Annotated in this window: 52 protein-coding genes (2 of these 52 only partly in view); 26 read left to right on the forward strand and 26 right to left on the reverse strand. The window is 65.7% G+C overall.

Going from position 1 to position 55,450, the window contains the following annotated elements; all coding sequences use genetic code 11:
* A protein-coding gene (locus tag AB7A72_RS16780; protein WP_369460634.1) for an amino acid ABC transporter permease crosses the window boundary here: on the forward strand, positions 1-481 show its 3' portion. 287 nt of this gene lie to the left of the window's left edge; only the last 481 of its 768 coding nucleotides appear in the window; the start codon falls outside the window, past its left edge; its stop codon occupies positions 479-481.
* Positions 478-1,167 carry an amino acid ABC transporter permease gene (locus AB7A72_RS16785; RefSeq protein ID WP_369460635.1) on the forward strand — a complete coding sequence of 230 codons (690 nt, stop codon included), beginning with the start codon at positions 478-480 and terminating at the stop codon, positions 1,165-1,167. Before AB7A72_RS16780 ends, AB7A72_RS16785 begins: the two co-directional genes overlap by 4 nt.
* Before the next feature lie 72 nt (positions 1,168-1,239).
* Here AB7A72_RS16785 and AB7A72_RS16790 read toward each other — a convergent pair whose 3' ends face one another.
* The 3 genes from AB7A72_RS16790 to AB7A72_RS16800 form a co-directional block, all read right to left on the reverse strand.
* Positions 1,240-2,601 carry a glycerophosphodiester phosphodiesterase family protein gene (locus AB7A72_RS16790; RefSeq protein WP_369460636.1) on the reverse strand — a complete coding sequence of 454 codons (1,362 nt, stop codon included), beginning with the start codon at positions 2,599-2,601 and terminating at the stop codon, positions 1,240-1,242.
* A gap of 274 nt (positions 2,602-2,875) precedes the next feature.
* Entirely contained in the window at positions 2,876-3,145 is a 270-nt protein-coding gene (locus tag AB7A72_RS16795; RefSeq protein WP_369460637.1) for a hypothetical protein, read from the reverse strand.
* A gap of 44 nt (positions 3,146-3,189) precedes the next feature.
* Entirely contained in the window at positions 3,190-3,969 is a 780-nt protein-coding gene (locus tag AB7A72_RS16800) for an SDR family oxidoreductase (protein WP_369460638.1), read from the reverse strand.
* Between the two features lie 120 nt (positions 3,970-4,089).
* Between AB7A72_RS16800 and AB7A72_RS16805 the strand changes: the two genes are divergently transcribed.
* Positions 4,090-5,025, forward strand: a complete 936-nt coding sequence (locus AB7A72_RS16805) for a LysR family transcriptional regulator (RefSeq protein WP_239810151.1) — start codon at positions 4,090-4,092, stop codon at positions 5,023-5,025.
* Positions 5,026-5,134: 109 nt separating this feature from the next.
* Here the strand turns inward: AB7A72_RS16805 and AB7A72_RS16810 are convergent, their stop codons facing one another.
* The 3 genes from AB7A72_RS16810 to AB7A72_RS16820 form a co-directional block, all read right to left on the reverse strand.
* Entirely contained in the window at positions 5,135-5,485 is a 351-nt protein-coding gene (locus AB7A72_RS16810; RefSeq protein WP_369460639.1) for an RNA recognition motif domain-containing protein, read from the reverse strand.
* 111 nt (positions 5,486-5,596) lie between these two features.
* Positions 5,597-5,806 (reverse strand): hypothetical protein, encoded by a 210-nt coding sequence (locus tag AB7A72_RS16815; RefSeq protein ID WP_230774304.1) that lies wholly within the window; start codon positions 5,804-5,806, stop codon positions 5,597-5,599.
* 304 nt (positions 5,807-6,110) lie between these two features.
* Positions 6,111-6,782, reverse strand: coding sequence for an ankyrin repeat domain-containing protein (locus tag AB7A72_RS16820; protein WP_394681037.1), 672 nt, complete (start codon positions 6,780-6,782; stop codon positions 6,111-6,113).
* Between the two features lie 162 nt (positions 6,783-6,944).
* Between AB7A72_RS16820 and AB7A72_RS16825 the strand changes: the two genes are divergently transcribed.
* Positions 6,945-8,111, forward strand: coding sequence for a hypothetical protein (locus AB7A72_RS16825; RefSeq protein ID WP_369460640.1), 1,167 nt, complete (start codon positions 6,945-6,947; stop codon positions 8,109-8,111).
* A 19-nt stretch (positions 8,112-8,130) separates the two neighbouring features.
* Here AB7A72_RS16825 and AB7A72_RS16830 read toward each other — a convergent pair whose 3' ends face one another.
* The 4 genes from AB7A72_RS16830 to AB7A72_RS16845 form a co-directional block, all read right to left on the reverse strand.
* The gene (locus AB7A72_RS16830) at positions 8,131-8,742 is read right to left on the reverse strand and encodes a pseudouridine synthase (protein WP_369460641.1); all 612 of its coding nucleotides are present in this window, start codon (positions 8,740-8,742) and stop codon (positions 8,131-8,133) included.
* Between the two features lie 14 nt (positions 8,743-8,756).
* The gene (locus AB7A72_RS16835; protein WP_239810155.1) at positions 8,757-9,443 is read right to left on the reverse strand and encodes a GntR family transcriptional regulator; all 687 of its coding nucleotides are present in this window, start codon (positions 9,441-9,443) and stop codon (positions 8,757-8,759) included.
* A gap of 5 nt (positions 9,444-9,448) precedes the next feature.
* Positions 9,449-10,756 (reverse strand): C4-dicarboxylate transporter DctA, encoded by a 1,308-nt coding sequence (locus tag AB7A72_RS16840; protein WP_312461879.1) that lies wholly within the window; start codon positions 10,754-10,756, stop codon positions 9,449-9,451.
* Positions 10,757-10,977: 221 nt separating this feature from the next.
* Positions 10,978-11,343, reverse strand: a complete 366-nt coding sequence (locus AB7A72_RS16845; protein WP_230773740.1) for a RidA family protein — start codon at positions 11,341-11,343, stop codon at positions 10,978-10,980.
* A 123-nt stretch (positions 11,344-11,466) separates the two neighbouring features.
* Between AB7A72_RS16845 and AB7A72_RS16850 the strand changes: the two genes are divergently transcribed.
* A complete protein-coding gene (locus AB7A72_RS16850; RefSeq protein ID WP_239810157.1) occupies positions 11,467-12,132 on the forward strand; it encodes a TenA family protein in 666 nt (221 codons plus the stop codon).
* Between the two features lie 91 nt (positions 12,133-12,223).
* A complete protein-coding gene (locus tag AB7A72_RS16855; protein ID WP_312414197.1) occupies positions 12,224-13,423 on the forward strand; it encodes a threonine ammonia-lyase in 1,200 nt (399 codons plus the stop codon).
* A gap of 23 nt (positions 13,424-13,446) precedes the next feature.
* Here AB7A72_RS16855 and AB7A72_RS16860 read toward each other — a convergent pair whose 3' ends face one another.
* Positions 13,447-14,979: an aminotransferase-like domain-containing protein gene (locus AB7A72_RS16860; RefSeq protein ID WP_369460642.1), complete on the reverse strand. Its 1,533-nt coding sequence runs from the start codon at positions 14,977-14,979 to the stop codon at positions 13,447-13,449.
* Positions 14,980-15,088: 109 nt separating this feature from the next.
* Between AB7A72_RS16860 and AB7A72_RS16865 the strand changes: the two genes are divergently transcribed.
* The 3 genes from AB7A72_RS16865 to AB7A72_RS16875 all read left to right on the forward strand — a co-directional run bounded on the left by AB7A72_RS16865 (position 15,089) and on the right by AB7A72_RS16875 (position 18,216).
* On the forward strand, positions 15,089-15,700 hold the full coding sequence (locus AB7A72_RS16865; protein ID WP_369460643.1) for a LysE family translocator: 612 nt from the start codon (positions 15,089-15,091) through the stop codon (positions 15,698-15,700).
* Between the two features lie 102 nt (positions 15,701-15,802).
* Positions 15,803-15,949 carry a hypothetical protein gene (locus tag AB7A72_RS16870; protein WP_230773683.1) on the forward strand — a complete coding sequence of 49 codons (147 nt, stop codon included), beginning with the start codon at positions 15,803-15,805 and terminating at the stop codon, positions 15,947-15,949.
* Positions 15,950-16,347: 398 nt separating this feature from the next.
* Positions 16,348-18,216 carry a phosphoenolpyruvate carboxykinase (GTP) gene (locus AB7A72_RS16875; RefSeq protein WP_369460644.1) on the forward strand — a complete coding sequence of 623 codons (1,869 nt, stop codon included), beginning with the start codon at positions 16,348-16,350 and terminating at the stop codon, positions 18,214-18,216.
* A 382-nt stretch (positions 18,217-18,598) separates the two neighbouring features.
* On the opposite strand, the gene AB7A72_RS16880 is transcribed toward AB7A72_RS16875, so the two are convergent.
* Positions 18,599-19,009, reverse strand: a complete 411-nt coding sequence (locus AB7A72_RS16880) for a hypothetical protein (RefSeq protein WP_369460645.1) — start codon at positions 19,007-19,009, stop codon at positions 18,599-18,601.
* A 173-nt stretch (positions 19,010-19,182) separates the two neighbouring features.
* Here AB7A72_RS16880 and AB7A72_RS16885 point away from each other — a divergent pair, with 173 nt between their 5' ends.
* The 3 genes from AB7A72_RS16885 (at position 19,183) to AB7A72_RS16895 (ending at position 21,928) form a co-directional block, all read left to right on the forward strand.
* On the forward strand, positions 19,183-20,160 hold the full coding sequence (locus AB7A72_RS16885) for a LysR family transcriptional regulator (protein ID WP_239810163.1): 978 nt from the start codon (positions 19,183-19,185) through the stop codon (positions 20,158-20,160).
* Positions 20,161-20,201: 41 nt separating this feature from the next.
* Positions 20,202-21,047, forward strand: a complete 846-nt coding sequence (locus tag AB7A72_RS16890; RefSeq protein ID WP_369460646.1) for a metallophosphoesterase — start codon at positions 20,202-20,204, stop codon at positions 21,045-21,047.
* Between the two features lie 458 nt (positions 21,048-21,505).
* Positions 21,506-21,928, forward strand: coding sequence for a universal stress protein (locus tag AB7A72_RS16895; protein ID WP_369460647.1), 423 nt, complete (start codon positions 21,506-21,508; stop codon positions 21,926-21,928).
* Between the two features lie 197 nt (positions 21,929-22,125).
* On the opposite strand, the gene AB7A72_RS16900 is transcribed toward AB7A72_RS16895, so the two are convergent.
* Positions 22,126-23,070, reverse strand: a complete 945-nt coding sequence (locus AB7A72_RS16900) for a LysR family transcriptional regulator ArgP (protein ID WP_230773667.1) — start codon at positions 23,068-23,070, stop codon at positions 22,126-22,128.
* Positions 23,071-23,124: 54 nt separating this feature from the next.
* Here AB7A72_RS16900 and AB7A72_RS16905 point away from each other — a divergent pair, with 54 nt between their 5' ends.
* Positions 23,125-24,492 (forward strand): D-amino acid dehydrogenase, encoded by a 1,368-nt coding sequence (locus tag AB7A72_RS16905; RefSeq protein ID WP_369460648.1) that lies wholly within the window; start codon positions 23,125-23,127, stop codon positions 24,490-24,492.
* 67 nt (positions 24,493-24,559) lie between these two features.
* Here AB7A72_RS16905 and AB7A72_RS16910 read toward each other — a convergent pair whose 3' ends face one another.
* The gene (locus AB7A72_RS16910; RefSeq protein ID WP_239810167.1) at positions 24,560-25,660 is read right to left on the reverse strand and encodes a branched-chain amino acid aminotransferase; all 1,101 of its coding nucleotides are present in this window, start codon (positions 25,658-25,660) and stop codon (positions 24,560-24,562) included.
* A gap of 241 nt (positions 25,661-25,901) precedes the next feature.
* Positions 25,902-26,711, reverse strand: coding sequence for an alpha/beta fold hydrolase (locus tag AB7A72_RS16915; protein ID WP_239810168.1), 810 nt, complete (start codon positions 26,709-26,711; stop codon positions 25,902-25,904).
* Positions 26,712-26,867: 156 nt separating this feature from the next.
* Between AB7A72_RS16915 and AB7A72_RS16920 the strand changes: the two genes are divergently transcribed.
* Positions 26,868-27,395 carry a flavin reductase family protein gene (locus tag AB7A72_RS16920; protein WP_312461871.1) on the forward strand — a complete coding sequence of 176 codons (528 nt, stop codon included), beginning with the start codon at positions 26,868-26,870 and terminating at the stop codon, positions 27,393-27,395.
* A 64-nt stretch (positions 27,396-27,459) separates the two neighbouring features.
* On the opposite strand, the gene AB7A72_RS16925 is transcribed toward AB7A72_RS16920, so the two are convergent.
* The 8 genes from AB7A72_RS16925 to AB7A72_RS16960 all read right to left on the reverse strand — a co-directional run bounded on the left by AB7A72_RS16925 (position 27,460) and on the right by AB7A72_RS16960 (position 37,006).
* Positions 27,460-28,233 (reverse strand): ferredoxin--NADP reductase, encoded by a 774-nt coding sequence (locus tag AB7A72_RS16925; RefSeq protein ID WP_239810170.1) that lies wholly within the window; start codon positions 28,231-28,233, stop codon positions 27,460-27,462.
* Positions 28,234-28,555: 322 nt separating this feature from the next.
* Positions 28,556-29,380, reverse strand: a complete 825-nt coding sequence (locus AB7A72_RS16930; protein WP_312414140.1) for an IclR family transcriptional regulator — start codon at positions 29,378-29,380, stop codon at positions 28,556-28,558.
* A 29-nt stretch (positions 29,381-29,409) separates the two neighbouring features.
* Complete coding sequence (locus tag AB7A72_RS16935) at positions 29,410-30,546, reverse strand: alpha-hydroxy acid oxidase (protein ID WP_369460649.1); 1,137 nt, start codon at positions 30,544-30,546, stop codon at positions 29,410-29,412.
* A 13-nt stretch (positions 30,547-30,559) separates the two neighbouring features.
* The gene (gene dapA / locus AB7A72_RS16940; protein WP_369460650.1) at positions 30,560-31,474 is read right to left on the reverse strand and encodes a 4-hydroxy-tetrahydrodipicolinate synthase; all 915 of its coding nucleotides are present in this window, start codon (positions 31,472-31,474) and stop codon (positions 30,560-30,562) included.
* 6 nt (positions 31,475-31,480) lie between these two features.
* Positions 31,481-33,244: an ABC transporter permease subunit gene (locus AB7A72_RS16945; RefSeq protein WP_239810174.1), complete on the reverse strand. Its 1,764-nt coding sequence runs from the start codon at positions 33,242-33,244 to the stop codon at positions 31,481-31,483.
* Positions 33,241-34,335: an ABC transporter ATP-binding protein gene (locus tag AB7A72_RS16950; protein ID WP_312414134.1), complete on the reverse strand. Its 1,095-nt coding sequence runs from the start codon at positions 34,333-34,335 to the stop codon at positions 33,241-33,243. The genes AB7A72_RS16945 and AB7A72_RS16950 overlap by 4 nt, the downstream gene beginning before the upstream one ends.
* A gap of 113 nt (positions 34,336-34,448) precedes the next feature.
* Positions 34,449-35,525 (reverse strand): ABC transporter substrate-binding protein, encoded by a 1,077-nt coding sequence (locus tag AB7A72_RS16955; protein ID WP_239810176.1) that lies wholly within the window; start codon positions 35,523-35,525, stop codon positions 34,449-34,451.
* A gap of 50 nt (positions 35,526-35,575) precedes the next feature.
* Entirely contained in the window at positions 35,576-37,006 is a 1,431-nt protein-coding gene (locus tag AB7A72_RS16960) for an FAD-binding oxidoreductase (RefSeq protein WP_369460651.1), read from the reverse strand.
* Between the two features lie 297 nt (positions 37,007-37,303).
* Between AB7A72_RS16960 and AB7A72_RS16965 the strand changes: the two genes are divergently transcribed.
* The gene (locus AB7A72_RS16965; RefSeq protein WP_369460652.1) at positions 37,304-38,518 is read left to right on the forward strand and encodes an ABC transporter substrate-binding protein; all 1,215 of its coding nucleotides are present in this window, start codon (positions 37,304-37,306) and stop codon (positions 38,516-38,518) included.
* A gap of 111 nt (positions 38,519-38,629) precedes the next feature.
* Positions 38,630-40,531, forward strand: a complete 1,902-nt coding sequence (locus AB7A72_RS16970; RefSeq protein ID WP_369460653.1) for an ABC transporter permease — start codon at positions 38,630-38,632, stop codon at positions 40,529-40,531.
* A gap of 49 nt (positions 40,532-40,580) precedes the next feature.
* Here the strand turns inward: AB7A72_RS16970 and AB7A72_RS16975 are convergent, their stop codons facing one another.
* From AB7A72_RS16975 to AB7A72_RS16985, 3 genes are all read right to left on the reverse strand, one after another.
* Positions 40,581-40,946, reverse strand: coding sequence for a signal protein (locus tag AB7A72_RS16975; RefSeq protein ID WP_369460654.1), 366 nt, complete (start codon positions 40,944-40,946; stop codon positions 40,581-40,583).
* 143 nt (positions 40,947-41,089) lie between these two features.
* A complete protein-coding gene (locus AB7A72_RS16980; protein WP_369460655.1) occupies positions 41,090-42,694 on the reverse strand; it encodes a DUF3482 domain-containing protein in 1,605 nt (534 codons plus the stop codon).
* Between the two features lie 13 nt (positions 42,695-42,707).
* On the reverse strand, positions 42,708-44,237 hold the full coding sequence (locus tag AB7A72_RS16985; RefSeq protein ID WP_369460656.1) for a DUF2868 domain-containing protein: 1,530 nt from the start codon (positions 44,235-44,237) through the stop codon (positions 42,708-42,710).
* Positions 44,238-44,327: 90 nt separating this feature from the next.
* Here AB7A72_RS16985 and trpB point away from each other — a divergent pair, with 90 nt between their 5' ends.
* The 10 genes from trpB to AB7A72_RS17035 all read left to right on the forward strand — a co-directional run.
* Positions 44,328-45,536 (forward strand): tryptophan synthase subunit beta, encoded by a 1,209-nt coding sequence (gene trpB / locus AB7A72_RS16990; RefSeq protein ID WP_369460657.1) that lies wholly within the window; start codon positions 44,328-44,330, stop codon positions 45,534-45,536.
* Between the two features lie 200 nt (positions 45,537-45,736).
* Positions 45,737-46,738: a LysR family transcriptional regulator gene (locus AB7A72_RS16995; RefSeq protein ID WP_239810183.1), complete on the forward strand. Its 1,002-nt coding sequence runs from the start codon at positions 45,737-45,739 to the stop codon at positions 46,736-46,738.
* Positions 46,739-46,749: 11 nt separating this feature from the next.
* Positions 46,750-48,237, forward strand: coding sequence for a SidA/IucD/PvdA family monooxygenase (locus AB7A72_RS17000; RefSeq protein ID WP_369460658.1), 1,488 nt, complete (start codon positions 46,750-46,752; stop codon positions 48,235-48,237).
* On the forward strand, positions 48,234-49,208 hold the full coding sequence (locus AB7A72_RS17005; RefSeq protein WP_239810185.1) for an ABC transporter permease: 975 nt from the start codon (positions 48,234-48,236) through the stop codon (positions 49,206-49,208). Before AB7A72_RS17000 ends, AB7A72_RS17005 begins: the two co-directional genes overlap by 4 nt.
* Entirely contained in the window at positions 49,205-50,143 is a 939-nt protein-coding gene (locus AB7A72_RS17010) for an ABC transporter permease (protein ID WP_133856797.1), read from the forward strand. Before AB7A72_RS17005 ends, AB7A72_RS17010 begins: the two co-directional genes overlap by 4 nt.
* On the forward strand, positions 50,140-51,168 hold the full coding sequence (locus tag AB7A72_RS17015; protein ID WP_369460659.1) for an ABC transporter ATP-binding protein: 1,029 nt from the start codon (positions 50,140-50,142) through the stop codon (positions 51,166-51,168). The genes AB7A72_RS17010 and AB7A72_RS17015 overlap by 4 nt, the downstream gene beginning before the upstream one ends.
* Before the next feature lie 5 nt (positions 51,169-51,173).
* Positions 51,174-52,202: an ABC transporter ATP-binding protein gene (locus AB7A72_RS17020; protein ID WP_369460725.1), complete on the forward strand. Its 1,029-nt coding sequence runs from the start codon at positions 51,174-51,176 to the stop codon at positions 52,200-52,202.
* Between the two features lie 71 nt (positions 52,203-52,273).
* Positions 52,274-53,842: an ABC transporter substrate-binding protein gene (locus AB7A72_RS17025; protein WP_369460660.1), complete on the forward strand. Its 1,569-nt coding sequence runs from the start codon at positions 52,274-52,276 to the stop codon at positions 53,840-53,842.
* On the forward strand, positions 53,842-55,149 hold the full coding sequence (locus AB7A72_RS17030) for an acyl-CoA thioester hydrolase/BAAT C-terminal domain-containing protein (RefSeq protein WP_369460661.1): 1,308 nt from the start codon (positions 53,842-53,844) through the stop codon (positions 55,147-55,149). Before AB7A72_RS17025 ends, AB7A72_RS17030 begins: the two co-directional genes overlap by 1 nt.
* A 14-nt stretch (positions 55,150-55,163) precedes the next feature.
* Positions 55,164-55,450: the 5' portion of a CMD domain protein gene (locus tag AB7A72_RS17035; RefSeq protein WP_312414092.1), read on the forward strand. 232 nt of this gene lie beyond the right edge of the window; 287 of the gene's 519 nt are visible here — the first part of the coding sequence; its start codon is at positions 55,164-55,166; its stop codon lies beyond the right edge, outside the window.

Consider the following 55,450-nt stretch of genomic DNA (forward strand, 5'->3'; position numbering starts at 1 on the left):
GGCCTGGCTCAACCAGGCGCACAGCCTGGCGCTGGGCCCGCTCAGCCTGGGCTGGCCGTCGCTGGAATTCCTCTCGGCCTGCATCGGCATGGTGTTCTATGCCACCGCCTACGTGGGCGAAGAGGTGCGCGCCGGCATCAACAGCGTGCCCGCCAGCCAGAGCCAGGCGGCGCGCTCGCTGGGCATGGATGGCTGGCAATTGCTGCGCCATATCGTGCTGCCCCAGGCGCTGGCGCGCGTGGTGTCGCCGCTGATGGGCCAGTACATGAACATCGTCAAGAACACCTCGCTGGGCATGGCCATTGGCCTGGCCGAGCTCTCGTACCGGGCACGCCAGGCGGAGGCCGAGACCTTCCAGTCCTTCCAGGTCTACGGCATTACCACCTTGCTCTACATCGTGCTGATCATCGGGCTGGAGCTGCTCAGCCAGCACCTGGCCCAGCGCCGCCGCTGGGGCCGGGTGGAGGTGCGGCGCGCATGAACTTTGCTGCACTGAGTGATGACTGGCGCTACCTGCTGCTGGGCACTTTCCCTGACGGACCGCCGGGCGGCGCGCTGCTGAGCCTGATCCTGAGTGCCGTCTCCGGCGTGCTGTCTGCGCTGCTGGGGCTGGCGCTGGGCATTGCACTGGTGATGGGGCGCGGCCGGGCCCTGCAGTGCCTGCGGGTGGTGCTGGGCTTTCTGCGCGCCATTCCGGTGCTGCTGCTGATCTTCTGGATTTATTTCTTGCTGCCGGTGCTGTTCCGGCTCGATGTGCCGGGCAGCTTCTCGGTGGTGTGCGCGCTGTCGCTGGTCAGCGGCGCCTACCTGGCCCATGGCGTGGCCGCTGGCCTGCAGGCGATTGCGCCGGGCCAGTGGGATGCCGGCGCCGCGCTGGGCCTGACGCGCTGGCAGGTGCTGCGCAGCCTGATCCTGCCCCAGGCGCTGGCGGTGATGCTGCCCTCGTTCGTGAACCAGTGGGTGACCCTGATCAAGGACAGCTCGCTGGCCTATATCGTCGGCGTGGGCGAGCTGTCCTTTCTGTCCACCCAGGTCAATGCGCGGCTGATGGTGCACCCGGCTGAGGTGTTCCTGCTGGTGGGCGCCATCTACTGGCTGATGTGCTCGGCGCTCAACCTGCTGGCCTGGGCGGTGGCGCGGCGTAGCCAGCCGCATTTGGTACGCTGAGTTGGCACGCTGATGCGGGCATGAAAAAAGGACGCCAGGCGTCCTTTTTGGGTCAGTGCTGCAGTGCCGCGATTACTGGTTTTTCAGCTCGGCGATGTAGGCATCGCGAGCCTTCACACCGGTGGGGGTGAAGTCGGTGAATACGCCATCGATGCCCAGGCGGTAGTAGGCCAGGAACTCTTGCACCGGATCACCCTTGTAGATGCCAGCCAGGCGGCCCGCTTCGTTGCGGAAAGTGAAGCTGTGCACGATCAGGCCGGCCTTGTGGGCGTTGGCGATCAGGCCCGTGTCCTTGAGGGTGTTGACATCCTTCAAGCCCGCGCCTTCCTTGTACGGCACGACAGAATGGGCGAGGACCTGTGGCTTCCAGGGGCCGATGCCATCGGCATAGGTCTTGATCTCGGCGAGGCCGGCAGGGGTCTGCATCACGGCAAAAGTGCGGGCATCGCCGGCGAGGGTCCAGCTGTAGGGGCGGCCACTGATGAAGGTCCATTCATCGGTGGTGATGTAGACCATCGAGCCGTCCTTGAGGTCGAAGTCATTGCCATCGATCAGCTGCACGCCCTTGGCCTTCATGCCGGCCTTGCGCAGGTACTTCAGGCTCTCGGGGTCAAAGCTCTGGATGTAGATGGCCGCGTCCTTGCTGTTGAGCTTGTTCTTCTCCAGCAGCGCCATCACCGCATCTTCAAACGGGTGGCTGCCGGTGCCGCAACCGTTGGCGATCGCCTGCTGGTTGTTCCAGTAGGGGTTCTTGGTTTCGGCATACACGGGGATGGTGCGGCCCAGCGCCTTGCCCTTGGCCGCTGCGATGTCGATCACATCCTGGGCGCTGATCAGCGGCAGCTTGCCGTTCCACTCGGTGGGGCGGTCGGCGCGGTTGTCCAAGGTGGTACCGGCAATCCAGTCGCGCAGCTCCTGCATCGTGAAGTCGCTGATCGACCAGTCATTGGTGTGGTCTTCGCCATCCACAATCAGGGCCTTGAGCACCGACTTCTGGTTGCCGGGCTCGACCAGGTCCGTCAGGTATTGGCTGGGGCCGTTGGCTGGAATGGCGGGGTATTTCACATCGACCAGCACGCCAGGCGTGGTGCGCTTGCGGGCTGCCACGGCGGAATTGGTCTTAGCCACGTCAGCGATATTGGTGCTGTCGCTCAGCCAGGCGTTGTGGCGTGCCACCAGCTGGCAGTCACGCGTCATGTGCATATCCAGCTCCAGCATGTCGGCGCCGGCATCGGCGGCCTTTTCGTAGGCCATGCGGGTCTGCTCGGGGTACATGCCGGAGTAGCCACGGTGCGCGATCACCTGGGGCTGCTTGCCGTCCAGGGTCTTGAAGCTGGGATCATCATCGCCGCCGCCACAAGCGGTCAGCAGCAGTGCGCCGCACAGGGCAGAGCCCAGCGCAGCCAGGCGAAATGTGGGTTGGTGTGTTGTCATCGTCCGTTGTCCCCAGGGTTGGTGAATCAGCAAGTGGATGGATGCTGCGGGGACGGTATGACGGCGCTGTGACAATGTAAAGCGCGCGTCTACGGCTCACAACAGGCGAGGTGTGCGGGCCCCTTGTCGGCCGTTGAAAGCTTCTGTAGAGCACCTCCGCACCGGTTGCCGCAGGCATCCGCATCCAGCGCACCAGCGTAGTGCAAGCCCGGTGGCGGGCCCAGTGTTTTCGATGTTGCAGCGCGGCAACTGTGGTGTTCTGTCCAATCGCCGGTCAGGCGCGGCCCAGCCACCAGACCAGGCCCAGCGCCAGCGCCGCAGGCACGGCAAAGTTGACGAGCAAGATCGGCAGCTCCTGCGCAACGGTGTAGCCGGCCTTGTGCACGCCGACCCACATATTGACCAGCGCCACGCCCAGCCAGACGGGGATGAAGTATTTGGCGGCCAGCATGATGCTGGCCGCATCGGCGCCCCAGAGCTTGCCCAGCAGGGCGAAGACGGCCAACAGCAGCAGGCCGGTCAGCATGACCAACAGCATATGCATGGGTAACTCCTTGTGGTGGCCGGAGGGCGCTGCCCTCCGCGGGCTTATTTTGTCGTATAGCCGCCGTTGATCAGAATCGTCTGTCCGGTGATCCACCAGCCATCGCTCACCAGGTGGCGCACAAAGGGCACCACGTCTTCGATGTCGGTGAGGCCTGTCTGGCTGAACGGCGACAGCGCGGCTGCGCTCTTGTGGTACGCCTGGGTATCGGCGCTCTCCTGGCCGTAGAAGAAGGGCGTGTCCATGGGACCGGGGCCCACGGCGGTGACCGAGATGCCCCGCGCGCCCAGCTCCTTGGCCGCTGCGCGGGTGTAGTGCTCTACAGGCGCCTTGGTGCCCGCGTAGGACGAATAGAACGGCGTGAACGCGCCCAGCAGCGAGGTGACCAGGGTGCAGATCTTGCCGCCATCGTTCACCTGCTTGCCCGCCTCTTTCAGAAAGAAGAAAGCCGCCTTGTTGTTGACCGCATCCATCTCGTCGAACTCGGCCTCGCTGATCTCGGACATCGGCTTTTTCAGCACCTTGCCGACGGTGTTGATCGCGATGTCGGGGCGGCCCACAGCGGCCACCGCATCGGCAAACAGCTTTTCCACGGCAGCGGCCGTGGTCAGGTCCGCTTGCAGGATCACCGCCTTGGCGCCGAGCTTGTGCAATGCAGCCAGCGTCTTTTCGGCATCCGCCTTGCTGGCGGCGCTGTTGTAGTGGATGGCGACGGCCCGGGCGCCGTGGTGGACGAAATCGGTCGCCAGCAGGCCGCCCAGGTTCTTGGCGCCGCCAGCGATCAGAACGGTCTTGCCCTGGAGGCTGTGCTTGGGATGGGACATAAAAAGCTCCTGTGATGGGGGAAGCTGTTCAGCGTAATTGGTTATAAATCAAAGATAAATATAGAATTTATTCCATGTTTATCCATGATTTACTAACAATGACTGCGCTGCAGAGGTGCCATGGACCGCATTGACCTGTTGCGCATCTTCTTGCGCGTGGCGGCCACCGGCAGCTTCTCCCAGGCGGCCGACCAGCTGGCGCTGCCCCGGCCCACCGTGTCACTGGCGGTGCAGCAGCTGGAAGCCCGGCTGGGCACGCGCCTGCTCCACCGCACCACGCGCAAGGTGGCGCTGACCTTGGACGGCCAGGCGCTGGTCGACCGGGCCAGCAGCCTGGTCAACGACATGCAGGATCTGGAGCAGCGCTTCCGCCCGCAGTCGCATGCGGTGGCGGGGCGCTTGCGCATCGATGTGCCCAGCCGCGTGGCACGCTTGATCGTGGCCCCCGCGTTGCCCGCTCTGCTGGCGCAGCACCCGGGGCTGGAGGTGGACCTGGGCTCCAGCGACCGGGCGGTGGACCTGGTGCAGGAGCACATCGACTGCGCGTTGCGCGTGGGCCCGCTGGCGGACAGTTCGCTGGTGGCCAAGGCGCTGGGCAGCATGGCGCTGATCAACTGCGCCAGTCCCGCCTACCTGGCCCGGCATGGCATGCCGCAAAGCCCGGCGGAGCTGGCAGGCCACCTGAGCGTGCGCTACAACTCGCCCACCACGGGGCGCGCTGCCGCCTGGGAATGGGTGGAGGGCGGCGCCGGGCACAGCATGGCGCTGCCGGGCACCGTGGGGGCCAACCATGTGGAGAGCTATATTGCCTGCGCTCTGGCCGGTCTGGGGCTGATCCAGATACCGCGCTATGACGTGCAGGGCCATCTGCAATCGGGAGAATTGGTCGAGGTGCTGCAGGCCTACCCGCCGCCCGCTTTGCCGGTGCATGTGCTCTACCTGCACCGCGCGCACCTGTCACGCCGGGTGCGGGTGTTCATCGACTGGATGGCGCAGCTGCTGGTGCAGGCCGGGGCGATTGCGCCGGGCACGGCCGGCGCTTCCAACCCGCCATGACAAAAAGCCTCTCACGCGATAGGGCGTTGAGAGGCTCTTGCTGGGGAGCGGGCGGATCCCACCCGAAGTGCAGCGGCCAGGGCAGCCGGGTCTTCAGGATGTGATGCGCTCAGTAGCGGCCACCGCCGTAGCCGCCATTGCCGTAACCCACGTCGGAACGGCCGCTCGAACGGTAGCCGGCATCACCATAGCCACCAGCAGTGCGGGATGCTTCACGCGGGCGGGCCAGGTTGACGACGATCTGGCGCCCGTCCACCGACATGCCATTGAGGGCGTCGATCGCTGCTTGTGCCACTTCGGCAGAGTCCATTTCGACAAAGCCAAAGCCCTTGGAGCGGCCGGTCTCGCGGTCCATCATGACCTTGGCCGAGTTCACGGTGCCGAATTCGGAGAAGTTGTCGTGGAGGTTGGAATCGGTCACCGAGTAGGGCAGGTTGCCCACATAGATTTTGTTGCTCATGTCAGAGCCTTTCTCAAAGAGGTTGCGCCACGCAGCGCAGGGGTGGAATGCAAGCGCCGGGATCGGCGTTGCAACGCAAAGGGGCGAAATGGAGTGGTTGCTACCGGGCCATCAACAGACGGGAGGCTTGGGCATCGACGATTGGAGCCAGCCCTGGGTCACGGCAAAGATGCGTGCTGCTTCTGCAGTGGCGAATGTCTTGTCGAAGCGGAACACGCGGCAATAGCTGCCGTTGCCTCCGGATCGCTGAACGGAGAAGGACGCGCCGAAGCGTCCGTTGGGGGCCGGGTGGGTCGAGGGGGAAACGACGTACTTCCCGATGGCAATAAAAGTCTTGGAAATGGGGATCAATCAGGGGCACAGGCTGTGGCCGCCTGTGTGAGCGGGGAGGTAAACGGTTGCCTGCTGCTCTACAGACCAACCAGGCGAAGGTCGCCAGGAATGCGGCTTGCGCAGTGCGGGGCCGCTGCGCAAGAAAGAGGCTTGCCCATGGGCACTGCCTCTGCAAGCGATCCACTATATAGCATCGGTTATAAAAAAGCCAGTTTTTATTGTTTTATTACATAACGCAGACATGGCTACCGTCCCGCCAACGCCGCGCCGGACTGGGCAGGCCTGGGCTGCATCAGCGTGCGCCAGCGGCCGTCAGCATCTCCACCATCGCGCTGTAGCCGCGCTGGCGCGCATGGGCCAGTGGCGTCACGCCGTCCTTGTCGGCCAGGTTCACATCGGCCTTGGCATCAATCAGCAGTTGCAGGATCTGCTGGTGGCGCGGCCCGCCGTCGCTCAGGATGATGGCCTCCATCAGCGCCGTCCAGCCCAGGCGGTTGACATGGTTCACATCGACGCCGGCCTGAATGAGGGTGCGCACCGTATCTACGTGGCCGCGCTCGGCCGCCGGAATCAGTGCGGTGCCGCCATAGCGGTTGGTGCTGCGCAGGTCGGCGCCATGGGCCAGGGTCATCTGCAAGATCTCCTGGTGGCCACGCGCGCCGGCATAGAGGTAGGGGCTGTCTTCGATGTTGTCCTTGGCGTTCACATCGGCACCGGCGTCAATCAAGGCCTTGGCCGCCGCCACCTGGTTGCTCTGGGTCGCTACCAGCAAGGGCGTGCGGCCCTGGGCATCGCGCGCGTCGATGGCGCTGGCGCCTCCGTTTTGCAGCAGTTGCTGGATGCGGCTGCTGTTGTTGGCAGCCGCTGCCTGGTGCAGGGCGAGCGTGGTCATGTTCTGTGCGTGGGCAGCGGGCTGCGTCAGTTGAAAGGCCAGGCCAAGGCAGAGGCTGAGCAAGGGGCGCATCGGGTCTCCTTACAGCGGGGGTATGGCAGCCGAGTCCATCCCCTCCAGTTCATATACTCCCAAAACCATAGCTGGTCTTGAAGGATTTACGGGTGTGAAAGGCCATTCTTGCACAAGAATTGAAGGCAAGCGGAGATGAGAGGCAACGGAGTGCAGAGACGAATGGGTGGGAGCCATGCGCGCAGGCAGCAGCGCGGCCATGTGGCGCTGCTGGTGCTGGGCGGGATGGTGATGGTGGCGCTCGGGGTGCTGCTGTTCTGGCTGTGGCTGCCGCTGCTGATCGCGGTGGCCGCAGGCGGGCTGGTGTTTGTGCTGCTGTCACAGGTGGGCCGTATCGGCTGGATGCTGGAAGGGCGGCGCGCGCTGCGCGATCCGGCGTTGCGGATGGAGGACGGGCGCTTGCGCACGCCGGTGTGGCTACCGTTTTACGCGATGCTGGCAGCCCTGGTGGCCACGGCCTGCGGCTGGATGGTGTTGTTCCTGCTGCCCGACAGCCTGCACCCGGCCGAGATGGTGCAGATGGGCACGGGCCTGGCTGGTGCCATTGTGGTGCTGGTGGCCGTGTGGCTGCTGGGGCAGCTCAGCACCGGCTGGTCGCTGCTGCGCCAGGGCCAGGCCTGGAATGCGCGCCGCATGTCGCCCGAATGGTGGGTTTGGGCGGCGATCGCCTTTGTGCCGGCCATGTTGGCCATGGGCCTGCTGGCGCCAGACCGGGCCGGTCTGCAGGCATGGGGCCTGCAATGGCGCGGTTATGACAGCCAGCCGCTCCGTATCCAGCTGGCGCCCGCCAGCCACCCCGAGCAGGCGCGCCTGCGCGATGCCGCCTTGCTGGAGCTGGTGCAGCCTTTGCTGGTGCAGGGCAGCCGCCGCATCCGTGCCAGCATGCGCAGCCGCCACGGCAGCAGCCACTGGACGGCCGCCCTGCCGGCGCGCTACCGGCTGCAGGGCGATGTGCTCGATATCCAATTGGCAGGCCGCCTGGATGCGGAGGGGCTGCAGCGCTATGCGCAGCAGCTGCAGCAGCTGGGCGTGGGCGACCACGCCGCGCTGCGCTGGTTGGCCGCGGCGCAATGCCTGCCGGCCCCCAGTGCGATGGCGGCCCTCAGCGCGGCAGCGCGGCGCGCGCAGGGGGCACAGATGCAGGCCTGCGCGCAGCAGCGCAGCCAGGCCTTGCAAGCGCTGGGCGCGCAGCTGCAGGGGCAGATCCTGCAGGTGGAGCTATTGCCGCTGGCGCACTACCGGCCCTGGCCCCGGCGCGGCGGCTGGCAGGCCGTGGCCTTGCCCACGGGGGACGAGGCTTTGAACGACCTGCCGATGCTGGCGCATTGAGGCGTGGCGCGGCGGCTTTTTACAGCGCCAGATCCGTCCACTGCCCGGGCTCCAGGCCATCGAGCGTATAGGGGCCGATCGCCATGCGCACCAGGCGCAGGGTGGGGTGGCCGACGGCGGCCGTCATGCGCCGCACCTGGCGGTTGCGGCCTTCGCGGATGATGAGCTCGATCCAGCAATCGGGCACGCTCTGGCGCACGCGGATCGGCGGGTGGCGGGGCCACATCGCAGGCTGCGGATCGAGCATGCGCACCTGGGCGGGCAGGGTCCTGCCGTCCTTCAGGTCCACGCCATCGCGCAGCTGCTGCAAGGCGGCGGCGTCGGGGATGCCTTCCACCTGCACCCAGTAGGTCTTGGCCATCTTGTGGCGCGGGTTGGCAATGCGGGCCTGCAGCTGGCCGTCGTTGGTCAGCAGCAGCAGGCCTTCGCTGTCGCCATCGAGCCGGCCCGCCACATAGACGCCAGGCACATCGATAAAGTCCTTGAGGCCTTGCCAGCGCCCCTCGGGCGTGAACTGGCTCACGACGCCATAGGGCTTGTGAAAACCCAACAGCCGTGGCGGACCGGCCGGACTGGCGGGCTTGGAAGGTTTGAGGAATTGGACGGGCCCGCCGCTCTTGCGCGGGCGCATGCGTGGCCCGGGCATCAGCGCTGCACGGGGCTCAGGGTGGCCCGCAGGCGCTCGCCGGGTGCGGTCTCCGGCGGCGGCGGCGTGGTCTCCAGCGCTTCTTCCACATTGCCGATGTGGGCCAGCATCAGCGCGCGGGCCTGCTCGGCGTCGCCGCGCTCCAGCGCTTGGACAATGCTCGCGTGGTCGGCGCAGGACTGCTCGGCGCTGTGGTCGGACTGGTAGAGCGTTGCTGCCAAGGTGGTGCGGGCGGTCAGGTCGCGCAGGGTATCGGCCAGCAGACGGTGGCCCATGTTCTCGGCCAGGCAGACATGGAAATCGGCCAGCAGGAAGGCGCGCGTCGCGGCATCGGCGCCCTGGATCGCGCGCTGCTCCTCGTCGATATGCAGGCGCAGCTGGCGGATCACCTGCTGCATCGGGCGGCCTGCCGTCTCCAGGATGCCGGCCTCGATGATGCGGCGGGCGGCAAAGGCGTCGCGCGCCTCCTCGGCACTGGGCTGCACCACATACCAGCCCCGGCGCGGCTGCACCTGCACAAAGCCGCGCGCCTGCAACTGCATCAGCGCCTCACGCACCAGGGTGCGGCTGACCGAGAAGTTGTCCGCCAGTGCCTGCTCTCCCAAGCGCTCTCCTGGCGACAGCTTCTGTGCGAGGATGGCTTCGACAACGCGTTCCGCGATAGTGGTGGGGCTGACAGCAGTCATGAGGCTCAGGCGTGGGGTGTGGACAGCTCCGATTGTGCCGTGTCTTGCGGCAGCTTCTCGCCATTGAGCACCTTATGGGCCCGCTCGCGGTCGATATCGCCTTCCCACGACGCAATCGCCACGGTCGCCACGCAGTTGCCGATCAGGTTGCCCAGCGCGCGGGCAATACCCATGAACCAGTCCACCGACAGCACCAGCACCAGGCCGATGGCCGGGATCGCGGGGATCGCATGCAAGGTGGCGGCCAGCACCACAATGGCCGAGCCCGGCACGCCATGCGCACCCTTGGAGGTCACCAGCGCAATGGCCAGGATGGTCAGCAGATCGGTCATCGAGATCGGCGTGTTGGTGGCCTGCGCAATGAAGACCGCTGCCAACGTGATGTAGATCGAGAACGCGTCGAGGTTGAACGAGTAGCCGGTGGGAATCACCAGGCCGACGGTGGAGTCGCGGATGCCCAGGTGGCGCAGTTTGGCCATGATCTGGGGCAGAACGCTGTCGGACGAGGTGGTGGCGAAGACGACCATCAGCTCTTCGCGCAGGTAGCGCAGCAGCTTGATCAGGCTGAAGCCCGAGACGCGCATCGCAAAACCCAGCACGACAAACACGAAGAAGGCGACCGCGACATAGAACAGCAGCACCAGCATGCCCAGCTGCTTGAGCGAGCCCACGCCGTACTGGCCGACGGTAAACGCAATCGCACCCAGCACGCCCAGCGGCGCCAGCTTGATGATGATGCCCATCACCTTGAACAGCACATGCGACATTGTGTCGATCAACAGGCTGACCGGCGCGCCGCGCTCGCCCAGCATCGTCAGGCCGCAGCCAAACAGCACGGCAAACAGCAGCACCTGCAGCACATCGCCGGTGGCAAAGGCCTGCACCACGGTGGTGGGGATCAGCTTCATCAGGAAATCGACCGTGCCGCCGCTGGTCAGCTTGTCGGCATTGCTGGCGTAAGCGCTCATCGCCGAGGCATCAAGCTTGCTCGGGTCCACGTTCATGCCTGCACCAGGTTGGAACACAAAGGCCAGCACCAGGCCCAGAACCAGTGCAATGGTGGTGAGCACCTCGAAATAGATCAGCGCCTTGACGCCGACCCTGCCGACGCGCTTGAGGTCGCCCGCCCCGGCAATGCCATGCACCACCACGCAGAACACCAGCACCGGGATGATCATCTTGATGAGCTTGATGAAACCATCGCCCAAAGGCTTGAGTTTGACGGCCCATTCCGGCGCCATCAGGCCGACGATGACCCCGATGATGAGAGCCACCACCACCTGCCCGAACAGCGATCTGACAAAGCGACGCATACGCATTCCTTTTGAGTTTGTATACAAGTTATAAATTTCTTGTATGCAAAAATGTACCCAAGCACAAAGCATTTGGTGAACAGGGATTACCCGTGAGTGTTCACCGACTTGTGCGGCCTCGGAGACAGAAGCAAAAAGCCTGCCATGCAAGATGCAAGACAGGCTTTGTATGCAAGGAATGCAGCATTCTGCAACGGCCCGCTCAGGGCCGTGCGCGGCGATCAGGCCTTTTCGACGGCGGCGACCACCACCACTTCGATCTTGTAATCGGGGTTGCCCAAGGTGGCCTGTACGGTGGCACGGGGCGGCGTGTGGCCCGGGGCGACCCAGGCGTCCCAGACGCTGTTCATCTGGCCGATCTCGGTGATGTCGGTCAGGTAGATCTGGCACTGCAGGATGCTGGCCTTGCTCGATCCGGCCTCGCCCAGCAGGCGGTCGATATGGCCCAGCACTTCTTGCGTTTGGGTGACGATATCGGCACCGGGGTTGTTCTCGGGGATCTGGCCCGCCAGGTAGACGGTGCCGTTGTGGATGGCGGTTTCGGACAGGCGTGCGCCGACGTGGCGGCGGTCGATGGCAGAGGTCATGCTCGTCTTTCGGTAACGGAGGGGGATACGCAAAAATCATAGCGCATCGCCAGGCCGGTGCGCAGGCACAAGGCTGTTGCGGCACAATGGCCCTCTTTGCCGTTGCTGCCTCCGCCGCCCACCATGACCGACCGCTTTTCTGAATCGCTCCAAGCGCTGAACCAGCCCGTTTGGGATGCCTGCATCCACCACCGCTTCATTGACGAGATGCGGGCCGGCAGCCTGGACGATGCGGTGCTGCGCCGCTATCTGGTGCAGGACTACCAGTTCATCAACCAGTTCGTGGCGCTGCTGGGCGCGGCCATCGCCAGTGCCGACAGCTTTGCGCCGCGCGTGCGGCTGGCGCAGTTTGCGGCGATGATCACCAGCGACGAGAACACCTATTTCCAGCGTAGCTTGGACGAGCTGCAGGTGCCCGCGCAGGAACGCGAGACGCCGCCGCTGACGCTGCCGACCGTGCAGTTCCAGGCGCTGATGGGCCAGGCCGCGCGCAGCCAGAAATACGCCAACTGCCTGGCCGTGCTCTGCGTGGCCGAAGGCCTGTACCTGGACGGCTTTGACCAGCCCGGCCAGACCCTGCCGCCGCGTTTTGTGCATGCCGAATGGATCAGCCTGCATGCCAACGACTTCTTCCGCGATTTTGTGGGCTGGCTGCGTGCTGAGCTCGACCGCATGGGCGAAAGCATCGACCCCGATGCACGCGCCGAGGCGGCCGATTATTTCAGCCGCGCAGTGGCGCTGGAGCAGGCGTTTTTTGACCATGTCTACCAGCCGCCCAGCGCCGACTGAACGCCGCGCCAGCCATCGAGACGACGAGACATTCCATGACAACAGCCAGCCCCTGGCCGGGCGGCACCCCATCCCTTCAGCGAGTCATCCCATGCTCAGCATCCAAGACATCCGCAATGCCGCGCAGCGCATCCAAGGCAAGGTCGAGCGCACGCCCTGCCTCTACTCCCACACGCTGTCCCAGATCGTGGGCGCCAAGGTCTATCTCAAGTTCGAGAACCTGCAGTTCACGGCGGCGTTCAAGGAGCGCGGTGCCTGCAACAAGCTGATGCAGCTGGACGCCGAGCAGCGTGCACGGGGCGTCATCGCGATGAGCGCGGGCAACCATGCCCAGGGCGTGGCCTACCATGCGCAGCAGCTGGGTGTGCGGGCGGTGATCGTGATGCCGCGCTTCACGCCGGGTGTCAAGGTGGAGCGCACGCGCAGCTTTGGTGCTGAGGTGGTGCTGCATGGCGACACCCTGGAAGAGGCCCGCGCCCATGCCTATGCGATGGCCGAGGACCAGAAGCTGGTATTTGTGCATCCGTTTGACGATGCCGACATTGCAGCGGGCCAGGGCACCTTGGCGCTGGAGATGCTCGAAGACCAGCCCGATCTGGACACCTTGCTCATCGCCGTGGGCGGTGGCGGCCTGATTGCCGGCATCGCCACCGCGGCCAAGGCCGTCAAGCCCGGCATCCAGGTGGTGGGCGTGCAGACCTCGCGCTTTCCCAGCATGGTCAATGCGGTGCAGCACCTGGATTTGCCGGTGGGCGTATCGACGATGGCCGAAGGCATTGCCGTGGCCACGGCCGGCATGATCACCCGCGAGATCGTGGCCCGCACCGTCGATGACCTGGTGCTGGTCGAAGAGAGCGATATCGAGCAGGCCGTGCTGATGCTGCTGGAGATTGAAAAGACCCTGGTCGAAGGGGCTGGCTCGGTGGGTCTGGCGGCGCTGCTGCGCTACCCCGAGCGCTTCCGGGGCCAGAAGGTGGGCCTGGTGCTGTCGGGCGGCAATATCGATCCGCTGCTGCTGGCCTCCATCATCCAGCGCGGCATGGTGCGCTCGGGCCGGCTCGCGCGCCTGCGCATCAGCTCGCGCGATGTGCCCGGCATGCTCGCGCGCATCACCGCCATCGTGGCCGAGGCAGGGGCCAACATCGAAGAGGTGCACCACCAGCGCGCCTTCACCAAGCTGGCCGCGCAGAACACCGAGATCGACATCGTGCTGCAGACCCGCAGCAAGGCGCATATCGACGAGGTGGTGGACAAGCTGCGCGCCGTAGGCATGCAGGTCGATCTGGCCTGACAGTGCGGTAGCGGCGGTCCTCCTCAAGCGCCCCGGTGGCGTTCCAGCAGCAGGGCCAAAGTCTGCCAGGCGGCCGGCTGCTCGGCCATGGCCACCGAGATGCGCAGCAGGCTTGACGGCGCCTGGCGCGGTGAGAACAGCACCCCGGGCGCCAGCAGCAGGCCATGCTCGCTGGCCTGGCGCGCCAGCAGTTCCGAGTCCATGCCGCAGTCCACCCACGCAAAGGTGCCGGCCACCGGCTCATGCACCGCGTGGCAGCCCAGCGCTTCGAGCTGGCGCAGGCAGCGGTGGCGCGCCTTGTCCACCCGCTCGCGCAGCCGGTCCACATGCTTGCGGTAGCTGCCATCGGCCAGGATGCGGTGCACGATCTGCTCGCTGGGCAGCGCGGAGGTGAGGCCGCCCAGCAGCTTCAGATCGGTCAGCTGGTGGATGAACTCGGGCCGCGCCGCCACATAGCCCACGCGCAAGCCGCCCGACAGTGTTTTGGAATAGCCCCCCACCAGCAGCACGCGCTGCAGCCGGTCCATGGCCGCCAGGCGCAGGGGCATATTGCCCAGGTATTCGGAATAGGTGTCGTCCTCGACCAGCAGGAAATCATGCCGCTCGGCAATGCGCAGCACCTCATGGGCGACACCGGCCGACAGGCTCAGCCCGGTGGGGTTGTGCACGGCGGTGTTCAGGATGAAAAGCTTGGGCTGGTGCTGCGCGGCCAGGGCCTGCAGCGCCTGCACATCGGGGCCGCCAGGCAGGCGCGGCACGCCCACCACATTCACCCCCATGGTGTTGAGGCGGCCAAAGATCAGGAACCAGCCCGGGTCCTCGACCAGCACGGTGTCGCCCGGCTGCAGAAAGCAGCGCACGATCAGGTCCAGCCCGTGGGTGACGCCGCTCACCGTCATCAGCTGGGTCTCGGGGTGGGCAGGCACTTCCTGCGCCTGCAAGGTCGATGCGATCTGGCGGCGCAGGGGTGCCAGCCCCTGGGGCAGGCCGTAGCCCAGCAGACTGCGTTCGGCCCGCACGCCCTGCTTCAGAATGGCGCGCATCGCGCCGCTGATCAGGCCTTCGTCCATCCAGCTGGCGGGCAGGCAGCCGGCACTGCCGGTGTGGCCGGAGCCATCGGCATCCTCGCGGAAGATGCCGCGCAGCAGGTAGGCGGTGTCAAACGCAGCACCCTGGGCCAGGCTGGCCGCAGGGGCAGCGGCCGCTACGGCCAGCGCGCGCTGGGCACAGACAAAAAAGCCCGCGCCCCGGCGCGATTGCACCAGGCCCTGCGCGGCCAGCCGGTCATAGGCCTGCACCACCGTGTCGCGGCTTACGCCCGCCTGGTCGGCCAGCGCCCGCACCGATGGCAGGCGCATGCCCGTGCGCAGCCCGTGGTGGCGGATGCGGTCGCTGAAATGCGCCACCAGCTGCTCGACCAGGGAGGCGCTGCCGGTGCGCACTGGTTGCCAGCCCCAGGCGGCCGCTGCCAGCGGGCGGGCACGTGAGCCGGGCGCAGCGGTGTTGGCCGCGGTCACGGCTGCGGTCTCGGTGGCCGGCGGAAGTGTCTGGGTCATAAGAGCAGGCCAATTCTGCAAGTGGCCAGTTAAAGTGTACCGGTACTGTACTGCATCCTGGCGGTAGCATGGCAGCAGCTTTTCTTTTCTTCCTTGTTCACCCGTTGCCATGTCCGTTCTGCCCCAAACCTCCGCCTTTGTGTTGCCCCTGGCCCTGTTCGCCTTTGTCAGCTCGGTCACCCCGGGCCCCAACAATGTGATGCTGACGGCCTCGGGCGCCACTTTCGGCTACCGCCGCACGGTGCCGCACATGCTGGGCATCAGCCTGGGGGTGGTGGCCATGCTGCTGCTGGTGGGCCTGGGGCTGGGCGTGGCCTTTGAGCGTGAGCCGCGTCTCTACACCTGGCTCAAGTACCTGGGTGCCGCTTACCTGCTGTGGCTGGCCTGGAAGATCGCCCGCTCCGGCGAGGCCGGCGCGGGGCAGGCCGGTGCGCAGCCCTTTGGTTTTTGGCAGGCCGCTGCGTTCCAGTGGGTCAACCCCAAGGCCTGGGTCATGGCCATCGGCATCGTGGCGACCTATACCCCGCGCGATGGCTATACCGCCAACCTGCTGCTCGCCGCGCTGGTGCTGGGGGTAGTGAACTACCCCAGCGTCAGCGTCTGGACCTTGTTTGGCAGTGCGGTGGGCCGCGCACTGCGCACACCCCGGGCACTGCAGCGCTTCAACTGGTGCATGGCGGCACTGCTGGTGCTGTCGCTGTATCCGGTGCTGGAGGGCTGACCGCTGGGCGCGCCACTCCGCCAGGCTCAGGGTTTCTGCCCAGGATGCACGCTGGGGCCCGCTGGCTACAATGGTCCCCAGCCTTTGCATTGGAGAGAGCCCATGTCCAGCCCGCACACCGACGCCGATACCGAACACCCTCCGGTGGATACCGTGGAAGCCATTGTTCCGCTGATGCCGGTCGTGCTCCCCGTGGTGGGCGCGCTGATGATGTTCCTGCTGGCCTTCATTGCCGTCTACATGGCCTGAGCGCCGCGCGATCCGCGCCCGAGGGCCTGTTGCTGAACCCGCCGCTGGCGGGTTTTTTATCGCCTGCCGCTGGCCGATGATGGCTGGCGCGGCCCCGCGCGGCATGCGCGCCTTGGCCACTGCAGGGCCGCGCCACCTGCGCGACAGGCGGCTGGCCAAAGAAACCGGTATCAATACAATTATGCATTTTGTCATGCATCAAATGCATAGATGTGGTGACCGAAAATCACCGTTTTGGGGTCCGACTGCTAAAATCGCGAGTCCAGCGTAGGCATTTTTGCGCACAGGCATAGCGCCCTGTCCGACGCAGTGGAGACGGTTTTTCAAAAATGGGTTGCCGGCCAGGGAGCGGGCCGCAGCGGTTTTTGATGAACCGTTTACAACTTTGAAAGCTTCCGATGAACGCAAACGTCCAAGCCGGTGTGGCCCTTCAGGCGCCCGACTATGTCAAGAACCCCAAGCTCATTGCCTGGGTGGCCGATATGGCCGCACTGTGCAAGCCTGATTCCGTCTACTGGTGCGACGGCAGCCAGGAAGAATACGACCGCCTCTGCCAGCAACTTGTCGATGCCGGCACCTTCAAGAAGCTCAACCCCGCCAAGCGCCCAGGCAGCTTTCTGGCCTGGTCCGATCCCTCGGACGTGGCACGTGTCGAAGACCGCACCTACATCTGCTCGGCCAAGAAAGAGGACGCCGGCCCCACCAACAACTGGATGGAACCTGCCGAGATGCGTTCGACTCTACAGCCGCTGTTTGACGGTTGTATGAAGGGTCGCACGATGTATGTGGTGCCGTTCTCGATGGGCCCGCTGGGCTCGCCGATCGCCCACGTCGGCATTGAGCTGTCCGACAGCGCCTATGTCGCAGTCAACATGAAGATCATGACCCGCATGGGCCGTGCCGTGTATGACGTGATCGGCAGCGATGGCGACTTCGTGCCCTGCGTGCACACCATCGGCGCGCCCCTGCAGGCCGGCGAAAAAGACACCACCAGCTGGCCTTGCAACAAGACCAAGTACATCGTGCACTACCCCGAGACGCGCGAAATCTGGTCCTACGGTTCGGGCTACGGCGGCAATGCACTGCTGGGCAAGAAATGCTTTGCGCTGCGCATTGCCTCGACCATGGGCCGCGACCAAGGCTGGCTGGCCGAGCACATGCTGATTCTGGGCGTGCAAAACCCCCAGGGCAAAAAGTACCATGTGGCAGCCGCTTTCCCCAGCGCCTGCGGCAAGACCAATTTCTCGATGCTGGTGCCGCCCACCGGCTTTGAAGGCTGGAAAGTCACCACCATCGGTGACGACATCGCCTGGATCAAGCCGCAGGCCGACGGCTCGCTGCGCGCGATCAACCCCGAAGCGGGCTACTTTGGCGTGGCCCCGGGTACCAACTACCACACCAACCCCAACTGCATGGCCAGCCTGGACAAGAACGTGATCTTCACCAACGTCGCGCTGACCGATGACGGCGATGTGTGGTGGGAAGGCATGGAAAAGGACAGCGGCCAGCTGCCGAACCACCTGATCGACTGGCAAGGCAAGGACTGGACCCCGCAGATTGCGAAGGAAACCGGCGCCAAGGCCGCCCATCCGAACGCCCGCTTCACCGTGGCTGCCACCAACAACCCGGCCCTCGACGAAGCCTGGGACGACCCCAAGGGCGTGCAGATCGATGCCTTCATCTTTGGTGGCCGCCGCTCGACGACCGTGCCGCTGGTGACCGAAGCACGCAACTGGAAGGAAGGCGTCTACATGGCCGCGACCATGGGCTCCGAAACCACCGCTGCCGCGTTTGGCGCGCAAGGCGTGGTGCGCCGCGATCCATTCGCGATGCTGCCTTTCATGGGCTACAACATGAGCGATTACTTCGCCCACTGGCTGAACCTGGGCGACAAGCTCGAAGCCGCTGGTGCGCAGCTGCCCAAGATCTACACCACCAACTGGTTCCGCAAGGATGCCGCTGGCAAGTTCGTCTGGCCCGGCTACGGTGAGAACATGCGCGTGCTCAAGTGGATGCTGGACCGCCTCGAAGGCCAGGTGCAGGGTACGCAGACCGCCTTTGGCGTGGCCCCACAGTACGCCGAGATCAACTGGACCGGCCTGGACTTCAATGCCGAGCAGTTCAAGACCGTCACCAACATCGACACCGCCGTCTGGACCGAAGAGCTGGCGTCGCACCAGGCCCATTTCGACCACCTGGCCCAGCGCCTGCCCCAAGCGCTGCTGGACATCAAGGCCGACCTCGAAAAGCGCCTGACCGCTGCTTGACCGGCCGCTCGCCCGCGCGCTGGTAGCTCCGCTGCCAGTGACGCAGCCAACGACGCACCGCAAAACCCCGCATGTTTCAGGCATGCGGGGTTTTGTTTTGGATGCGGAGCTGCGGTAGACCTGTCTGGGCTCCGTGGCAGTGCAAGGTTGGAGCTGTGGTTTGTGGCATACAGCCAGCAGCTTGCTGGGCGGTAAACCGCTTGCCAACCGTTGTTCAAGTGCTGCGGCTTGCGCGGGTAGAGCTGTGCTGCCACGCCAAGCCGCGCATCCGCTTTGGAGGGACTGCGGTCGCCAACGACAAAAAAGCCACGGCATGCCGTGGCTCTTGAAAAGGCAGATCGTGGCTGCCGGCGCTGGGGCTCTGGAGGAACCCCGGCGTTGATCAGTAGTTCTTGTGGTAGAACGAAACCGCTGCGTCGCTCATGGCGCGGTTCAGATCAGCCATCACGCGGCTGTCTTGCAGGGCCACTTGCCAGGTCTTCTCGTCTTCCATGGCGCGGCGGTGGCCTTCGTCCCAGCTGCGGCGTGCGGCGCGCAGGCTGCTGCTCAGGTTGCGGGCAGGGGCGGCCAGCAGGGCGATGGCGACAAAGGCGACGGCCCACAGCAGGGCCCAGCCAGCGATCCAGTGGCTGCCGCCAGCGACGGAGTCCACCAGGCGGGTAGCCACGACCAGCACTGCAGCAACGAGGGCTGCCAGCATCAAGGAAGCGCCGATGCCCTTGGTGCCGAAGGTGGTCTTGAGATGTTCAGCAGCACGTTCCACACGCAGAACGCCCGTGTGCTCGGTAGCCATGTCAGTGTGTACAAAACTGTTGGTCATGATGGATGTCTTTGGTATTAATGCTTCTTGGAAGCGATGCACGAAGTATAGGGTTTACCCTAGACCATCTCAAATTTATCTTTTGAATCTGTATCATTCATGCCAGTGATGTATTGCAGGCCGCTCAGCACCGCAAAGGATTGAAAATGCTGCCCCATCAATTTCGGCATCTCGATCTGAACCTGTTGCGTGTATTCGACGAGGTGATGAATGAGCGCAGCCTGACCCGGGCCGCCGACAAGCTGTCCATCACCCAACCCGCAGTCAGCAATGCGATGCGGCGCCTGCGCGAAGCCTTGAATGACGAACTGCTGGTGCGCAGCGGCCAGGGCGTGGAGCCCACGCCGCTGGCCAATGCGCTGTGGCCGGTGGTGCGTGAATCGCTGGCGCGCCTGCAGGCCAGCTTTGCCCCCGAGCGCTTTGACCCGGCCCACGCCACCCAGGCCTTTGTCGTGGCGATGGCCGATGCCACGGCCGCCACCTTGCTGCCCAGCCTCATGCATATTCTGGAGACCGAGGCGCCAGGCGTCTCCGTCCATGTGCAACCACTCACTACACGTGATCCGCGTGAGGAGCTGGAAGCCGAGACCGCTGACCTGGCCGTGGGCTATTTCCCCTTCGTGCTGGCCGAGATGACGGCCCGCGCCCAATCGGGGGACCTGGTGGATTTCGAGAGCCGGCGCCTGTATGACGGCGAATACCTCTGCGTGATGCGCAAGGACCATCCTTTGAGTGAGGGCTTGCTGACTTTGGAGCGCTACTGCGATGCGCGCCATATGCTGGTGAGTTTTTCCGGCCAGCCCTTTGGCTTTCTGGACGAGGCGCTGGCATCGATCGGCCGCAAGCGCCGCGTGGTGCTGACGGTGAACCAGTACTTCACTGCCGCCCGCGTCGTGGCGCGCACCGATCTGCTGACCGTGCTGCCGCGCCACTTTGTGCCCGCCACCGGCATTGCCGATCTGCTGGCCTTCCAGCCGCTGCCGCTGCGCGTGGAAGCCGTGCATGTGGATGCGCTGTGGCGCAGCCGCAGCGGGCACATACCGCCCTCGGCGCTGGAATGGATGCTGCATGCGCTGGAGCGGTCGGCGCGGGCGGCTTTTCCTGACCTGGAATTACCGATGTAGCGGGCTGCAAGCCGCCAAAGCCCATGGTAGGCTAGGCCACCATGCACCTGCAAATCCTGTCCGACCTGCACCTGGAGACCCATCCCCATTTCCGCGCCCAGCCCGCGCCCGGCGCCGAGCTGCTGATCCTGGCCGGCGACATTGGCTCCTACCAGAATGGATCGATGCTGGACGATGCAGATTTTGGCCTGGGCCAGTTCAGCCCGCAGCAGGCGGGCGGCCACTGGCCCGAGCCGGTGATCCTGGTGCCCGGCAACCATGAGTTTGACAACCTGGATTTCGACATGGCCCGGCAGCGCCTGCGCGCCAGCTGCAACAAGCTGGGTATCACGATGCTGGACTGCGAAACCCTGGTGATCGATGGCGTGCGCTTCATCGGCACCACACTCTGGTCCGACTACGACGCGATTGCGCTGCACAACGGCGTGACCGAGCTGGGCGCGCTGATGAAGCAGCGCGAGAAGGCCTTCAAGGCCGCCAACTTCTACCTGACCAAGGCCCAGACCGTGCGCAACGGCCAGCCCTTTCTGGCTGCCGAGATGCGCGACGAAGCGCTGCGCTGCCAGCAATGGCTGCGCGCCGCACTGGCCGAGCCCTTTGACGGCAAGACCGTCGTCATCACCCACTTCGCCCCCAGCCTGCGCAGCGCCGATCCGCGCTATGGGCTGACCCCTGGCACCGCCGGCTTTTGCAATGTGCTGGATGACCTGCTGCCCTATGCCGACCTCTGGATCCACGGCCACCTGCATGCGCCCAGCGACTATCTGGCCAAAGGCCAGCACAGCGATGGCCGCCCCTGGCAATGCCGGGTCGTGGCCAACCCGCTGGGCTATGCGCGCAAGGGCGAGCAGGAGACCTTCAACCCGCATTGCCTGGTGCGGGTGTAAGGCGACAGGTTCTCAGGGACTGCTCGGCGCGCCACGACTTCTCGCGCGGCTCCACAACATCGGTACGGTAAGGTTTGTGCTTGGCGCTGACTAGCCTCTGCGCCGCCGCTATGCCTTGAGCGGGCGCATATATCCCGCCTATTCATCTCCATTTTGCATACCGCGTCCCTAAAACAGTCATTTGGGCGCATTTCAGCAGCAAAACATTTACGGTCGACTTTTCTTCTCCGGTGCGTGCTTAGCATATTCGATCAAAACCAAGGGTTTTCACTTAAATTTTTCGCCAAGCCTGATGCACATCAATGTGCGTTTGACGATGAATCTATAAGCTGATACACATGATTTAAGCCTGTAAAGCGCGTTGCCGGTGCCGGTATGCGGGTTTTGCCAGCTCACAGTCCAGCGTTGGTCGTGGCACCGGTGTTGGGTCCCTCACCCCTTGTTGAAGGAGTTAAGGCATGCGTATTTTGTTGGCCGTTGACGGCAGCCCTTACACCCAAAAAATGCTGGATTACCTGGCAGCGCACGCAGAGTGGCTGACCTCCAACCACCATTACACGGCACTCACGGTGCAGCCGCTGCTGCCGCCCCGGGCCGCCAAGGCCCTGGGCAAGGCGCTGGTGGATGACTACCACTCGGAAGAAGCGCAAAAGGTGCTGGCGCCGGTGCAGGAGTTCCTGGCTGCCCACCAGGTGAAGGCCGTGGCAGAGAGCGCTGTGGGCCCCATTTCGCAGACCATTGCGGAGACGGCCGATAACGGCGGCTATGACCTGCTGATCATGGGCACCCGGGGCCATGGCGCGCTGGCCAAGCTGGTGCTGGGCTCGGTGGCCACCCAGGTACTGGCAGAGAGCAAGGTGCCGGTACTGCTGGTGCGATAAGCCGGCCGCCAGATGACGGTGCTGTCATGCGCTATTCACCGTGTAGCAATACTGGGCGTGGATACTTCGCCATTGACCGTGTTTACTGATGAGGGAGGGATGGAACCACCGGTGCAATGAACACAGGGGTACATCCGGAAACTGCTTGCATCCTTTGGGGTGCAGGCAGTTTTTTTATGCCTTGACTATGGCGCGGTTTATGCCTTCACGGTGGCGCGGGCTGCGGCCGTGGGCGGCGCCAGGCTGCCCTTGGCGCTGTGCACCATCGCATCGCTCAGCGCGCTGAGCAAGGCCGACTGCAGGTTCCAGCAGTGCCAGAACAGATCAACGCGCAGCACCTGGGCCTCGGCCACATTGACCAGGCGGCCATCGGCCAGGTAGGGACGGGCGAGCAACTCGGGCACCACGCCCACGCCCCAGCCGGCGGCCACGGCGCGCACCTGGGCTTCGGAGTTGGGAACGTAGAGCTGGTGCAGGCCCACCGTCTTGAGCCCCATCGCACGGGCGACAAAAACGCGCTGCATGTCGTCCTTGCGGTTGTAGCTGAGAAACGGCAGGTGCTTGAAGTTGCTGCGGTTGATGCCCTGCGGCACATGCTGCTCGGCGAAGGCGGGCGAGGCCACGGCGATGTAATGCATCGCGCCCAGCGCCGTCACGCGGCAGCCGCGCAAGGCTCTGGGCATCGTCGTGACACAGCCCAGCACCTCCCCGGTGCGCAGCAGCTCCAACGTGTGGTCCTGGTCGTCGGTGATGATCTCCAGCGGCAGCTGCTGCAGCGCGATGTCCTGCAGCGCATCCAGCGCCCAGGTGGCAATGCTGTCGGCATTGATGGCGATCGAGATGGCCTCGTCATGCGCGCTGCGGCCCATGGCGTGGGGCAGCAGGCTGTGCAGCTCCTGCTCCAGGTCGGTGCGCAGCAGCCGCAGCTGCTGGGTGTGCTTGAGCAGCAACTGTCCCGCAGCGGTCGGGCGCAGCGGACGGCTGCGCACCACCAGCACCGAGCCGATCTGTGCCTCCAGCGCGCGCAGCCGCTGCGAGACCGCCGATTGCGTCACATTCAGTCGCACAGCGGCCTTCTCGAAACCGCCTTCTTCAATCACGGCGGCCAGGCATTCCAGCGCGACCGGGTCCAGGTTGCTCATGGGGCTCCAGTATTAGTAGAACTGATGAATCCTGAAGAAGTTTAATTGCACTTTATGTTACAGCCAAGATGCCAGACACTGAGAGCCATGAAAGTCATCATCCTCGGCGCCGGCATCATCGGCACCAGCACTGCCTGGCATTTGCTGCAACTCGGCCACGACGTCACCGTCGTGGACCGCCAACCGGACGCGGCGCTGGAGACCAGCTTTGCCAATGCCGCGCAGATCTCGGTGAGCTACTGCGAGCCCTGGGCCAACAAGCATGCCCCGCTCAAGGCGCTCAAGTGGATGTTCGACAAGGAGGCACCGCTGCTGCTGCGCCCCCATGCCGATCCGCAGCAATGGCGCTGGCTCACCCAGTTTCTGGCCGAGTGCAATGACCGCTCCTTTGCCCGCAATGTGCAGCAGATCGTCGCGCTCGGTGCCTACAGCCACAGCGCGTTGAAGGCCGTGGTGGCGCAGACCGGCATCGAGTTCAACCGGCTCGAACGCGGCATTGCCCACTTCTTCACCAGCGACGAAGCGGTGCAGGATGCACAGATGGCCGTCGATCTGATGCGCCAGTACGGTGTGAACCGCCGCATGGTCAGCACCGAAGAGTTTCTGAAGATCGAGCCCGCCTTCAAGCCCTATGCCGCGCAGATCAAGGGCGGCACCTTTACCGAGAGCGATGAGAGCGGCGACGCCCGCGTGTTCACGCAAAAGCTCGCCCAGCTCTGTGCCCAGGGCGGTGTGCAGTTTCTCTACAACCACCGGGTCGAGCGGCTGAATGTGGCGGGCGGCGCGATCGATTCCGTCACCGTGCGCGCCACCGCAGCGGGTTCAGACAGCAGCCCACGCACCTTGCAGGGCGATGCCGTCATCGTCGCCTGCGGCAGCTACACCGCGCCGCTGCTGCGTACCGTGGGCCTGAACGTCGCCATCTACCCCGGCAAGGGCTACAGCGCCACCTTGCCGATCCTCAAGCCCGAGGCCGCGCCCTTTGTCAGCTGCATCGACGACGGCAACAAGCTGGCAATGAGCCGGCTGGGCAACCAGCTGCGCGTGGCCGGCACCATCGAACTCAACGGTTTTGACAGCTCGCTGGACAGCCCGCTGGCCAAGGCCCGCTGCCACATGCTGGCGCGCCGCATCGAGGAGCTGATGCCCGGCGTCTGCGATACCCGCCTGCCCGAGCAGGGCGGCAACCCGCAGTTCTGGACCGGCCTGCGTCCTGCCACCCCCACGAATATCCCGTTCATTGGCCGCACCAAGATCGGCAAGCTCTGGATCAATGCCGGTCATGGCACCCTGGGCTGGACCCATGGCGCCGGCAGCGGGAAGGCCATGGCCGAGCTGGTGAGCGGCCGCATGCCGGACATGCAATTTGGTTTCTACGGCTTTGAAAGCGAAGCCAGGAGCCGGGCCGCTGTTGCAGCCTGACGGGCTTACCGCTCCATGAAAAAGGGCCGCACACGGTGCGGCCCTTTTGGCGTTTATCGGGAAGGGATCAGGCGTCCAGACGCACCAGCCAGCCGTGGCGGTCCGGGGCGCGGCCGTACTGGATGTCGGTCAGCTCCTTGCGCAGCGCCATCGTGACTTCGCCAGCCGGTGCCGACAGGTCGCCCACCGAGAAGCCTTCGCCCTTGAGCTGGCCGATGGGGGTGATAACGGCAGCGGTACCGCAGGCAAACACTTCGGTGATCTCACCGGAAGCCACGCCTTGCTTCCACTCGTCAACGGCGATCTTGCGCTCTTCGACCACCATGCCACGGTCGCGCGCCAGTTGCAGCAGCGAGTCGCGGGTGATGCCTTCCAGAATGCTGCCCGACAGCGCAGGCGTGACCAGCTTGTTTTGCTTGCCGTAGACCAGGAACACGTTCATGCCGCCCAGCTCCTCGAGGTACTTGCCCTCGGCCGGGTCGAGGAACAGCACCTGCGAGCAGCCGTTGTCCTGGGCTTGCTGCTGGGGCAGAAGCGAAGCGGCATAGTTGCCGCCGCACTTGGCAGCGCCGGTGCCGCCCTTGGCCGCGCGGGCAAAGTCGGTGGACAGCCAGATCGCCACGGGCGCCACGCCCTTGGCAAAGTAGGGGCCTGCGGGGCAGGCGATCACGTAGTAGGTGGCCTTGTGGGCGCTGCGCACGCCCAGGAAGACTTCGTCACCGATCATGAACGGGCGCAGGTACAGGCTGGCTTCGTTGCCGCTGGGCACCCAGTCCTTGTCCACAGCGATGATCTGCTTGAGCGATTCCACAAAGATGTCGACCGGCAGCTCGGGCAGGGCCAGGCGGCGGGCGGAGCGCTGCAGGCGCTCGGCATTGGCTTGGGGGCGGAAGGTCCAGACCGAGCCGTCCGCATGGCGGTAGGCCTTGATGCCTTCAAAGATTTCCTGGCCGTAGTGCAGCACGGCGGCAGCGGGGTCCAGCGCAATCGGGCCATAGGGGGTCACGGCCGCATCGCGCCAGCCGCCCTCTTTGTCCCAGTGCACCGAGACCATGTGGTCGGTGAAGTGCAGACCAAAACCCGGGTTGTCGAGAATCTTGGCGCGCTCTTGGACGCTGCGTGGCTGGCTCGATGGGGTGACGGCAAAGCTCAGGGAAGAGGGGGACACGGGACTAATCCTTCAGTTGGCAACAGGGACAGCAGCGTTCTGTGGGGGAGCCGCTGCCGGTCATGGTGGCCGTCCGCCAGCCTGGAGAGGCTCCAGGACAAAGTGGCGGGCTGCACGCCAAACCCCATAGCATGCCAGTTTTTTGCCCCGGCGGCGCCAAGCAGGCTGCATTGCCAGCATGGCGAGTCAACCACCTGCAGAGGCAAACGGCCATCGCAGGCGGCCGGCTTACGGGTTTTTCCTAGTGAACCGTGGCGCGCTGGGTCGCCAGAAAGTCGAGCAGCAGGCCTTCGAAGGCATCCGGGCTCTCCAGCTGGGGCCAGTGGCCAACGCCTTCCAGGCTCTCGTGCCGGGCCTGGGGCAGCAGGTCTGCCAGCGCCTGCATGCGCTGGGGCGGCATGCACACATCCTGGCCGCCGCTCACCAGCAGGCAGCGCTGGCTGAGGTGGGGCAGGCGCTCGGCCAGGGTGCTGGGGCCGGCCAGCATCTCCAGCATGCGGCCATAGGCCAGCGGCTGGATCTGGGTGATCGCATGGCGCGCCAGCTGCAGGCCTTCGGGCAAGGCCTGCTGGCCCGATTGCAGCTGCACCAGCAGCTCGGCAAAACGCTGCATCTGCACCGGCTCGGTGCTGGCCTGCTGCTGGCACTGGGCCAGCAGTTGCTGGCGCGTCTGCACCCAGTGCTGCTGGCTGTCGGCCTCCAGTGCCGGGCCGCCGGCCACCAGGGTCAGGCTGCGCACGCGGGTGGGGTGGCGCAAAGCCAGCTCGGCGGCCACCATGGCGCCCATGCCATGGCCGACAATATGGGCGCGGCCAATCTTCAGCGCTTCGAGCAGGCCGTCCGCCGTGGCAGCCAGCGCCTTCAGGCTGTAGCCGCCATAGGGCGGTGGGTTGGCATGGTAGCCGGGCATGTCCCAGGCGATGGCGCGGTAGCCCTGGCTGGCGAGCAACTCCACCTGCGGGGCAAAGCCCAGATGGTCGGTGTCGGCATCGTGGAGCATCAGCACCGTCGGGCCGCTGCCAAGCATCGCAAAATTGGGAATCAGGGACATAGGTGTGCTTCTCGCCGAGTGTTTCCCTCGCAGATGCGGCCCGTCTGCCTTGTTTTCAAGCACCTACGCCCGCAGGGGCCTCGCCTGCTGGCCGATAATGGCCCTTATCCATGCTTTTGACGGCATGGCTTCTGCCCCCTGCCGTCTGCCTGCCCCGTGAACCGCTCCCTGCCTCCTGAACACCTGCAATCACCCGCTTCTGCCTCGTTTTCCGAACGTGAGTTTCGCAATGCGCTGGGCCAGTTCGCCACCGGGGTGGCCGTGGTGACGGCGCTGGCGCCCGATGGCAACAAGGTCGGGTTGACGATCAGCTCCTTCAATTCCGCATCGCTCACGCCGCCGCTGGTGCTGTGGAGCCTGATGAAGACGGCCAGCTCGATGCCGGTGTTCGAGACCGCCAGCCACTACGCGATCAATGTGATGGGCGCGCACCAGAAGGAGTTGGCCTTGCAGTTCAGCCGCAAGGGCATTGACCGCTGGGCGGGCGTGGAGTTTGAGATGGGCGTCACCGGCGTGCCGCTGCTGGCCGGCGCCATTGCCAGTTTTGAGTGCCGCAACGGCCCCCACCATGATGCGGGCGACCATGTGATCCTCGTCGGCGAGGTGGCGCACTGCCAGCATGTGGCGGGCGTGCCGCCGCTGCTCTACCACGGCGGCAATTTCTATACCGAACAACTGATCTGAGCCGCCCGCGCTGCAGGCAACAAAAAACGACCCGAGGGTCGTTTTTCATTGGGCGGGGCGCTGCTTACTTCTCAACGAAGGCGCGTTCCACCACAAAGTCGCCTGGCGTCGAGGTATTGCCTTCCTTGAAGCCCCTGGCCTCCAGCAGTTCCTTGAGCTCGGCGAGCATCGCGGGGCTGCCGCAGAGCATCACGCGGTCGGTGTCCGGGTTCAGTTCGGGCAGGCCGATGTTCTGCGGGAAAGTGCCGGCGGTGATCTGGTTGGAGATACGGCCCTGGTTGCGGAAAGGCTCGCGCGTCACCGTGGGGTAGTACACCAGCTTGTCCTTGACAATTTCGCCGAGGAACTCATGGTTGGGCAGCTCTTCTTCCAGCAGCTTCTGGTAGGCCAGTTCCTGGACTTGACGCACGCCGTGCACGACGACGACCTTTTCAAAGTGATCATAGGTCTCGGGGTCGCGCGCCACCGACAGCCACGGCGCCAGGCCGGTGCCGGTGCCGATCAGGTACAGGTTCTTGCCAGGCAGCAGGTAGTCGACCAGCAAGGTGCCCGTGGGCTTCTTGCCGACGATGATGGTGTCACCCACCTGGATGTGCTGGAGCTTGCTGGTGAGCGGACCGTCATCGACCTTGATCGACAGGAACTCCAGGTGCTCTTCGTAGTTGGGGCTGGCGATGGAATAGGCGCGCAGCAGGTTCTTGCCGTCGACCTTCAGGCCGATCATCGTGAAGTGGCCGCTGGAGAAACGCAGCGCGGGATCACGGGTGGTCGTGAAGGAGAACAAACGATCGGTCCAGTGGTGAACAGACAGGACACGTTCTTCGAGAAAGGCGCTCATAGCAGTGCAGTACTCAGTTAGTCTTGTGTATATCTATAAACGCTATTGTTCACTATTCATACAACTTAAACGTCATATGGACATATCGGCGCGTTGTGAACGGGGTTTTTCGGTGAACCAGTGCCTATTTTCGGTCTATCGCAATGAGACCCACGGCCTAGGGACCCTCTGCAAAACTCCCTGCCGTGTTCTGAACGCGGGCTCGGGCGATCCGCTGCGTTGTCTTCCTTGCCAATAGCTACGGCTATTGACTGCAAAAGACGCCTTGCGTCTCATCCCGATCCGCGTCCATCCCGCTTGGCGAGGGTTTTGCAGAGCATCCCTAGAAGTTATCCAGGATGTTGGAAATCGAGGTCGCCGCCAGCAGCACATGGGGCAGCAGCTCGGCCTCGGCCTTGGCCGTGCCCCAGCGCGTGGAGGGGGCCGAGATGGTGATCGCGCCAATGGGCACACCGCCCCGGCCGGTGATGGCGGCAGCCACCGAGATATCGCCCACCACGGTCTGGTTCTGCACGATTGCATAGCCGTCGCGCTCGGCGTCTTCGATGCGGCGCAGCAGCTCTTCGGGGTCGGTCATGGTCTGGGCGGTGATCTTGACCAGCGGCGTCGATCCGATCAGGCGCAGGCGCTCGTCCACCGGCAGCTTGGCCATCATCGCGCGTCCCGATGCGGTATAGGCCGCAGGCAGGCGCGAGCCCACGGCAAAGTCCGAGTTGTAGATGTAGCGGCCCGGCACCTTGGCGATGAAGACCACCTCGTTGCCATCCATCTCCTGCAGGTTCGAGGTCTCGCCCAGGGTGTGGGTCATCTCGATCAGGTAGGGATAGGCCCGCTCGACGATGCGTTGCGAGCGCAGGTAGTTGTACGACAGGCGCAGCACCTCGGGCGCGAGTGTGTACTGGTTGGAGCCGGGCAGGCGGCGGATGTAGCGCAGGTTCTCCAATGTGAAAACAATGCGCTGGGTGGCGCTGCGGTCGAGCTGGGCGGCCCGGGCAATCTCGGCCAGCGACATCTCGCGGTGGGTGTCGCGAAAGGCTTCCAGCACCTGAAAGGCCTTGGCCAGGGAGCCCACGAACAATGAGGATTCACGGGCGGAGGGTTCAACGCTTGCTACGGGCTCGGCAATGCTGTGGGTGTTTTTAGGCATCGTAAAAAGCGGCTGTCTCGGGTCACTGTCTAATGGTCTTGCATGAAGGTCGCGTTCAGGCTTGTGGCCTGCGGCGCGCCCAGCAGTCTGAGGGTCGTCTCGAACTCGGTGCGCAGTATCTCCAGAACCTCGGCCACGCCCTGGGGGCCGCGTGCGGCCAGTCCGTAGAGCGGCGCACGCCCCAGCAGGACGGCATCGGCCCCCAGCGCCCGGGCTTTGGCGATGTCGCTGCCGCGGCGCACCCCGCCGTCGACAAAGATATGCATCTTGCCATGAACCGCGTCGGCAATCTGCGGCAATTGCGCCATCGGTGCGGGTGCGCACTCCAGCTGCCGCCCGCCGTGGTTGCTGACCACGATGCCGTCGGCGCCAGCCTGCAGCGCGCGCCGGGCATCATCCGCGCTGAGCAGGCCCTTGACGATGACGGGCCCCTTCCAGTGGCGGCGCACCCAGGCCAGGTCTTCCCAGCGCAGGCCCATGTCCATCTCGCGGCTCATCGCGGCGGCCTGCTTCTGGATATTGCTCTCGACCCCGGCGCTGCGTGCCAGGTTGACCAGCTGCGGCGAGCCGCCCTGGCGCAGCATGCGCAGGCACCAGCGCGGGTGGCTGAGCAGGTCGGCCAGCAGCCGGGGCGTCCAGGGCACGGGCATGCGAAAGCCGTTGCGCACATCGTGGTCGCGCTTGCCATGCACCATGGTGTCCACCGTCAGCATCAGTGCGCTGAAGCCCGCTGCCTGCGCGCGGGCCATCATGCTCTGCGCGATGCGGCGGTCCTTTTGCACATAGAGCTGCAGCCACAGATCGCCCGGGCTGGCGGCGCGCACATCTTCCAGCAAGGATGTGGAGGCCGTCGACATCACAAAGGGCAGGCCAGCTGCATGCGCGGCGCGGGCCAGCACCTGCTCGGCCTGGGGCCAGTACAGGCCGTTCAGACCGGTGGGCCCGACAAAGGCCGGCATCGCCTGTTGGCGGCCAAACAGGGTGATGCGGGTATCCACCTGGCTGACATCGACCATTGTGCGCGGCAAGAAGGTGACATCGCCCCAGGAGGCGAGGTTGCGCGCCATGCTGCGGCCGTCTTCCGCGCCGCCTTCGAGGTAGTCAAAAGCGAAGCGGGACAGGCGCCGGCGCGCCAGCTCCCGGTAGTCTTTGATGGCAGGCAGCATGGCGGGTGCTCGCTCAGGCCAGCGCGTGCTCAGCCTGCAGCTGGGCCGTCAGCACCTGGCGCAGGCGGGCGGACAGCTCGGGGTTGCAATCGACCAGCGGGGCCAGCAGGTGCGGCGCCTGCACGCCCACCAGGTCCCAGACCGACTTCATCGGGCCCGGGTTGGTCTCGGCAAAGGCCAGGTCCAACAGGCCGATCAGCTCCTGGTGCAGTGCCAGCGCTTCCTGGGTCTGGCCGCTGGTCAGCAGTGCGTACATGCGGGTCCACGTCTTGGGCAGCAGGTTGGCCGTCACGATGATGCCGCCCTGGGCGCCGCAGAGCATCTGCGCGGGGAAGATGGTGTCCTCGCCGCTCAGCACGGCAAAGCTGGCATCCACGCCCTTGACCACCTTGAGGAAGTGGTACATGTCGGTGTTGCAGGCCTTCATGCCGATGATGTTCTCGTGGCGCGAGAGCTCATGCAGCACTTCGGGCGCGATGGAGATGCGGGTGCGGTAAGGGATCTCGTAGATCACCACCGGCAGCGGCGACGCATCCGCATAGCGCAGGAAGTAGTCGCGAATGCCCTGCTGCGACGGCGTGGTGTAGTAGGGCGTCAGCACCATCAGCGCGTCTGCGCCCGCATCGGCCAGCGCCTGGCCGGAGGCAATGGCGTCGTGGTAGCCGGGGTCGAGCACGCCAGCCAGCACCGGCAGGTCAGCGGATTGGTGCTCGCGCACGGCAGCGACCATGCGGGGGCGCTCGGTGCGCGACAGCGCGCCATATTCGCCGGTGCCGCCCAGCGGCACGGTGCCGCTGATGCCGCTGCCTTGCAGGTGGTCCAGCAGCGCGCGCACGGCCTGGGTGTCGATCTGGCCGTCGGCGGTCACCGGCGTGGCCAGTGCAGGGAAGATGCCGCGGAGTTGCTCAGAGGTGATACGTGTAGTCATGGTTCATCAATTCAAAGAAGCGGCGGAGCGGCGACGCAGCCAGTCCGCACAGGTGATCAAAATGCCGATGAAGGCGAACAGGCAGGTCGAGACGGCGGCGATCACCGGCGAGATCTGCAGGGTCACTTCATCCCAGAACTGCTTGGGCAGGGTGGAGCTCAGGCCACCGGAGGCAAACAGCGAGATGGTCAGCTCGTCAAACGAGGTGGCAAAGGCAAACAGGAAGGACGAGGTCAGGCCGGCGGCAATGATCGGGAAGGTCACATAGCGCAGGGTCTGCCAGGGGCGGGCGCCCAGGCTCTGGGCGGCCATGTCCAGGCGCGTGTCATAGTTGCGCAGCACGGCCATCATGGTCATCACCACATAGGGGATGGCGATGACGGTATGCCCCAGCACCAGACCCAGCGAGGTGCCCACCAGGCCCACCTTGGAGAAGAAATAGAACATGCCTACGGCAATGATCATGCGGGGGATGATCAGCGGCGACAGCACAAAGGCCAGCAGCAAGGCCTTGCCGCGCATCTGGCTGCGCACCAGCAGAAAGGCCACCGGCGTGCCCACGGCCATCGCCGCCAGCGCGGCAAAAAAGCCCACGACAAAGCTGCGCACCGTGGCGTTGATCCACAGCGGCGAGGCCAGCATGTCCTGGTAGTGCTGCAGGGTGAAGCCCTGGGGCGGCCAGTTCAGGCCCGATTTGTCGGCAAACGAGATCGGGATCATCAGCAGCGCAGGCACGCTCAGGAACACCAGCAGCGCCACCACGCTGGCGCGCAGCACGAACGAATCGCCTTGCTGCAGATCGCGTTTGCGCGAGCGGGGCACCAGCGCAATCAGGCGGTCGCTGATGCTGCCCAGCAGGCCCAGCACCGTCTCGGACAGCTGGCGCATGAAGCCGCTGCTGTGGTTGCTCTTGTCGGACTGCGCGCCCGTCATCGTCGACAGGCCCAGCACCTTGTCATAGACCGCAAACACGATCAGCACCACGATCAGCAGCAGCACAGAGATGGCGCCGGCAAAGCCCCAGTTCATCACCTGCATCACCTGCTCGATGATGAGCTGGGTGATCATGGTCTCCTTGCGGCCACCCAGCAGCTGGGGCACGATGAAGAAGCCCACGGCGGTGACAAACACCATGATGGCGCCCGCTGCCACACCGGGCATGGACAGCGGAAAGTACACGCGCCAGAACGCGGTGCCCGGGCGCGCACCCAGGGTGAGCGCCGCGCGCGGCAGGTTGCGGTCAATGTTCTCCATCACCGACAGCATGGTCAGCACGGCCAGCGGCATCAGCGCATGGACCATGCCCACCAGCACGGCGCCAAAGCTGTAGAGCATGTTGGAGGGCGCATCCTGCAGGCCCAGCGCCAGCAGCAGCTGGTTGGCCAGGCCATTGCGGCCCAGCACCACGATCCAGGCAAAGGCGCGCACCAGAAAGCTGGTCCAGAAGGACAGCAGAATCCAGAACACCCAGCGGCTCTTCTTGTCCTTTTGCAAGGACGAGACCAGATAGGCAATCGGGTAGCCGCCGATGATGGACAGCAGCGCCGTGACCAGCGAGATCTTCAACGTGATCCACATCGTGTCCAGGTAGACCGAGGAGCTGAACAGCTGGCTGTAGTTGTTCCACTTGAAGCTGCCATCGCTGTAGATGCTCAGCAGCAGCAACTGGCCGACCGGGTAGACCAGCAGCACCAGAAACAGCATGACCAGCGGTGCGGCCATCATCAGCGGCCTTACCCAGGCCGCGCGGGGGGTGGCGGCGCTGTTCATGCGGGCTCCGGAACGGCGACGGCATCGCTGCTGGACCAGCCAAAGTCCACGGTGCTGCCCAGCGCATGGTCATGCTTGGCGATGGAGGTCGGGAAGGACAGCACCACTGGCTCGCTGCTGAGGGCAGGCGCCTTCAGGTAGAGCTTGGTGAGGCTGCCGGTGATCATCGTGTCGAGCAGCTGGCCGCTGAAGCGTTCGCTGGCGCCCTGGGCCGCTGCAGCGGCCGCCATGTTTTGCGGGCGCACCATCACGCAGACCTTGGCGCCGGTGGTCAGCGGCTGGTCGGCCGATGCCAGCAGTTCGGTGTTGGTGCCGTTCAAGGCCACGCGGGCCTGGCCACCCTGGCTGGACACCACGGTGCCCTTGAACAGATTGCTCTCACCCAGAAAATCGGCCACAAACGGTGTGCGCGGTCGGAAGTACAGGTCCGCCGGCGAGCCCAGCTGCTCGATGCGGCCGCCGTTCATCAGGCAGATGCGGTCCGACATGGTCATCGCCTCTTCCTGGTCGTGGGTCACATAGACGATGGTGGTGCCGGCCTCGCGGTGGATGCGCTTGATCTCCAGCTGCATGTGCTCGCGCAGCTTCTTGTCCAGCGCGCCCAGGGGCTCGTCCATCAGCACGATGGACGGCTTGTAGACCAGGCAGCGCGCCAGCGCAATGCGCTGCTGCTGCCCGCCCGATAGCTCCTTCGGAAAACGCTGCGCCACATGGGGCAGGTGCACCAGCTCCAGCGCCTCCAGTGCGCGCTTCATCGCGGTGGCACGGTCGAGCTTGCGCATCTTCAGCGGAAAGGCGATGTTCTCGGCAATCGTCATGTGCGGGAACAGCGCATAGTTCTGGAACACCATGCCGATGTCGCGCTCATAGGGCGCGCCATAGGTTACGTCCTTGCCGTTGATCAGCAGCTGGCCGCCATCGGGCACGGACAGGCCGGCGATCATGCTCAGCAAGGTGGTCTTGCCCGAGCCCGAAGGGCCCAGCAGGGTCAGGAACTCGCCCTCAGGCACTTCCAGGTTGGTGGGGTGCAGCGCGACAAAGGAGCCGTAGCGCTTGGTCAGACCCGCAATCGACAGTTTTATGTTCTTCATTTCAATGGACTCCATTGCACCGCGGTGCAACGAATGAACCTGGGGGTGCCTGTGCGGAGGCTGGCGTGTTGTGCCGCCGCTCCGCACGGTTCGTCATCAGTGGCGGGCAGTGCTTACTTCAGCACCCATCCGTTGAACTTCTCGATCACCGCAGCCTGGTTGGCCACCCAGTACTTGGCATCGATCTGCACGCCGTTCTTGATGTTGTCGGGATAGGTGGGCGAGTCCTTGGCCAGCTCGGGCTTGATGTACTTGAAGGCCTCGGGCTGGGTCACGCCGGCGGCAAAGTACTGGCTGAGCGAGCCCATGCGCTGGGGCTCGGACGCGAACTTGATGAACTCGCGGCAGGCGTCGGCATTGGGCGTGCCCGCCAGGATCGACCAGCTGTCCACGCCCCAGATGTTCTGGTTCCAGACGATGCCGATCTTGGCGCCATCGGCATTGGCCGACTGCGGGCGCGACACCCAGGTGGCGATCATGTCCACTTCGCCGGACTTGAGCATCTGCTCGACCTGGGCACCGGAGTTCCACCAGACGTCGATCTTGGGCTTGATCGCATCGAGGGCCTTGAAGGCGCGGTCCAGATCCAGCGGGTACAGCTGCGCGGCCGGCACGCCCGAGGCCATCGCGGCCTGCTCCAGCGTGTCGAACGGGTGCTTGCGGATGCCACGGCGGCCGGGGAAGTCCTTGACGTTCCAGAAATCGGCCCAGGACTTGGGCGCGGCGCGGCCCTTGAAAGCCTCTTCGCGGTAGGCCAGCACGGTGCTGTAGACATTGGTGCCCACGCCGTAGGGCGACATGTACTGGGCCGGGATGGTCTTGACGAAGGGATCGTTCTCCAGGCCATGCTTTTCCAGCAGTACCTTGCCGCCTTCGGTCAGCAGCAGGATCGCGGGCTGGCTGATCTTGGCCATGTCCCAGGTGTAGTTCTTGGTCTCGACCATGCTGCGGATCTGCGCCACGGGCTCGGCCGTTGCCTGCACCCCCACCACTTCGATGCCGGTCTTCTGCGTGAATGGCTTGTAGTACACCGCGCCATAGGCCTTGGTGTAGATACCGCCGTCATCACGCACCACGATACGCTTGGACGTGGCACGGGCATAGCGCAGTACGGCAGGTGCAGCAATCAGGCCTGCGCCAGCCACAGCCGCCTTCAGTGCGGTGCGACGGGAGGTAGTGATCTCAGTCATAAAGTGTCCTTTCGAAGGAAGAGGCAGGGGAAGTCAAGGGAGGGAGGGGGTCAGGGAGCGGGCGGCAGCAGGCGCCCGGGGTTGAAGCGCTGCTGCGGATCGATGGCGCGCTTGATGGCATGCATCAAGTCCAACTCGACGGCGGGCTTGAACAGCGCCATCTCGTCGGTCAGCACCTGGCCGATGCCATGCTCGGCGCTGAAAGTGCCTGCCAGCGCGCAGGCCACTTCGTTGACGGCCTGCTTGACGCGGTGCGAGAGCTGGTCCTGCTCGGCGGGCGTGAGCGCCTGCCACTGCGCAAACTGCATCTGCGGGATGAAGTGCACATTGCCGTCGCCCAGGTGGGCGACGATGATGATGGGCGCGCCCGGCACGATGCGGTGCGCGGCAGCCGTGGCCTGGCTGATGAACGCGGGGATGGCCGACAGCGGCACGGCCGGGTCGGTGTTGATGCCGATGCCGGCCTTCTTGTTGCCTTCGGAGACGCTGTGGCGCACCTCCCACCAGTCGGCCTGCTGCTTGCCGTTGGTGGCGATGGCCGCATCCAGCAGCATGCCCTCTTCGGCGGCGGCCGACAGGGTCTCTTCCAGCGCAGCGGACAGCAAGGCCTCGTCGCAGGTATCGGTCAGCTCCACCAGCACATGCCAGGGGTAGCTGGGGCTCAGCGGCGCGCGGCGGTCGGCCACATGGTTCAGCACAATGTTCAGCTGCACATCGTTGAGCATCTCAAAGGCCGACAGCGAGGCGCTGCAGCGGCTCTGGAAGCGGGCCAGCATGGCTATGGCTGCCTGGGGCGACTCCACTGCCAGCCAGGCCATCGCTCGCGCCGTGGGCAGCGGGTGCAGCTTCAGCGTGGCGCCGGTGATGATGCCCAAGCTGCCTTCGGAGCCGATGAACAAATGCTTGAGATCGAAACCGGTGTTGTTCTTGCGCAGGCCGTAGAGCCCTTCCCAGATGCGGCCATCGGGCAGCACCACTTCGAGGCCCAGCACGTTCTCGCGGGTATTGCCATAGCGCAGCACGCCCGTGCCGCCGGCATTGGTCGCAATGTTGCCGCCGATCTGGCAGGAGCCTTCGGCGCCCAGGCTCACCGGGTAGAGCCGGCCATGGCTGCGGGCGGTCTCCTGCACGGTCTGCAGCACGCAGCCCGCATCGACCACCATGGAGTTGTTGGCCGGATCGACCGCACGCACCTGGCGCATGCGGCCCAGGTTGATGACCACGGTCTCGGGCAAGTCCGCGCGCGGAATCGCGCCTTCGCAGAGGCTGGTGTTGCCGCCCTGGGCCACCACCGGCACCTGCGCGGCATGGCAGAGCTTGACCACCTCAGCCACCTGCGCCGTCGTCGACGGGAACACAACGCACTGGGCCTGGCCCTGGTAGCGCCCGCGCCAGTCGGTCACATGGCCGGCCAGGTCCTGCTGGCTGCGGAGAACTGCGCTATCACCAAGCAACGCGATGAAGGTCTGAATCAATGCCATATGCCCACGGGTCCAAAGTCTGGAGGAGAGGACTCGATGATGGCTAATTCTTAATAAGATTAGTATTAGATGAAATACGAATACATGTGATCGAATAGCAATTAATACATCGCAGCATACGCCGCCCAGCCTGCCGCAAAACCTGTCGCACCATGCGGTCAAAACTGCGTTGGCATCCATGTGCAGACAGCCCTTTGCCGCCCCGGCTGCGGGCAGCGCGCGGAAGCCGTCACAATAGCGGCCTGAATATCAGCGCCTGCCTCCGCTGCGAGGCCGGTCTCACCTGGAGACTTTTGCATGCGTATTTCTGCCCGCACCCCTCTGTTGTCGCGCACTGCCAGCGCCTTGGTGCTCGCTGGTCTGGGGGCCTCGGCTGCCCAGGCGGCCGGTGTGATCAAGATCGGTGAGATCAACAGCTACAAGAACCAGCCCGCGTTTCTGGAGCCCTACAAGCGGGGCATGGAGCTGGCGGTGGACGAGGTCAACCGCGCGGGCGGCGTGAATGGCAGGAAGCTCGAGCTGATCACCCGCGACGACAACGCCAACCCGGGCGATACGGTGCGTGTGGCCGAGGAGCTGATTGCGCGTGAAAAGGTCGATGTGCTGGCCGGCGGTTTTCTGTCGAACACCGGCATGGCGCTGACCGACTTTGCCAAGCAGCGCAAGTTCTTCTACCTCGCCACCGAGCCGCTGACGGACAAGATGGTCTGGAGCAATGGCAATGCCTACACCTTCCGCCTGCGCCCCTCCACCTACATGCAGGTGTCGATGCTGGTTGAAGAGGCACTCAAGCTCAAGAAAAAGCGCTGGGCTCTCGTCTACCCCAACTACGAATACGGCCAGTCCTCGGTTGCCACCTTCAAGGCCAAAATGAAGGCAGCGCAGCCGGATGTGGAGTTCGTCACCGAGCAGGCCACGGTGCTGGGCAAGGTCGATGCCGGCAGCGTTGTGCAGGCGCTGGCCGATGCCAAGCCCGATGCGATCTTCAACGTGCTGTTTGCCACCGACCTGACCAAGTTTGTGCGCGAAGGCAATACGCGCGGCCTGTTCAAGGGGCGGGATGTCGTCAGCGTGCTGAGCGGCGAGCCCGAGTACCTCGATACCCTGAAGGCCGAAACGCCCAATGGCTGGGTCGTCACCGGCTACCCGGTGCACAGCCTGAAGACCCCCGAGCACAAGGCCTTTTTTGACGCCTACCAGGCGAAGTACAAGGACTACCCGCGCCAGGGCTCGGTCGTCGGCTATGCCGGCATCAAGTCGCTGGCCGAGGGCATCAGGAAGGCCGGCAGCACCGATACCGAGGCGCTGATCAAGGCCTTTGAAGGCCTGCAGGTGGAGTCGCCCTTTGGCCCGATCACCTGGCGCGCGCAGGACCACCAGTCCACCATGGGCGCCTATGTGGGCAAGCTCAAGAACGTGGGTGGCAAGGGCGAGCTGGTGGACTATGTCTACCGCGACGGCAAGGACTACCTGCCCAGCGACGACGAAGTGCGCAAGATGCGCCCGCAATAAGGTGATGGAACGCTGCCTGGCCCCCGCACGCGCCGCCAGCCTGCGGGCGGCGCTGCCCGTTTGGCGGGAGCGGCATGGCGGCCAGGCATGGCCACAAGCGCAGGATGCCGCATGAGTTTTTCCGGTCTGCTGGTACAACTGCTCAACGGCCTGGCCGGCGCCTCGTCGCTGTTCCTGGTGGCCGCCGGGCTGTCGCTGATTTTTGGGGTTTGCCGCATCGTCAACTTTGCGCACGGCTCCTTCTACATGGTGGGCCTGTATGCAGCCTATGCGCTGGCCGAGGCCATGGCGCCTCTAGGGGGCGGCTGGGGTTTCTGGCTGTCGCTGCCGCTGTCGGCCATCGCCGTCGGGCTGCTGGGCGGCCTGGTCGAGGTGCTGCTGCTGCGCCGCATCTACAAGGCGCCTGAGTTGTTCCAGCTGCTCGCCACTTTTGCGCTGGTGCTGGTGATCAAGGATGCGGTGCTCTGGCTGTGCGGGCCTGATGAGCTACTGGGCCCGCGCGCGCCGGGGCTGGGCGGTGCGGTCGATATCCTGGGCCGCGCCTTTCCGAGCTATGACCTGTTCCTGATCGCGGTCGGCCCGCTGGTACTGGGCGCCACCTGGCTGCTGCTGCACCGCAGCCGCTTTGGCATGCTGGTGCGCGCCGCCACGCAGGACCGCGAAATGGTCGGCGCGCTGGGCGTGCGCCAGGCCTGGCTGTTCACGGCCGTATTTGCGCTTGGCGCCGGCTTGGCCGGGCTGGGCGGCGCGCTGCAACTGCCGCGCGAGCCCGCCACGTTGGAGCTCGATCTGCAGACTATCGGCTCGGCCTTTGTCGTCGTGGTCGTCGGCGGCATGGGCTCGCTCACCGGTGCCTTTGTCGCGGCCCTGCTGGTGTCCACCGTCAAGGCGCTGTGCATCTGGCTCGGCGTGGTGCAGATCGCCGGCATCGAGATCGCGTTTCCGCAGCTCACCCTGGTTGCTGATTTTCTGGTGATGGCCGTGGTGCTGGTGCTGCGCCCCTGGGGCCTGCTGGGCCAACCGCAGGCGGCCAGCCGCAGCCAAGGCCTGCGCGAGCAACCGCTGCGTGCGCCGCCGCCCGCTTTGAAGGCCGCGGGCGCCGCGGTGCTGCTGGCCCTGCTGGCACTGCCCTGGGCGGTGGATGCGCAGTCCTACACCCTGGTGCTGGTGGTGGACCTGGTCATTGCCGCGCTGTTTGCCGCCAGCCTGCATTTCCTGATGGGGCCGGCCGGCCTGCACTCCTTTGGCCATGCGGCCTTCTTTGGCCTGGGCGCCTATGGCGCAGCGCTGCTGCTGAACGCGGCCGGCCTGCCGATGCTGTGGGCACTGTTGCTGGCGCCGCTGCTGGCGGCCTTAGGCGGCGTGCTGACCGGCTGGTTTGCGGTGCGGCTAACGGGTGTGTATTTCTCGATGCTGACCCTGGCCTTTGCGCAGATCATCTGGGCCACCACCTTCCAGTGGGATTCGGTCACCGGCGGCAGCAATGGCCTGACCGGTGTCTGGCCCGCTGCCTGGCTGGAGGACAAGCGCTGGTTCTACCTGCTGACCCTGCTGCTGGCCACCGCCGGCGTGCTGGCGCTGTGGCGGGTGCTGTATGCCCCGCTGGGCTATGCGCTGCGCGCCAGCCGCGATGCGCCGCTGCGCGCCGAGGCCATCGGCATTGCGGTAGCCAAAGTGCAGTGGATGGGCTTTGTGCTGGCCGCCTCGGTGGCCGGGCTGGCGGGTGCCTTGTTCGCGTTCTCCAAGGGCAGCATCTCGCCGGAGACCATGTCGGTGGCCAAGTCGGTCGATGGCCTAGTCATGGTGCTGCTCGGCGGTGTGCAGACCTTGGTTGGCCCGATTCTGGGCGCCTTCAGCTTTACCTGGCTGCACGATGCCGTGGCGCGCAACACCGACTACTGGCGTGCCACGCTGGGCGCGGTGATTCTGTTGCTGGTCTTGCTGTTCCCGCAGGGCATTGCCGGTTACGGCAAGCGCTGGTGGCAGTGGCTGCTGCAGCGGCGCGGAGCCTAAAAAAACCCCGCCAAGGTGCGCGGGGTGGAGTGTGTTGGAGCGGGCCTGATCAGCTGTTGCAGGCCTTGCTGCCCTTGGCGGGCTGGATGCCCTTGGCCTTGGCATCTGCCAGGGTCATGTACTCGCCTTGCTTGGTGGTGCCGTAGTAGCGGTCGCCTTGGCAGTGGTAGATCTTGGAATTGGTATTGGCCCAGACCTTGCCGGCGCCGCCGCCTGGGGCGGGGGTCTTGGTCTTGGTTTTGTCTGCCGCCGCTGCAGGCGCTGCTGCAGCAGCAGCGGGGGCCGCTGGCGCGGCCTTGGCGGCGGGTGCCGGTTTGGCGGCCGGAGCCGTGCCTGCTGCCGGTGTTTGGGCAAAGACGGCCGCCGTGCCGCACAGCGCGATACCGCTGATCCAGGCTTTCCAGGTGTTGCGCATAAAACTCTCCTGTCTTTATGTTGGTCGGGTGCCAGGCCTGCGGGGCCATGGCATCTCCATGCTGCGGCGGGCGTGTGCAAAAAACAAGCGGGTCAATGCGAATTGAAGTTTTATATCGTTGGTTATTTTGTAATTTGTTGTTTTTATTGAGTTTTTGTATCAGCACTGGCTGCCGGTCGATCCATGCCGGGGTAGAGGCGGTCCAGCGCCTCGTGCAGGCATTCACCCAGCTGCAGCTGCAGCGCCTGCAAGTGGGCGGCGCGCGCCTTGTCGCTCAAGGCGGCGTCGGGCGCCCGGCTGCCCAGCGCCTTCCATAGCTGCTGCCACTGTGTGGCGCGGTGCTGCACGGCAGCCTGCACCGCCTCGCTCCACTGCGCCGGCGCGCTGGGGCTGGTGTAGCGCCCGCGTCCCCGGCCAAAGTGCGAGATCACCAGGTATTTGAGCAGCAACTGCCCGGTCAAGGCACTGAGGTACTCGGGGGACAGGTGAAAGCGCTGGGCCTGCTGGTCGAACATCTTGTTCGCGCTCCAGGCGGCACCGGCAAAGGTGACGGCGCCCACGAGTGCACCCACCAGCGCACCGGCGCCCAGCGTCATGCCGCCGGCGACCATGTCGGCCCCCAAGCCTGTGGCTGCGCCGGCTGTCAGCGCACCCCAGAGGCTGGCCGTCTGCGGGTCCAGCGGTGTGCTGGTTTTCAGGTGGTCCTTGAGCTGCTGCTGGAGCTGGCTGGCCGCCTGGCCATCGAGCTGGTGCAGCTCCAGCAGCGCCTGGGTGCTGGCCAGGTCGGCCTGCTGCAGCGCCTGGGTCAGCCGTTGCATCGCAGCAGTCTGCTCGGGGCTGAGTTCGGCGCCCTCAGCACCGCTGCCCCGGATCGCCTGCGCGACCGAGCCGCTGACCTTGTTCCAGGCGCGCTGCCAGAGCTTGTTGTCGCTGGCCTGCACGGTCTCCTGCGCGGTGGCCGCCAGCAGCAATTGCTCGGCCAGGGCCTTCAAGCTGGCCGCTTCGCGCTGCTGCTGGCGCGCGGCGCGGGTCTGCAGCAGGCGCTGGTAGGCGGGCTGTTTGGCATCGGGCAGCAGCGGTGCGATGGACTGCATCACCTGCTTTTCATGCCACCAGCTGCGGGTAAAGGCGTCGAGCACCTGCACCGAGCGGACGGTGCCGGCAAACTCGGCCGTCGCGGTGCGCCAGCGCTGCAGGTCGGCGGCGGTCTGCGCTGCGCTGGTGTCGCTGCCAATTTGGTTGAGCAGCACCAGCACCGGCTTTTCCATCCACTGCAGGATGCACATCTCGCTGGCCCAGTAACCGGCGTCGGCCGGGTCTTCGGCGGCATTGACCAGGTAGAGCATCACATCGGCATGGTCGCGTGCAGCCTGCAACGCGCGCTGGCTCATGTAGAAGGGCTTGTCGCGCCAGCGGTCCCAGACGTTCGACAGAAACCAGCCCAGCGGGTTGCCCTGCTGCTTCAGGCGGTTGTAGAGCCGTACCGAATCGCCAAAGCCCGGCGTGTCCCAGAGCCATAGTTCGTCGCCTTGCTCGGTGCGCTGCAGCAGATAGCGCTGCGATTGGCTGGTGACATGGGCGGCATCCTGCACTTCGCCAATGTCCTCGGCCACCAGGGTGCGGGCCAGGGTGGTCTTGCCGATGTTGGTGTGCGACAGCAGGCACCAGGCAATCGACTGGTCGCCGGCACCGGCGGCATCGGGTGCCAGTGCGGCGGAATGCTGGAGGTCGTTCGTGGTCTCGGTCATCGTGCGGATCTCGTCAGGTGCCGGTGGTGATCAGCTGGGCATGGATGCCATGCTGGCGGGCAAACTCCTGCCACAGCGCTTCGCGCTCCTGCAGGCGGCGGGGGGCGCCGGCATTGCGGGCGGCAAAATCGCTGCCCCAGAGCCAGAGCTGGCCGTTGGCGCCGTGGCGGTTGTGCAGCTGGGTGAGCAGCTCGCCATGTACCTCGGCCTCGGGCGTGGCCGACAGGCTGACCAGCACCACCGCCTGCGCGCCTGCGGGCACATCGATACCGGGCAGCGCCGCGCCATAGGCCAGGGTGGGCAGCCAGTCCACATGGGCGCCTGCGCCATAGAGGCTGATCGCATGGTGGCCGATCGCCGCGCGGCGCTCAGGCGTCACATCGATGCTGAAAGGCAGCAGCACCAGGCGCGTGGCCAGGCCGCCAAAGTCGCGCTGCAGGCGGGCAAAGTAGGCCTGGTTCAGCGGCAGCTGCAGGTGCTGGCGGCGCCAGCGTGCACGCAGCCCCTGCCACAGGGCCAGCAGCAAACGCGGTACCACTACGGTGGCGCCCAGCAAGGCGGTATAGGCCCAGACCCAGCGCTCGCCCACATAGGTGACCGGCGCGCTGAGCACACCGGGCTGCGGCGCCTGGGCCGCTGCCGATTGGTACTGTGCCGGCATGCTGCTGGTCACCCAGCCTTGCAGCGCCTGGATGTCGGCCAGGCTCCACGGCGTTGTCCATCGCAGCCACTGGGTGGGGGCAAACAGGATGTTGAGCCAGTGCTGCACCTGCGCGGCCGACAGGAAGGTGCTCTCCCAGCCGACCTGGTATTCCTTGGTCAGGCCGGTAAGCCACAGCGAGGCCAGTGCGCCAGCTGCCACCAGCGCCGCGCCCAGGTGCAGCCACTGCAGCCACTGGGCGTTGCGCACGCCTTCGCTGGCCTGCCACCAGTTGCGCTCAAAGCGCAGCGCCATCTTGCGCAGTCCGCTGCCGCGCAGCGCGGGCATGGCCTTGCCGCGCAGGCGTGCCAGCCAGCCGGGGTGTTCGTCGGCGGTTGCGGTGGGTGTGTCTTGGCTGCCAGCGGGCAGCTGGGCCGGCTCCCAGAGCGCCACCCGGGCGGGCTGGCGCCGCGCCAGGCCCACCATGCTGCGCACCAGCAACACCGCATACATCAGCAGGTTCCACAGCACGATGCCCATCAGCGACAGCGACAGCAGATCGACCCGGTGCGGATCGGTGATGCGGTGGCTCGCAAAGCCCAGGCACAGCGCCAGCAGGCCGATGGCCAGCGGCGTCCAGCGCGCCAGGCCCGGGGCATGCTGCCACAGCTGGCGCACATCGGCGGGCAACTGGCTGGCCTGGATGATGCGCTGGGCGCGCAGCTGCAAAAACTGGGCAAAGGCGGCCTGGCCGGCCTTGCCACCCAAGGCGGGCTTGCCCAAGGTGTGCAGCACCTCCTGCGTGATGGCCTCGCAGCGCGCAGCGCTGGGCAGGGCCTCATGGGGCGGCGAGGTTTCGATGGCATGGGCCAGGGCGATGTCACGAACGGCGTCAGCTTTCATGGCAGCTATTGTGGCACCGGGAAAACCTGCAAGCTGTAGCCGGGGACGCTGTGGTATCAACGAAGCTTTGCGTTCACAGAGACACCACAGATGACAACAATGATGAACTTTGCCGAGATGCCCGATGCCAACGGTTTCTTTGGTGACTACGGCGGCCAGCTGGTGCCCCCGCATCTGAAAAAGGCGATGGACGATATCGCCGAGGCCTACGAGCAGATCGTGCAACGCCAGGATTTTCAGGACGAGCTCCAGCACCTGTTCCAGGACTATGTGGGCCGCCCCAGCCCCATCTTCCATGCCCGGCGCCTGTCGCAGCAGCTGGGCGGCGCGCAGATCCACCTCAAGCGCGAAGACCTCAACCACACCGGCGCACACAAGATCAACCACTGCCTGGGCGAGGCGCTGCTGGCCAAGTTCATGGGCAAGACCAAGGTGATCGCCGAGACCGGCGCCGGCCAGCATGGCGTGGCCTTGGCAACGGCCTGCGCGCTGGTGGGCATCCCCTGCGAGATCCACATGGGCCAGGTCGATATCGAGAAGGAGCACCCCAACGTCACCAAGATGCGCATCCTGGGCTGCAAGCTGGTGCCGGTGACCTTTGGCCAGGCGACGTTGAAGGAGGCCGTCGACAGCGCGTTTGAGGAATACCTCAAGGACCCGACGAACTACCTCTATGCGATCGGCTCAGTGGTGGGCCCGCACCCGTTTCCGAAGATGGTGCGCGACTTCCAGTCCATCGTCGGGCGCGAGGCGCGCGAGCAGTTCCAGACCCGCCATGGCAAGCTGCCCGACTATGTCGCGGCCTGCGTGGGCGGCGGCTCCAATGCGATGGGCATCTTCAGCGCCTTCCTGGCCGATGCCGGTGTCAAGCTGGTCGGTGTGGAGCCGGCGGGCGAGGGCGTGGACCAGCCGGGCAAGCATGCCGCGACCTTGTCGGTGGGCAAGCCCGGTGCCATCCATGGCATGAAATGCTATGTGCTGGAGAACGCCGATGGCAGCCCTGCGGCCGTGCATTCCATCGCCTCGGGCCTGGACTACCCCGGTGTGGGCCCGCAGCACAGCTACCTCAAGGACCTGGGCCGGGTCGACTACCAGGCGGTGGACGACCAGGCCTGCCTCGATGCCTTCATGACCCTGTCGCGGGTCGAGGGCATCATCCCGGCGCTGGAAAGCGCCCATGCCGTCGCATGGGCCATGCGCATCGCGCCCCAGCTGGACAAGGGCTTGAACATCCTCGTCAACCTCTCGGGCCGGGGCGACAAGGACGCCGATTACGTGGCCAGGAAGCTGGGGCTCTGAGCGGGCACAGCGTCCACCCAGGCCGAAAGCCAGCCAAAGGGAGCGCAAGCTCCCTTTTTTTGCGTCCGCATTGCGCTGCCTGCGGGCTGCCGCCGCCTCGGTACCCGGGTAAATACGCTTCTGCTATTTGGATATGTCTATTTAGTATTTGTAGATTGCATACTCAATAGCTCAGAATGCGGTTTTCGCATTCAATACCCATGGAACTTCGCCAGCTTGAGGCCTTCGCGGCCGTGATCTCGACCGGCAGCGTGACGGCCGCCGGCCGCATGCTGGGCCGTTCGCAGCCCGCGATCAGCCGCCTGGTGCAGGAGCTGGAGCAGGAGATTGGCTATGCGCTGTTCAGCCGCAACGGACCGCGCATCACCCCGAATGAGCAAGGCTTTCTGCTGTACGAGGATGTGGCCCATGCGCTGCACAGCCTGCAGCAGATCCGCCAGCGCGCCCGCGAGATTGCAGGCGGCAGCCAACGCCCGCTGAACCTGCTGGCCACGCCGGCGCTTGCCGCGGGCTTGGTGCCTGCGGCGCTGGCGCGGCTGGAAGGCGCGATGGCGCAGAGCATTTCGCACATCCAGCTGCGCAGCGCCTCGCCCGAGCAGGTGGCCCAGGGTGTGCTGACCGGTGCCGCCCAGCTGGGCGTGAGCAGCCTGCCGCTGGAGCACCGGGGCCTGCAGGTGCACTGGATTGGCCGCGCTGCCTGCGTGGCGGTGCTGCCCGAGGGCGACCCGCTGGCCGCACTGGACGTGGTACCCCTCGCCGCGCTGGCCGAGCGCCGCATCATCACCATGGCCAACCCCTACCGCTTGCGCGGCCGCCTCGATGAGGCCTTTGCCGCTGCCCGCCCGGGCGCGCAACCCGGGCAGACCCAGTTCATGGAAACCAATGCCTCGGTGAATGCGATGGCTGCGGTGCGCGCGGGCCTGGGTGTCTCGGTGCTGGAGCCGGTGACGGCGCTGGGCCTGCCGCTGCAAGGCGTGGTGGTGCGCCCGCTCGATACCGACATCCCCTTTTTGTTTGGCGTGGTCAGCCAGCAGGCCACGCCTTGCACGCCGGCGATGGATGCGCTGTGCCAGGCCTTGACCGAGGTGGCGCAGGCGCTGCTGCCCGGCTTTGTACTGCATGACGCGCGAGAGCACGCCGCGCTGCTGGAAGAAATGCTGCCAGAGGGCCAGCGGCCCGCTGCTGGCGCGCAAGAACCTTGAGAGAACCACGCATGAACGACGACCGCCAATTGCCGCCCGCCGGGCTGGCTGCACTCGAAGCACGGGTGCGCCAGGACCTGGCCTGGCTGGACCTGCCCGCCAAGGACTGGGTGCCCGAAACCGCGCTCGAGGGCGAACCGGTACTGCCCGTTGCCATCATCGGCGGCGGCATGTCGGGTCTGGCCGCGTGCGCGGCGCTGCGCTTCATGGGCGTGCCGGCCGAGATTTTTGACCAGTCGCCCGCCGGCTTTGAAGGCCCCTGGGCGACGACGGCGCGCATGGAAACCCTGCGCTCGCCCAAGCAGCTCACCGGCCCGGCGCTGGGCAAACCGGCGCTGACCTTCCGCGCCTGGTTCGAGTCGCAGTTCGGCCTGGAGGCCTGGGAGGCGCTCGACAAGATCCCGCGCCTGCAGTGGATGGACTACCTGCGCTGGTACCGCCAGGTGCTGGCGCTGCCGGTGCACAACGGCCACAAGGTGCTGGCCGTGCGCCCGCGCGGCGCCGATGGCGTGGTGCAGCTCGATCTGGAGACCCCCGACGGCGCGCGCAAGGTGCTGGCGCGGCATGTGGTGCTGGCCACCGGCCGCGACGGCCTGGGCGGCGCCTATGTGCCCGAGATGGCGCGCAGCCTGCCGCGTGACCGCTGGGCCCATTCGTCGGACAGCACCGATTACGCCCAGCTGGCCGGCAAGCGCATCGGCGTGGTGGGCGCCGGTGCCTCGGCGATGGACAGTGCTGCCACGGCGCTGGAGAGCGGCGCTGCCAGCGTTGATCTGCTGATCCGCCGCAGCGATATTCCGCGCGTCAACAAGGGCAAGGGCGCTGGCAGCCCGGGCCTGACCCATGGCCATCTGCACCTGCCCGACGACTGGAAGTGGAAGATCCGCCACTACATCAATGTGCAGCAGGTGCCGCCGCCCCGGGGCAGCACCTTGCGCGTCTCGCGCCATGCCAATGCCCGCTTCAACCTGGGCTGCGCGATCGAGCGCATGGAATGGACCGGCGACGAGATCTGCGTGCACACCTCCAAGGGCGTGTTCCACCTGGACTTTGTCGTGTTCTCCACCGGCTTTCGCATCGACTGGAATGCGCGCAGCGAATTTGCCCCCTTTGCGGCCCATGTGCGCAACTGGGGCGACCGCTTCCGCCACCCCGAGGGCGAGGACGACCAGGAGCTGTCCGACTCGCCCGACCTGGGCCCGGCCTTCGAGCTGCAGCCAAAGATTCCCGGCGCCTGCCCGGGGCTGGAGCGCATCCATGCGTTCTCCTACCCGGCGGCGCTGACGCATGGCACGGTGTCCGGCGATATTCCTGCGATCAGCGTGGGCGCCGAGCGCCTGGCACAGGGCATCAGCAGCCGCCTGTATGCCGAAGATGTGCAGTGGCATTTCGAGAAGCTGCAGGCCTTCAGCGACCCCGAGGTGTTTGGCGATGAGTGGACGCCGGCCGAGCCGCCCGGCCAGACCGCCGCGCTGCTGGACAAGGCGGACGCACCATGATCGGCTGGCTGCTGCGCCGCCTTGCGCAGGCCCTGGTGGTGGTGCTCTTGATGACGGTGATCGTCTTCGTGGGCCTGCATGCCATCGGCAACCCGGTCGATATTTTGATCGGCCAGGACGTGGACCAGGTCGAGCGCGCGCGCATCATCGCCCAGCTGGGCTTTGACCAGCCGCTGTGGCGCCAGTACCTGGGCTTTGTCGGCGGTGCGCTGCAGGGCAACCTGGGCGTGAGCTTTGTCTACAACGTACCGGCGATTGAGCTGATTCTGCAGCGCCTGCCGGCCACCCTGGAGCTGGCGATTGCCGCGCTGGTCATCGCCGTGGTGCTGGGCGTGCCGCTGGGCCTGCTGGCCGGCCTCTACCCCGAGAGCTGGTTTTCCAAATCCATCATGGCCGGCAGCATCGTGGGCTTTTCACTGCCCACGTTCTGGGTCGGCCTGATGCTGATCATGACCTTCAGCGTCTCGCTGGGCATGCTGCCGTCGAGCGGGCGCGGCCAGACCGTGGAGTTTCTCGGCGCGCAGTGGTCGTTTCTGACGGCTGACGGTCTGCGCCACATGCTGCTGCCGGCGATCAACCTGTCGCTGTTCAAGATCTCGCTGGTGATCCGTTTGACGCGCGCCGGTGTGCGTGAAGTGCTGCCGCTGGACTATGTGAAGTTCGCCCGCGCCAAGGGCCTGTCGCCGCTGCGCGTGGTGGGCCTGCATGTGCTGCGCAATACGATGATTCCGCTGGTCACCGTGCTGGGCCTGGAGCTGGGCTCGACCATCGCCTTTGCGGTGGTGACCGAGAGCATCTTCTCCTGGCCGGGCGCCGGCAAGCTGATTCTGGACAGCATCAATGCGCTGGACCGCCCCGTCATCGTCTCCTACCTGGTGGTGGTGGTCTGCCTGTTCGTCACGCTCAATCTGATCGTGGATATCTTGTACAAGGTGCTCGACCCCCGCGTGCGCCTGGAGGGCGCAGCATGAGCGGCACCAACACCCCTGCGAACACCCCCGTGGGCACGGCCCCGGCAGCGGCGCTGCGCCAGCCTTCGCCCTGGCGCGCGCATGTGGCGGATTTCATGGCCTCGCGCCTGGCGCTGTTCGGCCTTGTCGTCGCCGTGGTGCTGATTCTGGCGGCGCTGGTGGCGCCCTGGATCACGCCGCAGAACCCCTATGACCTGCAGCAGCTCGACGTGCTCGATGCACGCCTGCCGCCAGGCTCGGCCAATGGCATGGACAGCTTCCACTACATGCTGGGCACCGACGGCCAGGGCCGCGATCTGTACTCTGCGATTCTCTATGGCCTGCGCATCAGCCTGCTGGTGGGCGTGGGCTCGGCGCTGATTGCCGGCGTTGTGGGCACCTTGCTGGGCCTGCTGGCCGCCTATGCCGGCGGCAAGACCGACACGATCATCATGCGCGTGGTCGATCTGATCCTGTCCTTCCCCTCGATCCTGGTGGCGATGATGATCCTTGCCTACCTGGGCAAGGGCGTGGGCAATGTGGTGCTGACCCTGGTGATCCTGGAATGGGCCTACTACGCCCGCACCGCACGCGGCCAGGCCCTGGTCGAGCGCCGGCGCGAGTATGTCGAGGCGGCGCGCTGCCTGGACATCCCCAACTGGCGCATCATGGTGCGCCACATCCTGCCCAACTGCCTGCCGCCGCTGATTGTGATCGGTACCCTGCAGATCGCCCGCGCCATCACCTTGGAGGCCACCTTGAGCTTTCTGGGCCTGGGCGTGCCGGTGACCGAGCCTTCGCTGGGCCTGCTGATCTCCAACGGCTACCAGTTCATGCTCTCGGGCCAGTACTGGATCAGTTTTTACCCCGGCATTGCGCTCTTGGTCACCATCGTGGCGATCAACCTGGTGGGCGACCGCCTGCGCGATGTCCTGAACCCGAGGAACACCCGATGAGCAGCGTGCCCACCTTGCAGGTGCGCCATCTGCGCACCGAGTTTGCGACCCGCGCCGGCACCCTGCGCGCGGTCAATGATGTGTCCTTCACCCTGGAGCGTGGCCGCATCCTGGGCCTGGTCGGCGAGTCCGGCTCGGGCAAGTCCGTCACCGGTTTTTCCATCATGGGCCTGGTCGATGCACCGGGCCGCGTGACCGGCGGTGAGGTGCTGTTCCAGGGCCGCGACATCACCAAGATCAAGCCGCGCGAGCTGCGCCAGCTGCAGGGCAACCGCATCGCGATGATCTTCCAGGACCCGATGATGACGCTCAACCCCGTGTTGCGCGTGGACACGCAGATGATCGAAGCGGTGCGCGCCCATACCTCGGCCAGCAAGGCCCAGGCACGGGAGCGGGCTCGCGAGACCCTGGCGATGATGGGCATTGCCAGCCCCGACGAGCGCCTGCAGGCCTACCCGCACCAGCTGTCGGGCGGCATGCGCCAGCGCGTGGCCATTGCCACGGCGATGCTGCACCGGCCCGATCTGATCATTGCCGACGAGCCCACGACGGCGCTGGATGTGACCATCCAGGCGCAGATCCTGTCCGAGGTGCAGAAGCTGGCGCGCCAGCAGGGCACCTCGCTGATCTGGATCACGCACGACCTGTCGGTGGTGGCCGGTCTGGCCGACGAAGTGGCCGTGATGTATGCCGGCCGCATCGTCGAGCAAGGCGGCGTCGATGCCGTGCTGGACAGCCCGCTGCACCCCTATACGGCCGGCCTCATCGGCAGCCTGCCGGCCAACAACCGGCGCGGCAGCCGCCTGCAGCAGATTCCTGGAATGACGCCCAATATGCTGCAGCTGCCGCCGGGCTGTGCCTTTGCCGCGCGCTGCGCCCGCGCCACCGCTGCCTGCCAGGCCCAGCCCGAGCAGACCGAGCCGCTGCCCGGCCGCCTGGTGCGCTGCTTCCACCCGGCGCTGGCCGCCAGCGCCCCCAGCAACCTGGGTGCCACCGCGCCGCAAGGCCTGGAGGCCCGCCCATGAACGAGATGACGAATACCACAGCGGAGGGCAGCGCCGCAGACACCCCGGTGGTCGAGCTGCGCCAGGTCAGCAAGCGCTTTGGCGAGCACAAGCCCGGCCTGGGCGGCCGCCTGCTGCAAAGCCTGGGGCTGGAAAAGCCCCACCCGGTGACCCGTGCGGTCGACCAGGTCGATCTGCTGGTGCGCCCCGGTGAGGTGGTGGGCCTGGTGGGCGAATCCGGTTGCGGCAAGTCCACCCTGGGCCGCATGGCGGCCGGGTTGCTGCCGCCGTCCGATGGCGAAGTGCGCTTTTCCGGCAAACCGCTGGCGGCGCTCACGCCAGCCGAGCGCCATGCCGAGCGCCTGCGCATCCAGATGATCTTCCAGGACCCGTACGCCAGCCTGAACCCGCGCCTGCGCGTGGACGAGATCGTTGGCGAGGCGGCCCGCATCCATGGCCTGGTGGACCAGGCCGGTTTTGACGACTATGTCTGCGCGCAGATGGAGCGCGCCGGGCTCGACCCCGCGCTGCGCAGCCGCTACCCGCACCAGTTCAGCGGCGGCCAGCGCCAGCGCATCGGCATTGCCCGCGCACTGGCGGTGCAGCCGCACATGCTGGTCTGCGATGAGGCCGTTGCCGCGCTCGACGTGTCGATCCAGGCGCAGATCCTGAACCTGTTCATGGACCTGCGCGAGCAGCTGCACCTGACCTATCTGTTCATCAGCCATGACCTGGGCGTCGTCGAGCACATCTGCGACCGGGTGGTGGTGATGTACCTGGGCCGCGTGATCGAGACTGCGCCGGTCGAAGAGCTGTTTGCCCGGCCCAACCACCCCTACACCCAGGCCTTGCTGGCCGAGGTGCCCAACATGAACGCCCGCCACAAGACCTACTCGGCCATCCAGGGCGAAATCCCCAGCCCGCTGAACCCTCCCAGCGGCTGCCACTTCCATCCGCGATGTCCGCGTGCGATGCCGCGCTGCACGGTGGAAGCGCCCCAACTCAAGGGCATCGCCATCCAGCACCAAAGCGCCTGCCATTTGAACGACGCCTGAACGCTCAGCTGAGCGCCACCTTTTTATCCGCATTCTTTGCACCGTTTTCACAGTTTCACCAGGAGTTCGCCATGAAACGCATCATCGTCTCTTCCCTCACCGCTGCCCTGATGGGCGCTGGCCTGGCTGCCCATGCGCAGACCTTGAACATCGGCTTTGCCGACCCGGTCTCGTCGATGGACCCCCAGCTCAACAACCACGCCGGCGACCGCTCGGTGGACCTGCACTTCTGGGACCTGCTGGTCCAGAACAACTACAACAAGCTGCAGCCTGGCCTGGCCGCCAGCTGGAAGAACCTGGACCCCAAGACCTGGGAGTTCAAGCTGCGCACCGATGTGAAATGGCAGGACGGCAAGGCCTTCAGCGCCGAAGACGTCATCTACTCCTACCAGCGCGCGCGCGGCGTGGCCGGCAGCGTGGCCACCTTTGCCGGCTACCTGCGTACCGTCGAATCGGTGACCGCCAAGGACCCGCACACGCTGATCATCAAGACCAATATCCCCAACCCCGATCTGCCGCTGAACCTGGCTTCGGTGCACATCGTCAGCAAGCATGTGGGCGAGAAATCGGCCACCGAAGACTACAACGCGGGCAAGGCCATGGTCGGCTCGGGCCCCTACAAATGGGTGTCCTACACGCCGGGCGACCGCGTGGTGATGCAGCGCAACGATGGCTACTGGGGTGACAAGCCGATCTGGGAGAAGGTCAACTACCGCTACATCAACAATGCCGCATCGCGCACCGCCGCGCTGCTGGCAGGCGATGTGGATGTGATCGACAAGGTCTCGGTCTCCGACCTGGCGCGCCTGAAGAACGCGCCCAACGTCACCGTCTACCCCTACGACGGCCTGCGCGTGATGCTGCTGCAACCGAGCTTCAACCCGGCGCCCAATGCCTTCATCACCGACAACGCTGGCAAGCCGCTGCCCAAGAACCCGCTGCTGGACCAGCGCGTGCGTGAGGCGCTGAACCTGGCGATCAACCGGGGCGCCATCGTGGACCGCATCCTGCAGGACGCGGCCACCGAGGCCAACCAGTGGATGCCCAAGAACACCTATGGCTACAACCCCGACATCAAGAACATTCCGTTTGATGCTGCCAAGGCCAAGAAGCTGCTGGCCGATGCCGGTTTCCCCGAAGGCTTCAAGCTGACCATGCATGTGCCCAACGACCGCTACCCGCAAGGCCCTGAGACGGCCCAGGTGGTGGCCCAGTTCTGGACCCGCATTGGCGTGAAGACCCAGGTGGAGGTGGTGCCATGGGCCGTGTACTCGGGCCGCGCCAACAAGAACGAATATGCGATGAGCATGCTCGCCTGGGGCAATGGCACCGGTGAAGCCAGCTATGCGCTGGTGAACGTGCTGGCCACGGTCGATGCCAAGAAGGGCCTGGGCGCCTCCAACTGGGGCCACTACAGCAACCCGGCGGTGGACAAGGCGCTGACCGAATCCACCGAAGAGTTCGACATGGCCAAGCGCGAAAGCATTCTGCGCCAGTCGGCCAAGGTGGTGTCCGATGATGTGGGCATCATCCCACTGTTCCACTACCGCAATATCTGGGCCGCGAAGAAGGGCCTGAAGGTCACCCCGTTCAGCAGCGACCGCACCACCGCATCGATGGTGACCAAGGTGGCACCCTGATGGCCCAGCTGTCCATCACGGTTGACCAGGCGGACGCGCTGATCGATGTGGCACGCCACATCCGTATCGAAGGCGCCCAGCCCGGTGAGGCGGTAGAGATCCGTGCCGAGACCCCGCGCAGTGGTGTGCTGTGGCGCGCGCAGGCGCGCTTCATCGCCGATGCGCAGGGGACCGTGGATCTAAACCGCGATGCCCCCGTCTCCGGCAGCTATGCCGGGGTCGATGGCATGGGTCTGGTCTGGTCGCAAAGCCCGGTGCAATCCTCCAGCCGCGAGCTGTTCAACCAGCCGGTGACCGATGCGCTGGTGACGACCTTGCAGGCCAGTTCTGGCACTGCGCAGGCGCAGGCCCGCTTCAGCCAGCAGCTCGCTGCGCCCGGCGTGACCCGCCGCGAGGTGCGCGAGGACGGCCTGGTCGGCACCCTGTACCTGCCCGCCGGCCCCGGTCCGCACCCGGCGGTAATGATCGTCAATGGCTCGGGCGGCGGCATCAACGAGCCGCGCGCCGCGCTCTATGCATCGCGCGGCTATGCGGCCTTTGCACTGGCGTATTTCAAGGCGCCGGGGCTGTCGCCCTACATCTCCAACACCCCGTTGGAGTATTTTGAAAAAGGCCTGCAATGGCTGCGCCGCACGGTGCAACCGGCGCATGACTTTGTCGCGCTCAGCGGCCAGTCGCGCGGCGGTGAGCTGGTGCTGCTGCTCGGGGCGACCTTTGCGCAGCAGGTATCGGCGGTGGTGGGCTATGTGCCCAGCGCGTTTGTGCACAGCGGCCAGAACGCCTGCGACCCGCAGGTGGGCCGCGAAGGCCCGACCTGGCTGCTGGACGGCCAGCCGCTGACCCACATCTGGGAAAACAACCGCACTGCCAGCTGGGCCCCGTTTGACGAAGGCCCATCGCCCCACCGCCATGAGCGCGCGATGCGCACCGCCTTGCTCGATGCCGAGGCGGTGGCGCGTGCGCGCATCCCGGTGGAGCGCATCCAGGGCCCGGTGATGCTGCTGTCGGCCACCGACGATGGCTCCTGGCCGTCGAGCGTGTATTCGCAGATGGTGCGCGACAAGCTGGCCGAGGTGCAGCACCCGCACGATGTGCAGTGGCTGGACTTCGAGCGCGCCGGCCACGCCATCCTGTTCCCCTATGTGCCGACCACGCAGCTGGTCTATGCGCACCCGGTCTCGGGCAAGGTCAGCACCGGCGGCGGCAACCCGGCCGACAACGCCCATGCCGATGCCGCGTCCTGGCAGGGCGTGCTGCAGTTTCTAGCACGTGCGGTGGCGGCCCATGCCGGCGCTGCAAAAACATAACCAAGGAGTCTTGCATGTCCACATCCCCCAGCGATGACCTGATCGACCGGCTGGTCGGTCTGGCACCGGGCAGCCGCACCTACGCGGCCCGCCACCAGCGTGAAAAGGTGGTGGCTGCCACCCAGGGCAGCTACCAGGCCCTGTTTGACCCGGCGCTGCCGGGCATCAGCCTGGCCGAGCGCCTGCTGGTCGCGCTCTATGCCTGCCGCCTGACCCCCGCCCCCGAACTGGTTGCCCACTACCGCGAACGCTTGCAGCAGCTGCCGGTGGATGCCGCACTGATCGCCGTGGCCGAGACCGG

Source organism: Comamonas sediminis (genome assembly GCF_041107495.1).
Classification (GTDB): Bacteria; Pseudomonadota; Gammaproteobacteria; order Burkholderiales; family Burkholderiaceae_C; genus Comamonas; species Comamonas sediminis.

What these genes read in the sequence shown, in the direction of transcription:
- AB7A72_RS16785 (WP_369460635.1), top strand. Translation starts at nt 478, where the DNA reads ATGAACTTTGCTGCACTGAGTGATGACTGGCGCTACCTGCTGCTGGGC.
- AB7A72_RS16790 (WP_369460636.1), bottom strand. Translation starts at nt 2,601, where the DNA reads ATGACAACACACCAACCCACATTTCGCCTGGCTGCGCTGGGCTCTGCC.
- AB7A72_RS16795 (WP_369460637.1), bottom strand. Translation starts at nt 3,145, where the DNA reads ATGCATATGCTGTTGGTCATGCTGACCGGCCTGCTGCTGTTGGCCGTC.
- AB7A72_RS16800 (WP_369460638.1), bottom strand. Translation starts at nt 3,969, where the DNA reads ATGTCCCATCCCAAGCACAGCCTCCAGGGCAAGACCGTTCTGATCGCT.
- AB7A72_RS16805 (WP_239810151.1), top strand. Translation starts at nt 4,090, where the DNA reads ATGGACCGCATTGACCTGTTGCGCATCTTCTTGCGCGTGGCGGCCACC.
- AB7A72_RS16810 (WP_369460639.1), bottom strand. Translation starts at nt 5,485, where the DNA reads ATGAGCAACAAAATCTATGTGGGCAACCTGCCCTACTCGGTGACCGAT.
- AB7A72_RS16820 (WP_394681037.1), bottom strand. Translation starts at nt 6,782, where the DNA reads ATGCGCCCCTTGCTCAGCCTCTGCCTTGGCCTGGCCTTTCAACTGACG.
- AB7A72_RS16825 (WP_369460640.1), top strand. Translation starts at nt 6,945, where the DNA reads ATGGGTGGGAGCCATGCGCGCAGGCAGCAGCGCGGCCATGTGGCGCTG.
- AB7A72_RS16830 (WP_369460641.1), bottom strand. Translation starts at nt 8,742, where the DNA reads ATGCGCCCGCGCAAGAGCGGCGGGCCCGTCCAATTCCTCAAACCTTCC.
- AB7A72_RS16835 (WP_239810155.1), bottom strand. Translation starts at nt 9,443, where the DNA reads ATGACTGCTGTCAGCCCCACCACTATCGCGGAACGCGTTGTCGAAGCC.
- AB7A72_RS16840 (WP_312461879.1), bottom strand. Translation starts at nt 10,756, where the DNA reads ATGCGTCGCTTTGTCAGATCGCTGTTCGGGCAGGTGGTGGTGGCTCTC.
- AB7A72_RS16845 (WP_230773740.1), bottom strand. Translation starts at nt 11,343, where the DNA reads ATGACCTCTGCCATCGACCGCCGCCACGTCGGCGCACGCCTGTCCGAA.
- AB7A72_RS16850 (WP_239810157.1), top strand. Translation starts at nt 11,467, where the DNA reads ATGACCGACCGCTTTTCTGAATCGCTCCAAGCGCTGAACCAGCCCGTT.
- AB7A72_RS16855 (WP_312414197.1), top strand. Translation starts at nt 12,224, where the DNA reads ATGCTCAGCATCCAAGACATCCGCAATGCCGCGCAGCGCATCCAAGGC.
- AB7A72_RS16860 (WP_369460642.1), bottom strand. Translation starts at nt 14,979, where the DNA reads ATGACCCAGACACTTCCGCCGGCCACCGAGACCGCAGCCGTGACCGCG.
- AB7A72_RS16865 (WP_369460643.1), top strand. Translation starts at nt 15,089, where the DNA reads ATGTCCGTTCTGCCCCAAACCTCCGCCTTTGTGTTGCCCCTGGCCCTG.
- AB7A72_RS16870 (WP_230773683.1), top strand. Translation starts at nt 15,803, where the DNA reads ATGTCCAGCCCGCACACCGACGCCGATACCGAACACCCTCCGGTGGAT.
- AB7A72_RS16875 (WP_369460644.1), top strand. Translation starts at nt 16,348, where the DNA reads ATGAACGCAAACGTCCAAGCCGGTGTGGCCCTTCAGGCGCCCGACTAT.
- AB7A72_RS16880 (WP_369460645.1), bottom strand. Translation starts at nt 19,009, where the DNA reads ATGGCTACCGAGCACACGGGCGTTCTGCGTGTGGAACGTGCTGCTGAA.
- AB7A72_RS16885 (WP_239810163.1), top strand. Translation starts at nt 19,183, where the DNA reads ATGCTGCCCCATCAATTTCGGCATCTCGATCTGAACCTGTTGCGTGTA.
- AB7A72_RS16890 (WP_369460646.1), top strand. Translation starts at nt 20,202, where the DNA reads ATGCACCTGCAAATCCTGTCCGACCTGCACCTGGAGACCCATCCCCAT.
- AB7A72_RS16895 (WP_369460647.1), top strand. Translation starts at nt 21,506, where the DNA reads ATGCGTATTTTGTTGGCCGTTGACGGCAGCCCTTACACCCAAAAAATG.
- AB7A72_RS16900 (WP_230773667.1), bottom strand. Translation starts at nt 23,070, where the DNA reads ATGAGCAACCTGGACCCGGTCGCGCTGGAATGCCTGGCCGCCGTGATT.
- AB7A72_RS16905 (WP_369460648.1), top strand. Translation starts at nt 23,125, where the DNA reads ATGTTACAGCCAAGATGCCAGACACTGAGAGCCATGAAAGTCATCATC.
- AB7A72_RS16915 (WP_239810168.1), bottom strand. Translation starts at nt 26,711, where the DNA reads ATGTCCCTGATTCCCAATTTTGCGATGCTTGGCAGCGGCCCGACGGTG.
- AB7A72_RS16925 (WP_239810170.1), bottom strand. Translation starts at nt 28,233, where the DNA reads ATGAGCGCCTTTCTCGAAGAACGTGTCCTGTCTGTTCACCACTGGACC.
- AB7A72_RS16930 (WP_312414140.1), bottom strand. Translation starts at nt 29,380, where the DNA reads ATGCCTAAAAACACCCACAGCATTGCCGAGCCCGTAGCAAGCGTTGAA.
- AB7A72_RS16935 (WP_369460649.1), bottom strand. Translation starts at nt 30,546, where the DNA reads ATGCTGCCTGCCATCAAAGACTACCGGGAGCTGGCGCGCCGGCGCCTG.
- dapA (WP_369460650.1), bottom strand. Translation starts at nt 31,474, where the DNA reads ATGACTACACGTATCACCTCTGAGCAACTCCGCGGCATCTTCCCTGCA.
- AB7A72_RS16945 (WP_239810174.1), bottom strand. Translation starts at nt 33,244, where the DNA reads ATGAACAGCGCCGCCACCCCCCGCGCGGCCTGGGTAAGGCCGCTGATG.
- AB7A72_RS16950 (WP_312414134.1), bottom strand. Translation starts at nt 34,335, where the DNA reads ATGAAGAACATAAAACTGTCGATTGCGGGTCTGACCAAGCGCTACGGC.
- AB7A72_RS16955 (WP_239810176.1), bottom strand. Translation starts at nt 35,525, where the DNA reads ATGACTGAGATCACTACCTCCCGTCGCACCGCACTGAAGGCGGCTGTG.
- AB7A72_RS16960 (WP_369460651.1), bottom strand. Translation starts at nt 37,006, where the DNA reads ATGGCATTGATTCAGACCTTCATCGCGTTGCTTGGTGATAGCGCAGTT.
- AB7A72_RS16965 (WP_369460652.1), top strand. Translation starts at nt 37,304, where the DNA reads ATGCGTATTTCTGCCCGCACCCCTCTGTTGTCGCGCACTGCCAGCGCC.
- AB7A72_RS16970 (WP_369460653.1), top strand. Translation starts at nt 38,630, where the DNA reads ATGAGTTTTTCCGGTCTGCTGGTACAACTGCTCAACGGCCTGGCCGGC.
- AB7A72_RS16975 (WP_369460654.1), bottom strand. Translation starts at nt 40,946, where the DNA reads ATGCGCAACACCTGGAAAGCCTGGATCAGCGGTATCGCGCTGTGCGGC.
- AB7A72_RS16980 (WP_369460655.1), bottom strand. Translation starts at nt 42,694, where the DNA reads ATGACCGAGACCACGAACGACCTCCAGCATTCCGCCGCACTGGCACCC.
- AB7A72_RS16985 (WP_369460656.1), bottom strand. Translation starts at nt 44,237, where the DNA reads ATGAAAGCTGACGCCGTTCGTGACATCGCCCTGGCCCATGCCATCGAA.
- trpB (WP_369460657.1), top strand. Translation starts at nt 44,328, where the DNA reads ATGACAACAATGATGAACTTTGCCGAGATGCCCGATGCCAACGGTTTC.
- AB7A72_RS16995 (WP_239810183.1), top strand. Translation starts at nt 45,737, where the DNA reads ATGGAACTTCGCCAGCTTGAGGCCTTCGCGGCCGTGATCTCGACCGGC.
- AB7A72_RS17000 (WP_369460658.1), top strand. Translation starts at nt 46,750, where the DNA reads ATGAACGACGACCGCCAATTGCCGCCCGCCGGGCTGGCTGCACTCGAA.
- AB7A72_RS17005 (WP_239810185.1), top strand. Translation starts at nt 48,234, where the DNA reads ATGATCGGCTGGCTGCTGCGCCGCCTTGCGCAGGCCCTGGTGGTGGTG.
- AB7A72_RS17010 (WP_133856797.1), top strand. Translation starts at nt 49,205, where the DNA reads ATGAGCGGCACCAACACCCCTGCGAACACCCCCGTGGGCACGGCCCCG.
- AB7A72_RS17015 (WP_369460659.1), top strand. Translation starts at nt 50,140, where the DNA reads ATGAGCAGCGTGCCCACCTTGCAGGTGCGCCATCTGCGCACCGAGTTT.
- AB7A72_RS17020 (WP_369460725.1), top strand. Translation starts at nt 51,174, where the DNA reads ATGACGAATACCACAGCGGAGGGCAGCGCCGCAGACACCCCGGTGGTC.
- AB7A72_RS17025 (WP_369460660.1), top strand. Translation starts at nt 52,274, where the DNA reads ATGAAACGCATCATCGTCTCTTCCCTCACCGCTGCCCTGATGGGCGCT.
- AB7A72_RS17030 (WP_369460661.1), top strand. Translation starts at nt 53,842, where the DNA reads ATGGCCCAGCTGTCCATCACGGTTGACCAGGCGGACGCGCTGATCGAT.